Origin of the sequence: Pseudomonas fluorescens, assembly GCF_002837185.1 — a bacterium.
Classification (GTDB): Bacteria; Pseudomonadota; Gammaproteobacteria; order Pseudomonadales; family Pseudomonadaceae; genus Aquipseudomonas; species Aquipseudomonas fluorescens_AM.
Window position 1 is genome coordinate 57,672 of sequence record NZ_KZ478001.1, and the last position, 49,127, is coordinate 106,798.

Consider the following 49,127-nt stretch of genomic DNA (forward strand, 5'->3'; position numbering starts at 1 on the left):
GACCTCGCACCCTTGGCCCACATGTCGCTGGTGCTGTTGGGTGAAGGCAAGGCTCGTTACAAGGGCGAATGGCTGGAAGCAACCGAGGCGCTGAAAGTCGCCGGCCTGACGCCACTGACACTGGCTGCCAAGGAAGGGCTGGCGTTGCTCAACGGCACGCAGGTATCCACCGCTTATGCACTGCGTGGTTTGTTCGAGGGCGAAGATCTGTTCGCTGGCGCACTGGCGATCGGTGCTCTGACTGTTGAAGCGGTTTTGGGATCGCGCTCGCCGTTCGACGCACGCATCCACGCCGCGCGTGGCCAGAAAGGCCAGATCGACAGTGCTACCGCCTACCGAGACTTGCTCGGCGAGCGCAGTGAAGTCTCCGACTCCCACCAGAACTGCGGCAAGGTTCAGGATCCGTACTCCCTGCGTTGCCAGCCGCAAGTCATGGGCGCTTGCCTGACCCAGTTCCGTCAAGCTGCGGAGGTATTGGTCGTCGAAGCTAATGCCGTCTCCGATAACCCATTGGTCTTCGCTGTCGAAGGCGATGTGATCTCCGGTGGCAACTTCCACGCCGAGCCTGTGGCCATGGCTGCTGACAACATGGCATTGGCGATAGCGGAAATCGGCTCGCTAAGCGAGCGGCGTATTTCCCTGATGATGGACAAGCACATGTCGCAATTGCCGCCATTCCTGGTGGCCAACGGCGGTGTCAACTCCGGCTTCATGATTTCCCAAGTTACCGCAGCGGCGCTGGCCAGTGAGAACAAGGCACTTGCGCATCCACATTCGGTGGATAGCCTGCCAACTTCCGCGAATCAGGAGGATCACGTGTCAATGGCTCCTGCAGCGGGCAAGCGTTTATGGGAAATGGCTGAAAACACTCGCGGCGTCCTCGCTGTTGAGTGGCTCGCTGCGTGTCAGGGCCTTGACTTGCGCGAAGGCTTGAAGACCTCGACGAAGCTGGAGCTTGCCCGCACCAGCCTGCGCAGCAAAGTGGCTTACTACGACAAAGATCGCTTCTTTGCGCCGGATATCAACGCAGCAAGCGAGCTGTTGGCTTCCCGGTGCTTGAACGAACTGGTGTTGCCAAAGTTGCTGCCTAGCTTGTAATCGGGGGGAAGGGGCGTTTGGCTCCTGTGTGAGCAAGCTGAATTGCTCGAGTCATCCCGCACGAGAGCTACAGTGTTTATGCAGTTTTTTGCTCTACAGCCATCGGCGACAGGCAGTTGTCGTAGCTGTGGAGCTTTTTCACTTTTGTAGTGCAGGAAACTCACTGGTGAAATTCTGCGTCAAGAGGTTGTCCGGAAAGTAGAAGCAGCATTGGCATTTCGATCCCGGTTTATGATGGAACAGTTCATCAGATGCCTTCAGGCATCAACTGTCTCTATGCGCCCCGCTTACCGGCAGGCGACTGCCGAGTCGATAGCGTGAGGAGGGGTGAACCAAGCGCACGTAAGTCACAATTTTGCTTTGGCTCCAAGTGCGGCGGATAAGCGCTAAGCAAGGTTCGTTGGCGTCGATCTGCATATGTTTGCTTTCGTCAATGCTTGGGTGACAGGCTTCGACGATATGCTCCATTTCATCGGGTTTGACGACGCGCAACAGGTATTTGGCGGGTTGCAAGTGCTCCCCGAAGTCTTGCTGCAGAAATTCTGGCACCAGCTCGGGATTGACGTAACGATCCTCAAGTTGTACGGGCACGCCTTCTTCGCTGTGAACACAGACCAGATGAAAAACTGAAGAGCCAGTGGTCAGGCCCAAAGCGGACGCCACCGACATTGAGGCCGATTCACGACCCAGGTGCAGGACGCGGCAGGTGTAGCTGTGGCCTCGGGCCAGGATCTCGTCGGCAATGTTGGTGATGCGCAGCAAGTTTGATTGCGGTTTGCTTTCGGCTACGAACGTGCCGACGCCTGAAATCCTGACCAGGTGGCCCTCTTCGGTCAGTTCGCGCAAAGCCCGATTGACGGTCATGCGCGAAATGCCCAGTTCTTGCACCAGCTGGTTTTCTGAAGAAATCAGGTCACCAGGTTTCCAAACGCCCGCCCGAAGTTGGTCTTGCACATAATCCTTTGCACGCCGGTAGAGCGCTTGTGGTGCATTTTTGATCATTAGTCAGTCCGTGTCTCGAGTGTGGCAAGGACGCTTGCCAGTGCTGTAAGGAAAAGGTCGTTATCCTCACAGCTTCCGACAGAGACGCGCAAGTACTCAGTGTAACCAACTTCGCGCCACGGTTTGATGATTACCCCTTCGCGCAGTAGCGCTTGATTGATTACTTCGGCCGGATAAGGCGTGCTGAAAAACAAGAAGTTGGCAAGGGAGGGCGCGGTTGTAATGCCTTGCTCGTGCAGTGTCGCCTCCATTCGCCGGCGTTCGCTAGCGACATGGGACAGGCAGGCGTTCAGATGCTCATCGTCAGCCAGTGCGGCAATCGCTGCGGCCTGGGCTACGTGGTTGACGTTGAAGGGAGTACGCAGACGGTTAATAAGATCGGCCAACATCGGATCGCTCACCACCCCGTAGCCTATGCGCAAACCCGCCAGGGAATAAGCCTTGGAGAACGTCCTCAGCAGGATGAACGGTCTGCCGCTGCCTTGAATCAGAGCAAGACAGTCCGGGTATTCGGCCTCCCATTGTGCATATTCGTAGTAGGCCTCGTCGAACACCAACAAACATTGCGGTGGCAATGCGTCGAGCAGTTGTTGCAGCTCGTCGGCGCTAAGGGCGCAGCCAACCGGGTTGGATGGGCAGGAAAACATCAGCACATGCGTGTGGGGAGTGAGTGCTGCGACCATCGCCGGCACATCGAATGTGCCTTCCTGGGTCATTGGCACACCAATCACCTTGGCGCCGGCTGCCAGTGGATAGATGAAGTGCAGACCGAACGAAGGCACTACGGTCACGACTTCGTCGTCGTGATCCAAAAACACTCGACTGATGACGCTCAGCAAATCCTCCGAGCCGTTGCCGAACACCAACTGGTTTTCCGGCACACCCAGCTTTTCAGAAAGCGCAGTACGCAATGCTTGGCAGCCGGCATCAGGATACAGCGCAATTTCTCTGCAAGCTCGAGCCGTTGCGGCGCTAACGGCGGGTGCTGTGCCCATTGGGTTTTCGTTGCTCCCAAGTTTGGCTACGCGTGTAAGGCCGAATCGTTTGCGCACGGCATCCGAAGCCAGGCCAGCGTTATAGCTGGCCAATTCGCGAACTTCTGCGCGGGCAAGCAGGTTCAAGTCATTGGCATTCATACAGGGCTAACCTCTATTAGTGTCTTGCGGGAAGGCATCTCGATTCAGTCGGTTCTGCAGGAGTTGCTGCAGACGCTACTACTTGGCGTTATGTCTGATCTCGGATGGCTGATAGCTGGATGGCTGGATGGATCTGAGCGGTACCATTGGATTCATGATGTGACGTCCTTAGCGAACAGCGTAACGTGGTGAGTGATCTGTATAATCCTGTATATACCACAAAGGCAAGATGCAGGCCAAACCTTCGTTCGGTAATAGAGCCGCGGTTCAGGCCTGTTTTCAGAGAAGTGGATCAGATGCATGTTCATGCAGGATTTTCAACGTGTAACCTATGGTTCCGCGGGGGTTGTTACCCTCACTCCGTGGCGTGTTTAAACGAAACATTGATTGCCGTACGCATTTGATGCGCTAACCATAAATGGACAGCTACTGGCTTTGCCTTAGGCATCTGGCGTGGTTTTTTGCGAGCGGCATTGAAAATGCTTTATCCTGTATATACACGCTGAGCTTTTTAAGCTAAAACCTAGTTCAGCCCTTGCTGTCACGACTGACCAGTGAGTCAACATGATTTCGGAATGCTGTTCGCTCTGTATGCATGGCCAGCGCCCGCGAGGGGGCAGATGCTCAAGCGCATTTACGACTTGTTGCCTAGCCGTGAGCACAGATGGACTGCAAGCGATGATTCACAATCGGTGCTCGCTGATGAGCGAATCTTTGAATACCCAAGAGAGAGAACTGCCATGACCGTAAGCAATCTGCCCTTTTCCAAAGTCCGCCACAGCCAAGGCCTGGTTTTTTTGTCTGGCGAATTGCCGTTTGGTGAGGACGGCAGCTTTCCTGAAGGTATCGAAGCGCAAACGCGTTTGACCCTGACGCGTATTGCCCAGACGCTGGAAGCCGAATCGCTGTCGCTGGACGATGTTGTCAGCGTCACCGTATACCTGACCGACCGGAGTGATTTCGCCGAATTCAATCGGGCTTATGCATCATTCTTCACGACCAACCTGCCAGTGCGCGCGACCGTCTGCGCCGGCCTTGTGGTCGATGCATTGATAGAGATCAGTGTCATCGCGCAACAGCGTGCTTGATTCGGAGGCAGCGTGAGCGAAAAACAAGTGGTGGTATTGGGAGCCGGTATTGTCGGCGTCTGCACGGCGTTGCATTTGCAGCGCCGTGGCTGCGCAGTGACGCTGGTAGACAAAGGGTTGCCAGGGCGCGAAACATCGTTCGGTAACGCAGGCATTATTCAGCGCGAGGCCATTGAGCCTTACGCGTTTCCAAGGGATCTTGCCAGTCTGATAAACGTGGCAACCAAGCGTGACATCGGCGTTAATTACCATATGCGCGCGATGCCTGAATACGTGCCTGCCTTGGTCAGGTATTGGGCCAACTCCGCGCCGAAGCATTACCAGGCCATTGCGGATGCCTTTCGCACGCTGATTGAGCATTCGATTAGTGAGCACTCGGAGCTGATTGAGCAAAGCGGTTCGCAGAACCTTATCGTGCGCAAAGGGTGGATTCAGGCTTTCCGTAGCCCACAGCAATTCGATGAGGCGGTGGAGCGCGCGGTACGCGTGAGTGCACACGGCGTATTGTCCGAGCATTTGGACGGTGTCGCGCTAAGACTGGCGGAACCCGCCCTGAGTGAGGCATTGGTGGGGGGCATTCATTGGCTGCAACCCTGGACTTGTATTGAGCCTGGAGAGCTAGTGCAGCGTTATGCCGATCTGTTCGTGAGTGAAGGTGGGCAAATTTTGCGCGGCGATGCTCGATCGTTGCGTCAATCGGGAGCCGGCTGGAGCGTCGATACCGATTCCGGATCGGTCGGCGCATCGGAGGTGGTAGTAGCGCTGGGGCCTTGGGCTCATGAACTGCTGTGTGAGTTGGGCTACCGCATACCGTTGTTCGTCAAACGGGGTTACCACGCTCACTTTGCCGATGGAGCAACGCTGACCCGCCCGGTGCTGGATACCGAACAAGGCTACATGCTGGCGCCAATGAAACGCGGTATCCGCCTATCGACAGGGGCAGAGTTCGCCAGTCTAAGTGCACCTCCAACACCGGTGCAGTTAGGCAAGGCCGAGCGTGCTGCACGGCAAGTATTGGCGTTAGGCCCCCAAGTTGAGCGCACGCCATGGAAGGGCGCCCGACCTTGTACGGTAGACATGAAACCGGTAATCGGCGCAGCGCCCTTGCATAAAGGGCTCTGGTTCAATTTCGGCCATGCCCATCAGGGGTTTACGCTGGGCCCAGTCAGCGGTCGACTGCTCGCAGAATTGATGATGGGCGAGACGCCTATAGTCGATCCAGCACCCTTTGCTCCAGGCCGTTTTTGAGCTGAGCTGCAGTGCATGAACCTTTCCGCCCGTCTCCGTTGGAGTAGCGGGCGAGAACCTGGCCTGTCAGGAAAATTAACACTGATATTTATCTACGGACGCTGCCCCTGCAGATTTCGTGTCAGTCGTCGTGGGCGCTGTTTTGATTCCAATGGGTGTATCCGTTCCATCGGCCCGCCCTAAATAATTATAAGTACCCGTTGGAGAAGTCATGAATATCAAACAGAAGCTGACATGGGTATTTGCGGCCATCGCCTGTCTTCCAGTGATTATGGTCGCGGTGCTCGTCGTATTGAACTTGCGGAGCGCGGCGCAAGCCAATTTCCTGGATAGCAGCGGTCGTGAAATTCGCCAGATTGATAACGGCATGAAGCAGTTCTTTGAAAGCATCCGCCAAAACGTCGAATACCTTGCCAAGGATCCTCGGATCGCCAGCGTCAAGGGATTGAAAAACTATACCGCTGCGAATGCTGAGCAAACGCCGGTCACCGAAGCCGATCAGCGGCTCCAGGTTATTTTCGATCGATTTGCCGAGACCCACCCGACCACCGCATCCATTTCACTGGGGCTCAACGACGGCGGATTTGCCGGCTGGCCCGACGATCCAAAAATGGCCAGCTACGACCCCCGGGTGCGTCCCTGGTACAAAACCGCCATGGCCGCCGCATCAGGCTTAACCGTGCGCACGGGCGCCTACTACTGGGCGCCGGATGACATGGTGCTGGTCAGCACGGTTCGCGCTTTCGCCGACGCAAGCGGCAACCCGGTAGGCGTCGTCGGTGTAGACGTCTCGCTAAAGCAACTAACGGAACTGGTTAAAACCATCAAGCTGGGCGACAGCGGGTACCTGATGATGGTCGAAGCCAACGGCAACGTTTTAGTCGATCCCGCCAATCCCAAAAACAGCTTCAAACCCTTGGCCGATTTGGGCCCTGGCTACTCCGATCTGGCAAAGACTGGCGATGGCGTCACCAGGATCGAAATCGATGGCGTGCCCTATATGGTCAATGTGGTCAGTTCCGAAAGCCTAGGCTGGCGCTTCATCGGTCTAATTAAGCGCGACGAAGTCATGGCTCAGGCCACCAGCCTCACATGGCTTATTGCGATGATTGCCGCCTGGTTGGCGGTCGTATTCGCCATCGTAGGCGCGAGCTTCGCCGGCGTAATCGTTAGACCAATTCGCAGCGTTGCCAATGGCTTGCAGGAAATTGCCGAAGGGGAAGGCGACCTGACACGCGAACTCGAAGTGCGGGGCAAGGACGAAACCGCCACTTTGGCTGGTTGGTTCAACCAGTTCCTTGGGATGATCGCGCAACTGATGAGGCGCATCCGCAGCGCTTCCTCCGATTTGCAAGAGGTCGCTGCGGATACAAGTCAAGTGGCCAGCAACATGAACAGCGCCGCAGTGCGCCAGCGTGAAGCAGTTGAATTAGTAAGCACGGCTTTCAACGAGATGGTCGCTACCTCTAACGAAGTGGCTCGCTCATGTAGTCATGCGGCTTCCAGCGCGGACGTCGGTTATCGAGAGGTGCACGATGGGCAACGGCACATTGGTGAGGCCACGGGCAGCGTTCTTAAATTGAGTGAAGACCTGCAGCAGTCGGCAGGTACCATGCAGATGCTCGAGCAGGACAGTAAGAACATCAACACAATCCTCGATACCATTCGTTCGATCGCTGAACAGACCAATTTGTTGGCACTCAATGCCGCCATCGAAGCGGCGCGCGCCGGCGACCAGGGGCGTGGATTCGCGGTCGTGGCCGACGAAGTTCGCGCCTTGGCGCGACGTACTGCCGACTCAACTGGCGAGATCGACAGCCTGCTCGGCAACTTCGCGCGGCGAACCAAGGAGGTCACCCAGCAGATGCAACGCAGCTTGGAGGCGTCGCAAACCAGCGTTGATTGTATCCAGCAGGCGAGCGACAGTTTCGACAAGATCCGCGATTCAGTAGATTCGATTCGAGACCAGAATGCTCAGATCTCCACTGCTGCAGAAGAGCAGCATCAGGTGGCCGAAGATATTAACCAACATATTGCGCAAATTCATGCCGATGCCCAATTGGTTGAGAGTGTTGCGCACTCAGCGTACGAGGGATCAGTTCGTCTTACAGACCTATCCGTACAACTGAAAGGGCTGGTAGGGGGGTTCAAACTCTAGGATGTGTTGATTGGTGATGCAAGCATGCTAAGTCATGCGAGCGGAAAAGTAGGGGCAGCAGCGTGCGGAAAGCTGAACATGGTCATCTGCTTACTTTTTGCCATATTCTAGGTCGTATACATGAGGTCGTCAGTCATGCGTGGCACTTTATAAGCCGAAAAGCATGGCCGCGTGATAGCACATCCAAGCGGCCCGCGGCCGAACTTCCAGATAGTTAAATTGATCGGCTTCTTACTCAAACGGGGCGGTTAATTCATTTGATCCAAGCCTGGGGATGACGTTGTGCCTGAAGTCAGCATGTCGAAAATTGATATCGACATACTGCCCGTAGAAGCGAGATTTCGTCGTTCTGCAAGCAGCACGCTTAAGTTAACTGGTCAACCGCTCGTAATGGTTGAAGCGCCCTCATGAACAGGCATAGCGGTGATGACCAGATCTTTAAGGAACGGCTCGGCGGCGACGCTCGCAATAGCTGGCGACGCCATGAAGGCGTCCATCGATGCTTTGTCCTCCCAGATGTATACGCTGGCAAAGGTACCCGTGTCGAAATCAGCCATCCAAGTCTTGCGGACGAGTCCAGGTACCTGCGCAATCGCTTCGGCGTACGGCCGCACCCAGCGCTCATCGTATTCCTCCTCGCTCAGCGTCAAGACATATCGGAAAATCTGCGCATATCTCATGGTCGTCTCACTCATTGGGCCTCAGCACATGCTGGTAGGAGAACGGTAAAGATTGTCACTGGCAGAGACAATAACTATGATGACTATGTGGCAATACGTTATACGGACGCAGCCGCGCGGCTGAAATCTTTCAGCGCCGCTGCACGCGAGTGCGGTGTCTCGCAGCCGACCGTGTCCGCTGCGGTCGCAGACCTGGAAGCTACGCTGGGCACCGCGCTGTTCCTACGTGGTCGTCGAATGCTCGAGCTAACTTCAACAGGTACACGGCTTTTACCCAGAATCGCTGAGGTTCTAGACGCCGTGAATGCGCTGCAGGCCGAATCGCGCGATCTCGCTTCAACTGCACGATCCGAATTGCGGATCGGTTTCACTCCCCTTGCTGGCGCAGCGCGCGTGGCGGCTCTTCTTGACCCGTTCACGAAGCAGCACCCAGAAACCAGAATGTTCTTCTTTGAGTTAAGTGTTGTAGAGCTAGAGAGTCGTCTCAGCGCGGGTCAGTTGGACGTGATAATAGGCTGCGGCTTTCGGCGGGTCAGGACGCACAAACGACTGAAGCTGCTGAGCGATACACTGGTTCTATGCTCGAAGGATGCCGAAATAGAGGGGTTGACGGCTGTTCAACTCGCTACGGCTAGCAAGTGTTGTTTGCTTCTCACAGAAGATATATGCGGCTTGGCAACCGCCACCCGTGGGCTATTCGAGTCGGCTGGTCTTAATTTGGAAGCTTACCCAGGACGCGCAATGAGTTACGGAGCGCTAGAAGACTGGGTTGAACTGGGTCTTGGAAGTGCAGTGATGCCCCGTTACCACGTCAGAAACCGCGCAATCGCGCATTCATTGCAAGATGCAGTCGGCGTTCCACTGGCGCTGGAGGTGGAGGCTGTATGGAAGTCGCCTTTGGCCTCAGCCGAGCACGCCGCAAGTTTCTTGACCTACCTGCACCGCGTCGCACCGACGTTTGCCCGCGAGATGAATTACTGAAGTTTCTTCGTAACGCAGACTGGATGACTCTAGGAGATGCCATATGTGCATGGAGTGCGAACTTCGAAGTTATTGTTATTGGATGGCTCGACTGTCGCCTCGGCCTGGTTTACCGGATCTCAACGACCGCGCAGACGCATGATTGCTTTCTAGGGCTTGAGTTTTAGCAACGGGTTATGGGGTATCGACTGAAACGCCGTAGCGCTTGTGTCCTCTAGAAGTAATGCAGTACCTGGGGCGTATTGCGAGGATGGCGAGCGTTTAAGCGCTGGCACCCAACGCCCTAGCAATAGCTTGATCGCGAATGCGGCTCGGTCTTTTGGTGTGGTGGATCCACCACCAAGGTATGGAGGACTGCTGTGAACAGGGCAGGCGAGAAGCTGAATCTGACTATTCGTTGCTCTTCATCACGGGCAGCAATCGACCCATTGCTGCCGGTTGCGACAGGCAGCAATGGCCCAATCTATCTCGCGCGCTGCGGCGTCAGCACATCTTTGAGATAGGCATCCGGATCATGCCCATTCATTCGCGCTTAGATATCTAGGCAAATTTTGCCGAAATGTTGGTTGGTTTCTTGATACTTGAACGCTTCGACAATCTCACTCAAAGGGAAATGACGATCAATTATCGGGCGCATACCATCAGCATTGATGGCTCGGATCATGTCTTGCTGCTGGCTGCGGCTGCCCACCAATACACCCTGCAGGCGCACTTGCTTGATCAGTGCTGGTACAAAATTCATTGCACCGCTTACGCCACTCAGTATCCCGATGACCGAGATGTGGCCAGCAACCCTAATTGCAATCATCGATTGCTCAAGCGTTGCAGGGCCGCCGACTTCAATGATGTGATCAACCCCACGGCCACCCGTTAGAGCGCGTGCAGTTTCGCCCCAGTTAAGGTCTTTGCGGTAATTGATCACATGATCAGCGCCTAGCGCTTTCAGACGTTCAAGTTTGTCGTCGCTTGAAGAGGTCGCAATGACGGTAGCACCGGTCATTTTAGCGAACTGCAAAGCAAAAATTGAAACGCCACCAGTGCCTTGAACGAGCACGGTGTCGCCCGGCTTGAGTGAGTCATCGGCCATCAAGGCACGCCATGCAGTCAGACCGGCGGTGGTAAGCGTCGACGCTTCAGCGTGGCTGTATCCAGTCGGCGCGTGGGTGAACGATGTGGCTTTGGCCGTCACTTGCTCACGAGCGTAGCCGTCAATGCCATCACCAGGCACGCTAACAAAACCTTCAACCAGTGGCGCACCGCTGATCCAATCCGGGAAGAAGGTGCTGACGACCGAGTCACCCAACTTGAATTCAGTGACATCTGGGCCGACAGCAATGACTTCCCCTGCACCATCAGCCATAGGGATGCGTTTTTCGGTAGGGCCCCACATACCGCTGACGACCGCGAAGTCGTGGTAGTTCAGCGAGTTGGCGTGAAGGCGCACGGTGATTTCGCCGTGCGCTGCGGCTCGGATTTCGCTGCTGCCAACCATAACGTTTTCATAGCCGCCACCGGGTTGGACGAAGATAGTTTTGCTGTTCATGGGATTTCCTTAAGTTTTCTAATTACGCGAAATAACGAAATGAAAGATTAAAAATTACAATTCTATGGTCAACCTAGCCGCAAACTCATCAATCGCCTCCTCGTTGCGTCGGTAGTAAGTCCACTTTCCGATGCGGGTAGTAAGCACGAAGCCTGCACGTTGCAAGATAGCTAAATGTGCAGACGCGGTAGAAGGTGAAAGGCCGGCCTTGTGCTGCAAATGGGTTACACACACTCCTATCGCAGGATCGCCATGATCCTGAGGTGGAAAATTACTGAGTGGGTCTTTAAGCCACTCCATCATTTGCATGCGAGTGTCATTGCCCAGGGCTTTGAGCTGTTCGAGTATCATGGTTGGTAATGTTACGCTTTTTTCCGAAATGTTCAATGAGTAATCTGTTACCTCTCGCAAGGGTTTGAAGTCAAAAAGAATCATCCAGCTGAATCGACTCCACTTTTGTAGACGCACCGAATGGCTGCTTGGATTACCCCGCGCTGGTGCACATCCTCGGGTTATGCTTGAACGACCGCGCCTGACCCATAGCTGCCTGTTACCTAGAGGGCGGCTATCTCCTTAGCGCGGACGCTAGCTGACCCCTACCTGAACCAACTCCCGCTCGACTGCGTTCCGGTATTTTTTGCACTCAATCAGCACGATGAATTCGGCCCCTGCAAAAGCTAGGAATTTCGCCAGCACGTCGATCTGGTAGGTAGAGTCGTAGGCCTCGACCTTCACGTCGTGCTTGACCTCCAGCGATGTCAGTTCAACTCCCTGTTTGAGGATCCAGTCCCTGACTAACCGCTCGAATTCGGTGGCTGTGATTTCAAGATCCGGGTTCGCCATCGGTGGGAACATTTGCTGTCCTTAAACTAAGAGGTTGCCCGTCCAGCTTTGGGCGGGAGGGCGGTTATCCTGCACAAACTACTGCGGCGAAGCGCAACTAATCTCTGGAGGCAGCTCATAACACGAATAAAGAGGACTGGCTCTAGATCTGCAGAGCCAGGCCAATCCCCCATTACGCGACGGCGTGATCCATCGGTTTCGAGCGAGCCGGCGATATCTAGCTATAATTTGCGAGTTGTCGGGCCGCTCGCATTGTTGCTGTCCCAAGGAACGACGACCAACAGGTAGCGTTATCTCAGCCATTCATTGGTGATTTGGTCGAAGCTCAGATCCTTCCACTCTTCTTTCCACAGCTCCCAGTACGGGATGTCGGCGGACGAGGGAGCCGGATCGCATACGTCGATTTTCACAAGCGACGGCATCACCAGTGAGTCGCCGATTAAGAGTGCCTCACCAGCGCCCAGATTTGGCATCTTCTCAATCAGCTTACCCAGCGTATCTGGGAGCAACCTGCGTACATAATTTTGATCGCTAGGGTTGGTAAGCCGCATCGCAACGAAGTTGTTGCATTGAGAGAAAATGGTTTCGGAAATTTCTGATGGGCGTTGGCTGGAGAGAAGCAAGGTGACGCCGTATTTTCGACCTTCCTTAGCTATCCGCTCAATCGACTGTTTGGCCGCCCGATATTTTGCGAGTTCACTTGTAGGTACATATTTGTGAGCCTCTTCGTAGACAAGCAAAATAGGGGCATCATTATTGATCGACTCACCTTGCTTGGTTCTAAGCACTTTATAGTGGTAACCATGCTCAAATATTAGGCGAGAAATTAGAGATACAGTGATGCTCAAAACCTCGAACGGAATGCCGCTAAGATCAAGGACTGTAACGTTGGAAGCCTCGTTTGGTAGATAGCCTATGAGATTTCGGAGAGTGTTTTCAAGGGAACTTTCTTTGGCGCGGGAGCCGAAGAGAAATCCCAATCTCTCCTGAGAGACCTTAGACTCGAATCGGGTATAAAACTTATCTAAAGAACCATCGCCATACCCGCCGTTGGTGATGCTTTCACGCTTTGTGGGATGAAATTCCAGCTTTTGTTCAAAGTATTTTATCACTCGCTCTTGGTCGTTTAGTAATAATCCAGTAGTAGGGTCTGTTTTACCCTCTTTTAATAGCTCGTAGGTTCCGTCGTTAATCATGTAGACATTTGAGTTTTTTGAATTTACTGTTTCGTTTTTTATGTTGTAGAGGGCGTTCAGTACCTCGTGGATATCGAAGAAAACTGGGCTGTCGTAAAATATTTTGGTGTAAGCTTTGTTATGTTTCTTTTTGTTTTCCGTGACTAGGTACCGAAAGACTGAAGACTGGTTGTAGTTGTCGCGCTCTCCAGTATCTAATAACACCTCTTCTAGTTCATCACTGTTTAGTAGCCAGTAGGGGAGGTTCAAGGTGTTGATGTCGATATGGTTGGCTTCAGGGAAGGCCGCTCTGTATTCAGAGTGAATATCGAAAATTATAGCGTGCGAGTTGTTTTGAGTTCCCGAAAGAGTTTTAGTTGTAGAGGTCTGAATGATTCTGGCTACTGTGTTGGATTTGCCCGCTCCTGTTGATCCGACTACTGCAATGTGCTTGTTGAAGAATTTGTTTCCGTCGACTGGAACTCTAATTTCTGGATCGGCTAGTAATGATGAGAATTCAAATTTCTTTTTTTCAGGTACGGAGTCCTCGAAGATCTTTTTAATGTCTTGGAGGGTGGCAGGTTCAACGCCAGTGGGAGGAATGGTTAACGCATCACCTCCTCGAATAAATTTCCCATCTTTAATAACACCGAGCGGGAGCGCCTCGATCACATGTCGGCGATTTTTTCTATCGTCAACTTCGATCAAAAAGCTTTCAATGATCGCAATAAGAACGCAATCTTCATGGTCTGTTACCCTGAGGTAGGAGCCGACACGCAATAAAGGATGACCCTCTGTGAAGCTGCCTAGGTCATCTACGCAGATACGAACTTTGTTTGGGTATACTGCTATGACCTCTGCTTGCGGTTTATCTGTCATTTAATCATCTCCTTGATGTCTTCTAGAGTATCAACCTTGATTGCAGCGTAAGTTGCAGCGGTCGGAATATTTAAGCCGGTGGTGGGCGTATCGTAATAGAACTCGAATACCTGAATAGGGCGGCGATGCGAGGAATTTAAAGTGCTGTCCAAGTCACATAATTCGTCGATCAGCTTCAACCGCGTCTCCATATATGAGGTTGGGCCTTTAAGGATGGAGTCGATATGAAAACCAGATCCTTTAAAATCATTCCCATCTAAAAAGGGAATGGTGGCAGCCCGTAGAGAAAATTTTAGGTTTCTGAGTGCGAGTTCATCCGCGTTAATTAAATGAATGTAGGGGCAGAATCGCTCAGTATCTGAAATTCTCGAACTTGGGCGGTTTGAGAATTTTTTGCTAAATTTTAACACCAGGTCAAGTACATTTGCCGTATCTAAATGGCCGGCGGGAAGATTTATAATGAAAAACCTGGCTTTGTTCTCTATAGATGTAGCAGTGCTTTGCTTAAAGTATTTTTCGCGCACCAAATTTGCATATTTTTTGGCCCCTTGATAGTGCCTGAGCCAGCTGTTGAATAGCTGACTCTTGTTGTTTATTTCATGGATGAAGCGGTTTTTTGTGGTCTGACGATCAATCAAGTTTTTCTCGATTGCGAGAGTTCTTATATTATTTATTGATGCTGGATAGAAAAGGTTTTCGACGTCCTCCCTTGTGGCGCCTGGTATGGTTGATAGCAATAGTTTTGCGATACTTTCAAATTGCTCTTCATAACTTGCAGCGTATACGTCTATTTCCAATAGTGTTACGAACTGGAGTATTTCAGCGTCGGTGATGTTGTACTTACTGTGGATTAGTTCGGAGGGGGCATCTTTCTTCTGGGTTGTTAGAAAATGCGTTTTAACAAAGTCTACGGTTATTTTGCTTTTTTCAGGGAGTTTCTCTTGGCCTTCGTTGTAGTGCCCATAAAGTTTGTACTTTGGTAGTGGGGTTTTATTAGAGCCTACTTCTTTGAAATGAATAATCATCGCTGCGATGGCGGGTTTGATTACGGAGTGGTTGTAATCCGTGGCCGCGTAGTATTTGCACTGAGTATATTGTTCATTGGAAACATCATCAATGTCGACGTCCTCAATACCCTCAACCGTTACAATAGCATGCTCATTCGCTGCTAGTAATAACTGAAGTATTGCAAAGTCGAATTGGTAAAAATAACCTTTGATTGTGGCGTTGGCTGCTCGGTTGACCATTAATATTCCCTATTAAGAATGGTGTCGAGATAGGTGTAGCAAATCTGTTTCACCTATCAGATCAGACTTCACGAGAGCTTCGCGACCCTTTGGCATCGTCCTTCTTATAGCTCGTTCTGGGAGAGGAGTATCTATCACTAAAGTGGCATGGTGATAGCTCATTTGGCATGCGTGTCTTGTCTTGAATCAAATTTTCAAAACGTTGGTCGCCAATTCGCAACGTCGTCCTCTCTTAATCGAGGATATGGGTGCGACAGAAAATAACGACACAGTGTATTGCGACATTCAAATGGTCTCGGCCAGACGATGGCCCCGGTGATGAGGTGTCGAAGAGTCGGAGTAGTAAAACCCTGTGAATCAAGCGGCATAAGGCCTATTGCCTGTCACTGTGAGGGCTCTAGATCTGTTCGATGTTCAAGGGCCAAGCAATGTCGCCGGCCCTCCTGGATAGGGAGTATCCGCCGCCATTTCGAATGTGATTTTCGATCTCGTAGGTACGCCAATCGGCCATAGCCTGGACATCCAGAACTCGAGGCTTCCTCTCCAGCAGCCATGCGACTGCGTTCAAATATTGCCCATGAGAAAACACGGCGATACTACCGGCTGGATGCTCCTCAAGCCGATCAAAAAATGCCTGGGCTTGAGCAACAAAATCATGGTATGACTCCGCGCCGGCGCCGTCGCGATAGGTGGGGTCGGACTTCAGCCAGTATGCATCGACCCAGCTCTTCCTCTGGGCCACAGTTGTATCGACACAGCGGTCAGGTGCGAGGTACGTAAACTCTTCGACAGCCCATGTCTCAATAGCTGTCCCGGGGAAGGTCGCTGCAGTTGCCTGGGCGGTGGCCTGCGCTCGTGCGAAAGGAGATGCGACGATTAGGTCGGGTGCCACGGAAAATGATCCTGCGATCATCCGAGCTTGTTCCAGACCCAAAGGGGTGAGTGGAATGCTTGCATGATCGCGACTGGCTTGGCCGGCATTAGCAGCACTCTGGCCGTGCCGAATCAGCCGTACACGTCTCATCAGCTATCTTCCTCGGTCATGGGGTGCCACCAATACCCTGCTTCCTTGCACCTCCCGAAACCGTGGCGCCCAGTACATCAATCAGCGGGAGGTGGCAGTACCTACAGGTAAATTTTGGGGTTGCCGCCATTTCTGTACGATTGGAGTGTTTAGGAAAAAGTATCGTTCAATATTTGAGAGTGTTAGTAGTGGAAGCTATGTCCATTACGGTGCAACATGTTGTAGTAGGTGAACGCTCTGTAAATATCACTAAGATTGTTGGTTTTTTTAAGTTCATCAAGCATTGTTGGCTCTATTTCTAGCGTTTCTGGGTTTTTTCGCAATAACCTGGCCTTTGTTAGATAGTAGTACGGTAGCGAATTTAGTAGTTTGCTTTCTGTGTGTTTCCCTCTTGTTGGTTTCCCGTTCTTGAAGTAATGTACGACGATTTCTTGATAGAATTGCCTAATGTCCACGGGCATAGAGGAGATGGATTTTATCCATTGTGTTATTTCTTTGGCGAAGAGAGTGCTTTCTGTTTCGCTACAATTTGCGATGGTTAGAAATTTGGTTGCGACTCTATTCGTCAATGCTATCATGAACTCCATTAGCTCATGATCAAGGTGGGCACGATATGGGGACTTGTGCTGCAGCTTTTCCTTAAGGAAATGGCAGTTCCCTAAGGTAGAGATCTCACCCTCATTAAATGCAGCTATATGGTTACCGCATAGAAGCGCAGTGTGCTCTCGCCACAAAAGAGCTTCAAATGGGAGCGTTGATCGCTCCGGAAAATTATTATAAATCGGCGTAAGATGTCCTTGGACTCCATCGCTGGATACAATTCTTACGCCGCAGCCAGGGATTTCGCAAGCGCCTGCGGAACGGTAGAATATTTCGCGTAAGGTCTCGGGATGAAAACAAGTCCTCCTTCTTGATGTGTCGAAGTGATTCATCCCAAGGCCAGCCATTTTTACGCCGAGTGGATCTTCGTTAAGATCTCCGAAATGAGGTAGGCTCGGTGAGGATGTTTTTACGTGAACTCCGGTTGCCCATATTGAGATCATATGTTTGGGGCGCGGGTGCCTCTTAACGTGTTCAATCATTTCAGGGTAAGGCATTAGAAGAATATCATTTTCTAGGTAGAGACTATCAACTAGATGTTGGCGTTTCGGGGTGTCGATTTTTTCATTGCCAGCGATTAGTATGTAGTCTATCTCTATTTGGGTTTCTCTAGCTACATTGTCCGCTAGTGTTAGTAGTGGGACTGGGTAGTTTTTAAATAAAGGTTTTAAGCTGAGGAGTAGAGATTTTTTTCGATCTTCAGATGCAAAGCTATCTCTCCATTCTTCAACTTGTGAAATCCATTTTTTTGCTTTGTTAGAAAATTCAGTTTTTTGGGCGTTATCTTTGAATACTTTGTCCGAGGCGCGTTTAATTTCGACTAGCGAAATTTTTATTACTTGGTTTTGCCCTGAGATGAAGGCAAAGTCAGCTCGGCGTTTGTTAGGGAGTGCGAGTTCGTCAATTATTGAGTTGAGCAGTAATTCACCTGCATAGAGTTCAGGGGTGTGTAGCAGAAATGGATACTCTACAATTTTTTCATGCAGACGTGCTTCTCGTAAATCTTCAGAGCGACTTTGAATTTCAAGTGAATTGTTTGATGATCCACGATTTGCTTTTTTATCTTTGGCCTTCTGGCCTTGTCTTCTATATTTGTTCTCGATGGGCTTTATCGGCTGCGTGGTGATTTGATCCTCTATGCGGGCAAGTACCGATTGCTGCCGATTAACTATGCTGAGGAATTCAGTAATGGCTTGGTTTTCGAGAGTTACAATGTCCATGCGATTCCTTCTAGGATTTCCCTTGAGGTGGCTGGTTGCTTCTAGCCTTGAGTGATTGCCCTAGCGTGCTAAAACTATAGCCAAACTGAGCAGTGATCTGCAGACAGCAGCGTTTAGCTTTTCAGTATTCAAGTTTTCCCGATCAATGACTGGAATTCATCTAGCTTAAATTCGTTGCTGCCAGCATGCTGCAGTGTGGCAGTAACACATTGGAGAAATGCGAAAAGGGATGCGGCCTTGCCTCTGGCAATCGTAAAGCCATTTTGTCCGGGAGCTCTTCCATAAAAAATTGCGCCGTCAATACTTAATATTCCATTGGGAATTAATTTGTTGGAAAAAGATTTATATATATTCTCAATACCTTCCTCTGTAGAAGGGCCTTTAAATCCAATAATAAATGTTGGGATTGAAATTTCGTCAAGAAAATGGAAGTCATCACCTTTTACTGAAGTTCTGAACAGTTCCTTGATGGAAGCTGCTTTGTCCATCGCCTTCTTACCTTGCGTTGCAAGGTTGGATTTGATTTCCAATGCGGCACATACAGACGGAGCTAAGAATAGTCGGTTCTGGTCGCTGCTGATCGGGAAGCTGATTGAGAATGGTTGCTCAATAACGATATCAACCTGACCTGAATCATTTCCGTATTGATCAAAAATTGTTCCAGTGCCAACGCGATAGCCAGGGGCCAAAATCAGTGAAAGAAGAGATCGGTTAATTATTTCTCTCTCGGCTCCGGTAATGCTCGGAGCATATTTAGTAGAGTCTGCATGGGCCTGCATTAGTGCGGCATGTATGCCTTCCAGTTTTTGTTTTAGAAAGTTAGATGCTTGAGTCATAACCTAGATTTCGCTCTTTGAGATAAAACTGAGTCAGATGCTGGTTGTCTGTGAAAGGAGCCAGGCAATCATCCAGCTTGTGACGTACCTCGTCGTATGTACCGGCGCCGTCGACGTCCACCTGTTCAATCGTGGTCAGTCTCTTACAGAAATCGGCGGAGCGCCTGGAGGTGCCGTGGTTTTTTATCTGCATTTTTTTTCTTCTCAGAGGCCCTTGTTCATTACGAAGCGGAGTCGAAGAGCCGAATGAGCAACTCTCCCGTAGGCGTGCCCGCGTACCGTTCCAGCAGCTCTTCTAGCTTGGCAGAGAGCTGACCGCACGATGGAGGTGTCAGCGTGCTTCAAGATGTTTCCCAAGCTACGAGTGTCCTCCAAGCCTGTCCAGAAAAACGGCACATGTCGAAGTGCTATCATTGTGCGCTTTTTCGTGGCTGAATTTTGCAAAGGTGTTGATGGCCTATTAGGGAAATATGGAGGTACAAGGTGGTGCAAGTAATCACAGTGAACGCCCGGCTTCGCAGGGGCATTCGTTCATTCCAGCAGGCGCTCATTGGCCAAGCAGAGCTACTTGGGGAAAAAGAGTGGGCATTTCCAAGCGGGGATCGGGCACCTTGCCCCACCTATGCTTTGGAAACCGACCTGGGTGAGATGCTATTTGCTGTTCCACCGCCTTGGGATGGACGGCAGGCGCACCTGTTTAAGCTGAACTATGAGGGGGGAACTCTCTCCAGATGCGGAGATCAACATTCCGGATGGCCTCAACCGCAAGGTCTCAGGAGCATTGGTTTCTACCTCTGACGGCGAAACCTTAATCTGCCATAGAGGCACCTTCACGGCATTCCGTGGCCGGGTGCCCCGTACAGAAGCGCTTGAGCACTTTCAGGATTGGCTGATGGAGGTTGATGACGACGGGCGATCAGCAGATGTGATTGCTGTCTCTTCAGCAAACTCCCCCAGCATTGCGAATGACATAGCCGAGTTCCTATTCAAGGTAAAACGACTCAAGGAACAGAGGAAGGCGGAACTGGAGGGGGATGCCGAGGGTTCAGAGGAAGCCCTCGACGAAGAAGATGAATCGGGTGCCAAATGGCGGGAGCAGGAAGAGTTCGAGGGCAGCAAGTCCTATACCCCAAGCAGCGACCCCTGCCAGTATCTCCATGGCCCGCTCTGCAATGCCCTCCATCGCAAGCTGGATGAGCTTATTGATGGACATCCTGAGCTATGGGGCGGTAAGCATCGTGTCGACTTGGCATTGGTAGACAGGGCTACAGACAGGGCCAGGGTAATCTTTGAGGTCAAGACCAGCGCCTCCATGTCGCCACAGCTTTACACCGCGTTTGGTCAGCTTGCGTATTACCGGCATTGCTTCGGGACTGCTGATACCAAGCTGATCCTGGTGCTGCCGGCGAGCACTGCATCCGACTTCACAACAACCGAGTTCTTCGCCGAGGCCAATATCCAGGTGCTGTTCGGTGAGGCCGGTATTTTTGAGAGCAGCAAGGGCGAGAGTCTAGAAGAGGTATTGAGTACCATCTTGTAGAAGCTGGCGAAGCCGCTGTCAGTATATGAATGCCAACTCCGTTTGCAACGTGCTTGGCATCACCGCTCCGGGCGCGTCTCACCTCTTTCTTCACGCATTGAAACGCTCGCTCTCCAATGGGGGTCTTCAGCAGGCTTAGTCATCGTGTAACCGCCACCGTTGGGGACATGGCTCAGGATTTCGTACTCACGCCAATCCGCCATAGCTCGGTCGTCTATCCGCTGCGGTTTGCGCTCAATCAGCCAGGCCACGGCATTGATGACCTGCCCATGTGAAAATACAGCGATGTTTTGTGCAGGATGATCCGAAAGCCTACCCATAAAAGCCTGAGCCCTGGCTATGAAATCTAGGAAAGACTCCGCAACGGCACCGTCCACAAACGCAGGATCCGATCTAGACCAATACGCTTCGACCCACCTTCGCCTCTCGGCAACGGTCGTGTTCACACATCGTGTTGGCTCAAGGTATGTGAATTCATGAATGGGATAGATCTCGTACGGGACGTCCGGGAACTTCGCTACGGTAGCCATAGCTGTTGCCCGAGCCCGAGAGAAGGGAGACGCAACGATCAGATCGGGAGCACCGGCGAAGGAGTTGGCCATCGAGTACGCCTGTTCAACCCCCTTCGCTGTAAGAGGAATTCTCGCATGATCCGTACTGGCTTCGCCGGCGTTGGCAGCGCTTTCTCCATGGCGGATTAGCCTGACCTTTCTCATAGCCAAATATCCTCCAAATCAATCTCGCGTGCGTTTCTGCTACTGCAGCCCCGGCATTATTGCAGTTCCGCTATGATGGCTTTCTGTCCTACCTCTAGATTTTGCTGCAAGGATCGAATGCCCATGACGCCCCCAAAATACGACCTTCATCTCTTAGGTTGGCATAGTTTTCAGCAACTGTGCATGGCAGTAGCCTCAACAGTTTTGGGTCAAACAGTCGAGACGTTCCTTGAAGGAAATGACGGAGGCCGCGATGGTGGGTTCAAGGGAACGTGGTCTCCTCAGCCAAACGAAGTGTATGCAGGCGAATTCGTCATCCAGTGCAAGTTCACATCGCGCCGTGATCACAATCTCACTCTATCTGATGTGACTGGTGAGCTTGTCAAGGTGCGCAGACTCGTCGCCAAAGGAAAGTGTGATGTCTATGTCCTTATGACAAACGCAAGCTGGACAGGGGATAGCAATCTCAAAATACGGTTGGCGTTTGAGGATGCTGGGGCCAAGCACGTGCTTTTGCTGGGCTCTACCTGGATTTGCGAGAAGATCCAGCTGAACAGTGATCTGCGCATGAATGTGCCCCGACTCTATGGTCTTGGCGACCTTAGCCAGATCTTGGATGAGAGACGGTACAAGCAGACGAAGGCGTTGCTGACGGAGCTTCCCGACCTTTCAAAGCTCGTGGTGACGGGCACCTATCGCAAAGCGCTTCAAGCCCTTCAGCAGCATGGCTTTGTTCTGTTGGTTGGAGAGCCCGCAGCAGGTAAGACAACGATTGCCTCACTCCTGGCCATGTGTGCTATGGACAAATGGGAAAGCCTAGTATTGAAGCTGGAGAGGCCTGAGCAGATAAGAGATCACTGGAATACTGAAGAAGCATCGCAGCTCGTATGGGTTGATGACGCCTTCGGGGCCATGCAGTACGAAGCAGAATTGGTGATGGAGTGGAACCGGATTCTTCCGGCTCTCACGACCATGATCCGAGGTGGGCATCGGATAGTTCTGACCAGCCGTGACTACATTTACAACAGCGCACGACGTGACCTCAAGAAAACAGCATTTCCTCTGATGGAAGAGAGCCAGGTTGTCATCGACGTGAAAGAGCTGACCTCCCAGGAAAGGTCAGAAATCCTCTACAACCATGTGAAGCTTGGAAACCAACCACAGCGGGTTCGGACGGTCTTGAAGGAGTTTCTTCCTGCAGTGGCAGCTCACAGTCGGTTCGCTCCCGAGACTGCTCGGCGCTTGGGGAGCATTGAATTCACAAAAGCGCTAAAAATTGACCAGAAAAATATCGACGAATTTGTCGCGAAGCAGGAGCGATGGCTCGTCGAGACGATGCAGGGAATGGATGACGAGAGCCAGGCCGCACTTGCTCTTCTCTACATGAAGCATGGAGCAATCGAAAGTCCGGTGAGTCTGTCTAGCGGCGAGATGCAGACAATTGAGAGGTTGGGCGGTAGCCAGGCCGGGTGTATCCGAGCTCTTGAGAGCCTCCGGGGAAGTTTTCTTCAGATGGCAGATACAGCTGATGGACGTTTCTGGCGATATAAGCATCCTACGATTGGGGATGCGTTTGCGTTGATACTCGCCCAGAGTCCTGAACATCTGCAGATCTTTGTGGATGGAACACCGATTGAGCGGTTGATGGAACTGGTGACATGCGGCAACGCAGGGGTTCAAAACGCTACAATTTTGCCTTCAAGTATGTTCGCAGAAATCGCGAACCGGTGCTGTGAATACGTTGCATGCGAGGGTGACATGGAGCGCACGAGGCGGGGAAGGCTGTATTCTTTTCTGCAGCGCAGGACAAATGACGTGTTCTTGGACATCTACTCGAAAACTGATGGAAAGCTGCACTCCAGCTTGGTTCGTGACTTCGCGATTAACCTGTTCACGAGGTCGTCTGATCTAGCTCTCCGCCTGCTACGGCAAGGGCTTTTATCTGAGTCAGCACGAGAAGCGATTTCCACCAAGATTCGGGACTTTGTCTTTGATCATGATGAGCTCGGGCACATCTACGATAACGAGATGCATGAGTTCTTCACAAGCCACGAGCGTGAAGACTTCTACAGCGATGTACAGAAATATGTGCTGCCTGACCTGGACAGGGTTCGCAAGTCCCTGCAGGAATCGTATTGCTACGAAAATGATCCTGATAACCATTTTTCTGATTTTATTGGTGAGCTAGAGGGTATTTACGCGGCCTTTCCGGCATGGCCCGGTATCGAGGATGTGGTCGATACCCAGCGGCGTCGAGTTGACGATTGGGTGAGTGAGGTCTCACAAGAGCGGTATGAGGAACCAGCAGTCGGACGGAGCGATTTGATTCGGCCCACTGCAACGGGGGGAGGACGTGACATCTTTGACGATGTAGATCTTTAAACCAGGTAATCAAGGGTAAAGACACCCGATGGTTTGACAGGCGCATGCACGACGCTAAGAACGGGGTGGTTATCGCGAAGTAGCCCGACAGATATCGCAGACCTTTTCAGCCCTATAAGGAAGTCACTCGTACCGTCGTTCGGATCGACGACCCAGCAAAATGTAATTCTTGGACGTGCCCAGTTTCTTCGCCTCAGAAGTCGCAAGGCAAATTTTCAATAGTTCCGCCCTGAGCCACATCTCGATCTCGACGTCAATTTACGCTTTATCGCGGGAGCCTCGGGGGCCTCCAGTGCGGTCGTACTCAGCTGCCAGCAGATACCCTGCTGGTTCGCAGCGGCGATTACCTTGTGGAGGATATTCACAACTTCCAAGAATTCACCATCGAGCCTTAAGGTTAACGGAGACGACTGGGGTAGGATTCTAGGCGAGCAAAGGCTCGGCAATGAGCTTGATCGTGCCATCATCGACCGGTGGAAAGTGGTGGCGCGAGCAGCAACATTCGGAGCACCCAGAGTCGCCCGTCTGCTGGCGATTTCTCCAGAAATGCAACTGCACAAGGAATGATCAGGTGCTGAAGCCCATCCGCAAAGAGCCGAGCGTGAATGAGAGCGAGCGCATTCTCTCATCCATTGTCCAGAATAAGTTTTTCAGTCTTTGGTGCTACCCCAGCCTGTTTCGTTCGGTAGGGAACGGCAAGGAGCTGGCTGACCTTACGATTTACTTCAACAACCATCTCATCCTTTTCTCAGACAAGGGCCATGTCAAATTCCAAGACGATAGGGATGTTCATATCGCTTGGAAACGATGGTATCGGGGCGCAGTCAAGGAATCGGCCAAACAGCTGCACGGCGCTGAGAGTTTCATTAGGAACTACCCTCACAGAGTCTTTCTCAACAACAAGCTTGAAGATCCTTTTCCATACGATTTGGCCAATCCCGACTTGAAGATCCACTTGGTCGCAGTCACTCGTGGAATTGGCGACCATGCCAAGAGCTTTTTTGATTCGATAGCGCTTGGTAGTAGTGGAACGTTAGGGTATGCGTATCAGGTCGCTGAAGATGTGTTGATCGAAAAGCCTTTCTTCGTGGGGGATGTCGACCAAGCCAAGACTTTCGTGCACGTGCTCGACGAGAGTGGAATTCACCTGCTTCTCGAGGAGCTGTGTACGCCGCCAGATTTTATTCATTATCTGGAAACCAAAGAGAAGACAATTCGCAGTCGACGCTTTTTGTTGAGCGCTGGTGAAGAGGAAACGCTCGCGTCTTACCTTCAGGAGGACGGCGGTAACGGCTTTGGGGATCTGCGGCTTCCTCTTGTCCACCAAGGGCATTGCTTCCAAATTCCGGAAGGCGAGTGGCGACATTACAGGCAGACCGTAGCCTATGCGCTGCGCCATGGACACAAACAGAAAGCAAAGCTATGGAACGAGATAATCGCTCGTTTTGCCAATGCCATCACGGATGCGTGTGTTGGAGAGGCTAGCGACCTCCCTTTCATCGACCATGCTAATGCGGTTCAGGTTCTTGCCTCTGAAAATATGTATTCCAGCCGCTTTCTAGCGTCTGCTTTATTTGAAAAATTTAGCAGCGTACCTGAAGGCGCTCGCTCTGCTCGAACAGTCCCGTCCATTAGCACTCCAGGTCGAATGTATGTTTTCGTATTTTTTCCTTGGGATGATGATTATGTTTCATACGATGAGTATAGGCAGGAGCGGACAGCGTGTATGCAACTGTATGCACATGTTGCTCGGTACAAGTTTCAGAAAGCTAAGGAAATTCTGATTTTCGGTGCGGACACAAGAGGCCGACCAGGTGGCTCTGAGACGATTTTCGCTATAGATGCGACGGTGCCGATGACGGGCAATGAGCGGGTGATGGCCCAACAGATTATGAAAAACCATCAAGTTCTGGACAATGTTTCAGAGAGGATGATCAAAGTTTCAGATTTTTCTGAAGGTGTTAGGCGAAATGACATTTGCCCATGCGGGTCTAAGAAAAAATACAAAAAATGCTGCATGAGTTCTGGCTTGTCTTAAAAATCCGTATGCGTCCGGCCAAGTCATCTACCCAGCCCTTCAACGCCAAGACATGGTGTCCACTTATAATTAGGTGGACACCATCACCTTTGGCGTTGGGGTCAGGAAGGTAAGGTGGCCGGACGCTTACTTCGCGTCGGTCTCATCCCAGCCCTGAACACCTACAGTCACCATCACACCTTGTCGCTTGCGTACATTTCCAAAGCCCGGCGCAATGAATTTTTGATGTGGTCGCGAAGGTAAGGCGGTTCTAGGACTTCAATCTCGTCTGCATTGCTAAGCAAAAAAAGTCTCAGCCCTTGGGTATCTTGAATTGAGCATTTCAAGATTGTACCGATAGGGGTGTGTTCGATTTTTTGAGTCTCACTTAGCTGGTTTTCAGTGAGGCGGTTCAGGAGATTCGCTTCAAGACGCAGCCTCAGCTCAACAGGAGCTTCCTCATGAATGGTATTTAGATCTCTCTGCACTACGAATGCGCCGACGCTGTATCCCTCTGGCTCAGGGGTATCTTGCCAATAGGTCTTGATGTTAACCATCCTATGAAGCATGAGCACGCACTGCTTGCCGGGCCCATTGCTGCTGTACTTCCCGCGCAGGGCATCCCGCTTCGGCATCTTACCGTCAGGCCACTGCTCAGATTCGACGTAGGCCGACAGATAGACATTGGAGTCTTGGAAGGAGATCGCTAGAGGCCTCAAAATATATGTGCATTCGAGATCACCAACATCGCGTGGCTTATAGACGACCTCTAACGTCTGACCGTCGAGCATGGCCGCTTGGATGAGCTCAAGGTGCGCCGGATCGTAAGCGCCAGGCAGTAGGGTGATGAAGCGAGTGCCCGTAGTGATTCTGCCCTGGCCGATCAGGTCGTGTTTTGAGTTTCGGCTTATTACCCCTAGCGCGTAATCTTGAAGCTCCACGAGCTGGTCGGTTACCACTTTGAACCCGAAGCGCTCGGCATGCTGCAGAATGGCTACCAACGTCATCGATTCAGCGGGTGTCAGTACGAGATCTAAGCGAGCTTTTCGCAGTTTCCACCGGTAGGATTTTTGACCTACTGGCTTCTCACCGGCGATCAGTCCCTCCGAAGCAAGGATCTGCAGGTCTCGCAATGTGGTTTTAAGGTGGGGAACCTGTTCAATCCAATGTGTCAGCTGAGCGTGCAGCTCCTCAGTAAGCAGGGAGCGACGCTCCCGCAGCAGCATACCTAAGAGTGCCTTGCGTCTATCTTCCTTGGAAATTTTCTTAACCATAGCGAACTCACAGACAAAATCTGTCCTTATTGTGAGTCAGTATCACTTTGCCAGCAAGAAAACCCATCGAACTCAATGGAGCATCCCATGAAGATTAAGGTTTCGCACCGGAAGTACCCCGCTTACAAAGATCGTGCTGAGGTCAATGCTTTCATTGAATGGCTTGCTGAGCAGTTGGGGTCTAACAAGCCTTTGGAGCATCATTATACCAACCGGCAGACCAGCAAGATCTGGCAGTTCTCAAATCTTCATGATGCTTTTGAGCAGTACCAATGGAATCACCCAGGGGTGGCCCATCTCAATGTCAGCGCGGGCAGTTGTGGTAATAGCAACGCCAAAGCCCTTGATGCTCTAGCCGCTGACCTCAGCGCGGCTGCATGCGACGTCTCGATGCTGCGGGGAACCCAGGCCACCATGTCTTGGGGTGGCGTTTCTGCTAAGAACAACCGCTGGCTTGAAGAGAATCGAGTGGGTTTGGCAGCGATGATCGAGCAGGTTGCAGAGGTTCTGCGACATGGAGATCTGGATAGCCCTAAATTCGTTAGCGATCTGCGCTTCAATGCGGGCATGACTAAGGTCTATTCGCTGATCTGCGAGAATTTCATCATCTACGACAGCCGAGTCGCTGCTGCTATGGGCTGGCTCGTCATGAAATACTGCTGTGACAGAAAACTTACCTCTCTCCCTGACGGGCTTCGTTTCCCTTGGGCGCCGGCAAAGGAGGCTCAAAACACTGTTGCGCCTAAGAACCGTGATCCGAGTTTGGAATGTGACTTTAAATTTCCCCTGCTGCGACGAGGTCATCACCACGCACTCTGGAATATGCGGGCAAGCTGGGTGCTCAGCGAAGCCTTGGCTCATCCATCGGCGCGCGCGAGCCGCTTCCATGAGGGGGTCGGGAATCCTCTTCGTAAACTTGAAATGGGCCTTTTCATGATCGGGTACGACCTTGGCCACCGAGTCGGGTGAGCGAGGGGATGGGGGCATGAGCGACAAACTTAATCTGGAGGCGCTGATCCTGGCATCGATTGGATCGGGGATTTCCCACTCCTTGTTGAGGAGCCGAATAGCCAAGCAGGTACCACACGTATCTTGTCGAGAGCTTGATGATGCGCTGGTGGAGTCCCAATTATCCGGCGCACTGCATCAGTTTTACACTGAGGCGGAAGATGTTTGGGCTGTTGGCCCGGGCGAGGAGGACGTCTTCGAAGACTTCAGTCCCGAAGTGATTGAGCAGATCCTCAACCCCGGAGAGTTTGTTGAAATAGATGTCGATCAGCTACTCGCTGAGCTGGACGCCATGATCGCTAGGGCCCGGACGAAATAGTTCCAGGGTTAGGCTGGGGAAGGGTATGGAGTGTCCGGTCGAACTGGTTCCAGTCAATGCTCAGCAGCCGTTGGACTGCCGGGATAACGCTCAGAGAGTAACCGCCTAGGGCGGTTCAATGAGTGGCTCAGGTTATCCGGGCCCCTCGCTCCGGTTTATGCGCACCGTGCTGTCAGTGGTAAAGGCTCGATGTTCCAGTTACTGCGAACCGCATCCCGGCGATCTCGAGCTTTTCGACGATGGCCGTCTTGTCGAAGTCCATGGCTTTAAGCTCTCTAATGACGTCCGCATTTCGAGGTCGCGTGGGCGGTCGCGGCAGGGAGGTTCACCTTCGCGGCTGTGAGGTACGATAGATTATTATGCGAACGAGGGGGCTAAGGTGGCGCAGGTCATCACAGTAAACGCCCGGCTGCGTAGGCGTATTTGATCCTTTCAAAAGGCTCTGATCGATCAGGCAGGGTCACGTGGGACGGAAGTGTCCAGCTTTTGAGGCATCCGGAGGCGGATGATATCGGCAACGTGACGCTCCCGGAACTTCCCCATCACGCGCTGCTTGATGCCCGCATCTTAGCCGACCTTTATCGTCGAATTACTGACGGTTCGAATCGAGGCACTGAACATGGCTGATGATCTTCGTACGCGTGAGTCTGTTAGGCGCAAAGCCCTCTGGACACTTTTGCACCTGGTGCCGGGCGACCCACAAGCTGTCGCTATTTTGAATGTGCTTGACGACATTGAAGACCAAGAGCGCGTTAACTTAAACCAGAGTCATCCACATCTCGATATTGATGCTGTCCGCAAAGCAGTCCTGATTGAGCGCCACAGATCCGGTATCAACATCGTTGACGAGGCCAGTATTCCACAGCCGTGGCGTGAACGTTTTCTACAAGCGAGCATCGGCTCGACGCGCCTCATCGATGGCCCATACGCCCATGACTGGGAAAAATTTCTGACTCAATGGCAGGCTGAAATGAAGCACTTGGATGCTCACATGTCTGCAAGGCGTGAGCGTTAAGCGTCGGAGGGCACCTTCGATTGTCTACTTTGGACAGTGCTGACTATACTGGCAACACTAAATATCTGAGGTGTTACATGTCCCGTCTCGCTGAATTCCGCGCGCTTGAACAACAGCTGGCTGCCCAATTGGCAGAGCTTGAAACACTGAAAAACGATGATGGTCTAAAGCGTGAGATCGAGTTTGAAAAGAAGCTCCGTGATCTCTTGGGCGAGTATGGCTACAGCCTGCGCAACATCGTCGCGATTCTCGATCCGCAGTCTTCTAGCCGCCGCGCTCCTGCAGTCGCTGAGACCAAGGGCGTCCGCAAGGCTCGCGCCATCAAGGTTTACAAGAACCCTCACTCAGGTGAAGTGGTTGAGACCAAGGGTGGCAATCACAAAGTGCTGAAGGAATGGAAAGCCGAACATGGCTCCGATACGGTCGAGAGCTGGCTGGCTCAGTAAAATCTATTGAGTACAAATGGAGGGCCCTGCAGGGCCCTTCTTTATGGGGACAGGAAATGCTTCGTTCAGCAGCGCTTGAGTTGGCAAGGAGCTTCAGGACTGCAGTCGACTACTACTTCCGATCATCTCCTTTCGGAGTACATAGAGAGGATTGCCCTTACCTCTGCTGACTTCGCGTTGCCTTGAAGTCCAGGGTAAATTCTTGAATGGCTAAGCCCCATAGCATCAAGATCCGCCATCGCGAAACCCGACTCACTCACTGGGACGAGGTATTTTTTCAACCCCCATTCATCCCCTTCGCATTGGGCTACATAGTCCTCAATCGAACGAGCAGGGCTTTTCAAGTGAGTAAATCTGCCATGTTGGTTTCGGATGCGCTCGTTTCCGAAACTTGGGACTTTTACAATCGCGCATCCATTGCTGTCCTCCCATATGTGATGTGTCGAGTCCAATACCCAGATCGCCACATTAGCCTCTATCGGCTTGCCGTGTCTAATGTGTCCGCTAAAAGCAAAGAAAGCTGCTACGTAGGGGCTCTCGCTCCAGTCCAGTAGTCGCGTAGGTAGCCCGTGATGTTGGCCTAAACTTAGCATCATCAGTCGGTCATTTCGAACGTCTACAGGAAGGTCTTCAAGTTCACACTCCCGAATAAATCCATCCAAAACTCTCTCTGCAACTGCGACTTTATTAGCTCGCAGACCGTTGTAGTCTTCAAACCAGCGGTCAAAAGTAGATGCTAGCTTCCAGCTTTCGCCGCCTTGTCCTCGAAACAGAAATTGGCCTTTTTGGAAGGTGCCTAACGGAAACAAATCACCAATTATCTTATTTTTGAAATCAGACCAGCCTGAGCATTCCACTGTTGTTACTATCATTTCAATCCTTGAAGAATGGTGTCGGAGCGATGAAGGTAGCCAAGTGACATACCCCTGTTCATAACCGAATGGATCAACGACGCAAGCGGAGCGCGCAGGCGTGCGGTGTAGAAGCTCGAAGGGCCAAGACGCTGGCTTTGCCAAGGCTCGGTTTACGACAGCCTTTCCCCGTAGGGGCACGCATAATATCGCTGCAGTGGAACGCAAAATCGACGAGCTTTCGTGGAGAAAATCCGATGGGGATGACGGACGATGACGACACAGTTTATTGCGACATTCAAATGCCCTTGGCGCAGGGCAGAGAGTTTCTGAAGTTGGTGAACACACTCAGGGAGTCGAAAGCCTACCCGACCCTAGATAGAGTCTTTGAGCGCATGCAGGATGAGCTCAGCACCTCAATCGATATCATCGAGAACCCACCGAGCTGGGGGCCATGGCGTCAGTGAATAGACCTCCATTGAGCAGCATTTTAACATTTCTGAACCCCTGTGAATGGGCTGTGGCTGCAAGCAGGTTGCCTGCTCACTGCCGTTATTTTTGAACCAGGTCTTTGTATAACTCTCGCGCCGCAAGGATCTGATCCCTGATTTCCTCGGGGTGAATGCGCATGCCACCGCGAGGCGTTACCTGAAGCGTCTTTAGGCGGTTCGCAGCTTTAATGAACTCACGTTCTTCCGCCTGAATCCACGCGGGGCGCTTGTCTTTCCAAAATAGCCAACCCATTTGCCCGGCCTCATCTTTGATCGGATGCTCAGCAGTATGTGGGAGCGGTAGCCAATGTCCAAGCAAGAAGGTGAGTCGGATCGCTCTGCAAGCGGAGCGCGCAGACCATGATGGTCGAAGAGCGTAAGGATGGAAGCCCGAAGGGCCGAGGCCCAGCGTAGCGGGGCTCGGTTTACGACAGCCGCTCCCGAAGGGATACGCCCGACCGCCTTGATTAAAGTTTACCGAAAAGCCCGTTGATCAAATGACCGAGGCATTACGCCCTGCGCGCAAAGATCGTATGTCCCGCGCAATGCCACCTCGTCACCAGACGACACCCTGGCATGGGTAAAAATTGTCGACAGAAAGCGCTTCCTTTCGCCGTTGCCGAGCTCCGACCAAATCCTTGGTTGACCTTGTGCATCTGGGACTGCAAGGCGGTCGAGGAAATACTCTTCAAGGCTGTGAAGCCGTTGCTGACCATCAATCAAAATTTCACTGTTTTCGGCCAATGCTCTGCTACCGCTTTCTGGCTCGTACCAGTCATTCGTGAGGTAGCTCCCCAGATCCCCACCTGACCATACTGCTGAGATGAAGCGAGACTTCTGTCCGATGTTCCATTCCAGCCCGCGCGACCAGGTTGGCACGGGCATGCCCATAACGAATCGCGCTGCCCATGGACAATGCTCATGAGCGGAGGAGGGATCTACGAGATACTTTTCCCAGTGGCCCACTAAGACCTCGATGGGACAATGACTGACGGTCGTGGGCAGAATATGCTGCGGCATATGGATGTGCCTGTCTGATGTTCCGCCGTCGGCGTAGCGTTTAAAAATGGAAGTCATAGTTTTCCTGGGTGGCTCAGGTTGGTTGAAGTATTCGGGTAAGTACGGGCGCATCGCCATGCATCCACCGTTGCAATGATCAGCAGATCCCGATTTGTGGAGATATCGATCTGGCCGCTGTCGGCCAATGCATGTGCATAGCCCTCAGCGTAGGCCGCCGCTTTGTCGAATTCGGATGTGCAGGCTGAGGATTCGATGTAGCCGATCAGCCGCTCCCATGTGCGCCGCTGACGGTTACCGAGAATCGTGCAGGGAAACGAAAAGGCGCCGCTCAGGCGCTGTGCGAAGTCATGTGTAGAGAGGGTCAAAGCCGTCGCTCAAAAAGGGTACTTACCAATCACAAACGGTTTCTTTCGGAAAACCTTGAGCCTGAAGTGAGTTTTTTTGAAGAGATACAGATTTGCCCAAGCACGGCAGCTGGGATTGATGTGTTGGAAGACTGTCACATCAGGCAAGCGGAGCGCGCAGGCACGAAGATGGAAGCCCGGAGGGGCAAGAGAGCCATTGAAAATGGCTGGCTTGATTCACGACAGCTGGCCCGAAGGGCGTGCCAAACGCCGGTCTGCACGAATAAGCCGTCTGACTGAATTTTGCATGCAGTCAGCATTACTCAAACACCCTGTTCCAATCCCGTTTATTCAGCTCGCTGCAGGCATCTGGCGCACCACCGAATACACGTCCAGATACCTTCGCCATGGTGGCCTCAGTCGTGTATTGAATTGAAGTCCCATCCTCGCCAATCAGCACCCCCTTGGCACCCTTCAACAGCGCATGACCAGCCACGACATCATGAGCGCTAACAGGGTAGAGCGAGATACCACAAACACCGTCTCCAGCAGCAACTTTAGCGAGCCGATATGCAATGGATGGCATCGCGTAAAATTCTGCCGGCGCGCACAGCTGGTTATTGATATCGGGCTTGTCAGTAGCTGCAGCGCTAACCATCACGGTGGCAGTCTCGGTAAGTTTTTGATCAGAGAGGTCGACAACAATGCGATTGTTATTTCTGAGCAGATGATCCATGCCCTTTGCCCAGGCAATGCAGTCAGAAACTCCCGAAGGCGTAACAGGGGCGTGCACCACTCCAAGGATAGGCTTGCCGTCATGGAGCAAGCCGACGGATATGGCAGAGCCTGCGAGGCCCCTCAAAAAATCGCTGGTGCCATCGTTAGGGTCGACCACCCAACAGAATGGATATCCAGTAAGAACATGGCCTGTTTCCTCGCCCCACCAATCGCAATCCACGAGGGCCAGCAGTTCGGCCCGGAGCAGGATCTCAATCTCGACATCAATCTCTGCTTTGTCTCCTGATCCTCTCCGTCCACCTGGACGTATGTATTCAGCTGCCAACAGAGCGCCGGCTCGTTCCACCGCTACGATCACTTGGCGGAGAATGTGATGCAGCCATTGATTGGTCATGGTTACCTTTCGAGTCAATTAACAGGGGGCGCTGAGGACTCTAGACGAGCGTACTCCTACCATCTAGCCGGAGCTGCGATTCAGCCATAGATCGAGGTCGAAATTACGCATTACTAGACTTACTGGGGCTGCCCATAGGTGTGCAACGACACCTAGCCGTGTGTGCCGTCGGCTCACGACAATGCGGCAAGGTGGGGCGTCTAGTCAGCGAAGCACAATTCGACTTGCTGGGAATTCGGCACTGAGCGATTACCTGACGGCTTAATTGAAGGGCGTGGCACCGGAGACGTCTCATCCGTCGAAATCATCAGGTTTTTGAGAACGCCCTCTTGGGCTAGATTAGCCAACTCCTCTTGTGTACGAAGGAGCAAAGCGTTAACGGACTGCCCGGACTCGGCGCAGAGAGTGATGGCTACCAGCGAGAGAGGATTGACACTGAGTGGGCCACTCAATGCACTGATCATCTCCAACGTGGGGCTCGACTGGGCACGCTCCAATTTTGAGACATATGTTCGACTACTGACTTCGGCGAGATTTCTTTGAGTCAGTCCTTTGCCCGCGCGCATCGCTTTAAGCACGGCAGCAAACGCAATTTTGAGCGTCATAAACACGTTCCTGATGAGCCAGTCCTATTTAGCGTGGTTACGCTGGCGGAGCCATTCTAGGCATCTGAAGACTAATACGGTATGTCTGCGCTCGATGCACGCTAGCGATGTTGTCTAAGAGGGGAGCGGGCCTGCATACAATTATCCAGGCGGGCTACCCATTAGGACGTCAGCTCGTCGCCATGAAGCTGCGAGCTGGTCTTCTATCGTTTTTTAGGTGGCGGCGGCGGTGGAGGCGGGGCGGCAGGTCTTTGGCTAGTCGTTTGCTTGCTGATACCGTCATTCACATGAACTCTGCCGCCAGATTGGTTTGTCATGGGATTACCTTTTGGTGGGTGGTGGAGGGGCCTTAGGCGGAGTTGCCGGGCGCTGAGCGAATGGCTTGGGCGGATTTGGATGTCCGCCACTCGGCTTGCGTGGTTGGGGCGATATACCTCTTTCCTCGTACATTTCGGCTTCTACTTTTTCGGCGCTTTAGGGGGAGCAGGCGGTGGTGCTGGCGGACGGATGTTAGCTGGTGCAGGAGGATTAACATTCAGCCCCTCATTACCAGTTCGCTGTTCAAACACGTTGTGCCTAGGTTTATTTTCGTTATTCACTTCTGATCTCCTACTCTAGAAATTCGACTAGGTACACATCGCTGTTTGCAATCAAATAACTCTCGATGCCAGGCGTGTCTACCCACTCATTCTCTTCGTTCATCCAGCTAGGCTGTGTAATGAGGAAATGGCCATCTTTAGGCTCGGTTGGCCATACTGCCGGGTACCCAAATAATCGCCGTCCATCAAGCAGCGTAAGCACCACGCTTTTGCCTTCGCGTTTGCGGAAGGCATAAATCCACTCGGGATACGACGAGCGAGACGTCAAGGTCAACCACCTGCCAAATCTGTACAGGTAGTCGTGGTTCGAAGCGAAGGCTAGCAATAGGCCTAGAGATGTCGCCAAAAATATTCCCCAAACGCCTTCTACTTGAACCGTCCACTGCCCCAGCTGAAAATGATGCTCGCCGATGTAAAACAGTACGGGCTTGATGCCTGACACCAGCATCGTTATCAGCCCAGTGCTGATCAGTGCTTGAACTGTGCGCTCAAACTGCCCGGGCTTTTTAACATCGGCCAACCAATAGAAGATCATGGTAGTCAGAAAGCCAGGAACAAGCGTCTGTACCAATGGGATGATTTTCGTTGCGAGATCTTCCATAGCCTGTCTCTCTTACCTCATTAGTCGGAGGTCTGAATCATCCGGTGGCTCAAAGCCGGCGCTTACACCGCTATCGTTGTTAACCATGGCCGAGAGAGCGGGCATGTCACCTTTCATCAAGAGAAAAACTCATCCCCAGGTATCTTTGATTGAAAGAGACGCATCAAAGCATAAAATTTGGGACGCCTTCGACATTTGAGATATCGCATTTGCTTGGGGCCCTTCGGCGGAGGGGGTAGGAGCCACATCTTCATTGAGCCACCGCCTGACTCTGGTGTGCGTAGCACAATGTGGCCGTGATTATCGCGAATGTAGCCATTCGCTATAAATCCTAGATGTAAGCCTGGATAGGAGTAGACCGAACCTTCGTGAAAGTAGGCGAGTGGACGGCCACAGTATGCATATAAGTGCTCGTCGTCATCTGTATACGCGATCGGCTTGTGTTGCATATCATAGAAATCTAGGCTCATGAGGCTCTTCATTGCAGCAATGGGAGAACAGGGCACTTGTGTGCCCCGTGCTCTGTTAAGCAGTCAAATTACTTGGCTGCTTTAGGGCGAATGACGATACGAAACGGCTGACCGTTTGCACGTCGAATCACCTTCCCGGTTTTGGTGGTGATGGTCATGCGATAGATGACCTCACCCTCCTCGTCGGGTTTTTCGAACATCTCAATCTGGGACATAAAATGTCTCCTGCTGAGGTAGTCTCAAACACAGAACTCGCTCCCTTGCGAAAGGAGCCCACAGGGGCTACCATCGCAAAGCTTTCTTCAACGAAGCGCGAGAGACATCTGGAGTCTGTTCAGACGTCTTTTCCCAAAGGCCGGTCAAGGTGCGAACTTGATCGGCTTTTTTGTTTCTGGCTTTCCACCATCTAGTCCAATGCAGGCTCAGAAGCCTCCTCGTAGCGCTAGTGATGAATATGCATCGGTGCCATTTACATAGCCTATCATCATCATTTTGATGACGTCAACTGCTCATGTGTTATACTGGGTGAAAGGTGGCGGGCTTGACCGACTTTTAGATTCGATGGAGATGATATGATTGATTTGAGCGAGTACAGCCAAGCGCAACGGGAGCGCCTGGTGTACATCGATTTCCGCCTGTACTTCACAGGGGCCGTCTCACGTGCGGATCTCATGGACAGGTTTGGCGTAGGCGCCGCTGCCGCCACTCGTGATTTCGCTCAGTACAAGGACGTTGCCCCCCAGAACACGGAACTCGACACGGTAACGAAGCAGTATGTGATGCGCGAAACATTCTCCCCTTTGATCGCACATGCGTCTGAGCGAGTTCTCACTGCGCTTTCGCAGGGGTTCGGCTATGGCTTGGATTCATATGAAAAGCCGCTGATCCCCCACGAGTCGGTTTCGTTGCTCAGTAAACCTAAGGTGGAGGTTTTAGCGCCCATCACCAGGGCAATTCACCTCAAACGGGTCGTTAAAATCAGCTACACCTCCGGTTCAGGTCAGTCAGAGCGAACCATCGTACCGTTCGCTATTGGTTGTGACGGTCTTCGCTGGCACGTCCGGGCGTTTGATCGGAAACGTAAAAAGTTTGCAGACTTCGTTCTAACTCGAGTGGGGCATGCTGAGCTTCAGATGGGGGAGAAAGCTGGGGACGATGAAACGCCTAAGCATGATGATCAGTGGAATCGGATGCTTGAGTTACCTATTGTCCCGCATCCCGATAAAGACTCTACAGAAATCGTGAAGCGTGACTACGACATGCTTGATGGCGTGCTCAAACTACGAGTTCGCGCCGCCATGGCGGGCTACGTGCTGCAGCAGTACCATGTCGATTGCTCACCTGATCACAGCATCACGGACAAGGCTTACCGACTATGGCTCAAGGATCCCCTGGCGCTTTACGGAGTAGAGAGCTCCATGTTCGCTCCTGGCTACCAAAGTCCTAATTGACCGATAACCAACGTACTGCTCTATAACTCGATGCCATCCTTAACCGGGCTAGTTGCAGGAGGGGGCTGTGAGTGAACATGACTCGCCAGGTTCGTTAGGGCAATTTTCATCGCCGTGTTCAGCCCCCTTTCCGTATAAGGCTTAACGGAACGGCAGCTGATAAATTCGCCCAGCCTGTGCAGGCGGCCGATTATTGCTAGATTTCTTAATAGGCCTTTGCTCTTGCATCTGCACTATCACCGGCTTGGGCTCAGGGCTAATCGTTAGGCGCGGAGCACTCAGCCCCAGCGGCTAGCAGTCGTCCAAGCGCCAATCTGATGAAGGAAGTGCAGCTACTTGAGTGGCAATGCGACATCGGTGTGGGTAGCCTAGTGCTATTACCGTCACCTATTGCCCATGTGGGGAAACACGATTGGATCAGGACACCTCCAACCAAGGAATCGAGCGCGACAGGCTTCGTCTCGAAGCTACAAGATTTAGGTCTGAAAGCAGTCATAATCGAACAGTTTTATGGGTAGGCGCTTTTGTTAGCGTGGTTGTAGTTATCATCCCCGCAACGTCTAGCTACCTCAATGAGTCAGCTCGTCTGAAGCTTGAAGCTCACCGGCAGGAGGTGGAGCGACAGCAGAAGGCAGATGATCTCAAACTGAAGCAGAGCGAGATCGAACGTTCTAGAGATGCTACCCGAGTCAAATTCTTGCAAGATCACATAGACATGATCATGGCAGATGAGCCTGACGCTGAGTTGAGATTGACTGCTTTGGCAAGGCTTGCACTCCCGGCGGACGCGGATGCTCTGATCGCCCAGGTTCGTACAATTAGGCGTGAACTCGCATTACAACGCTCCAGTGCTCAAAAAGTCGACGGAGTCTCTACGACGCAACAAAATGCTGCTGAAGTGGAAAGCTCTGTACCACCGTTGGTCGTCATATCTCGAGCTGTGAACGCCTCAGGAGATCAGGAGTTAGCACCTGGAATGGCCGAGGGGCGGTCGCATGCACGGAAAGGTGACTACGAAAGCGCGTTGCGAAATTTCAACACTGCGGTTGACCACAATCCTAACGATCCTCTGGCGTGGAATTTCAAAGCGTACTCAGAGTTTCGCATAAACCAGTTTACTACTGCGCTAGCCAGCATAAGCCGTGCTTGGAAGCTCAACCCAAGCGATAACAAGACTCGCCGATGGATCGCGATTAACGCTACAAAAATCTTGTGTGCTCAAGGACGTTCAAGCGAAGCTGCGACCTTTTTCAATCAGAGTGCATCCGTGGTACCGGAAATTGTCACCGACGTTTATGGAGATGGTGAGTTTCAGTCCACTTGCCAGGCCATATGGCGAGGATAAGACAAGAATGAGGCATGTCTGGCGCTTACCGCATATCTGAGTGCTTTGATCCATGAGGGGCCAAGGCCCTTGGAGTCAGAAAGCTTACCGTGAACCAGTCGAGACGGTTTCGGCATGACCATGGCATTGCTGTCGACACCTTGAATCTGGCGGCCTCCAAGGGGCGGAGAGGGCGGTTAGTCTGCAGGGAATTCCCAGGGGCAGGCATCAGCGAACGGGCATGCCCGATTATCTCCAGGCCTGCCCTGTGGATGCGTTGGCGTTAGGATGCTTGGGCACCATTAGACTTCAGCAAATCTGCGATCTCAGCAGCGATCTCATCAATGGTGTGCACCGCTGTGCTGCGCGCCACCTTGTCCGCGATCGAAGAACTGAAATCCATCACTTGCTGCTTGGTGATGTTGTGCCAAATCGGCAGCAAGATCTGTTCGCCTGACACTGAGCGGGTAACGATCCCGTCCAATTCGTAGTTCGTCCAACCCTTCTTGATAAACGCTGGGGACAGAACCACAAGTCCAACGCGGCTACTAACCAAGCCCTTATCAATCTTTTGGCGCAAGCTGTCCCCGATACGAAGGGTCATTTCGTCAAACCATACCTTGAGCCCAACTGCAACTAACGCATTGGCCAACGGCCTGACAAACTCGTCCTTGTCCTCAGACGCATGAGATATGAACACGTCATAGGTTTGTCCGTTCGACTGCGCCGGAGCTGGAACCTCGCTGCGGACGAGGCTTGGTACCTCAGATAGCGGACGACGGTAGATTTCCGGAACCCCACTGGGCAGTGCACGTGACGTCCGCCCCCCACCGCCACTAGATGAAGAGGACGATGACGGAGAAGAGTAGGAGGGGGAAGAATACGAGCGTGCTCCATAGCCGCCATATCGGTTTCTACACGCAGGACAATTGGCTGCCGCGCTTGCGGAGCGGTGACCCTTACTCGGTGCGGTGCATGTCGCCATATCGATTCTGGCTCCCCAAGCGCAAACGTGCGCCTTGTACGTGCCCTGCCTCAGTCAACGGCAAGGTCAGTGGCATTAGCGGGACAATCCCATAAGGTTCAGCGCTAGAAAGTCATGCATTTTCGAAGCGCCTAGACTGAAGGATTACTGATATTAATCTGCCATGCAACCTTGGGATTAGGTGCGCTCGGAGAATTGATGTGAATCGATAGCTGGCGTCATTTTCTCTACAAATCACCTGCTTTCAAAAATCGGAGTGCGTACAGCTGACTTTGCTTGCTCAAGCCTGCCCAGTCAGCCGAACGTGACGACACCCAGCCGTTGCACGCGCTTCCCTTTTTTCGGCAGGGGTATCGCTTCGTCGGGTACCAGATCGCCATTACGCCAAGCCTCGAATTTTGATAGATTTTAGATAACTAGGGAGTGTCGCGATGTCCAGCTCGGAAAGATCAGGTGTTTTCGACATATCAGATGCGGAGGGTGTCAACGACTCCGAGCGATTACTGATGAGGCTATGCCGGAAATCCTTCTTAAGTTTGTGGGCACATGCCAATCTGCATACTGACCAAGACATGCGCCAAGGGAAGGGGAGCGCGAAGGAATTTGCCGATGTAATGGTGGTGTTCGGTGAGGACGTCATCATTTTTTCCGACAAGCACATTACATATCAGTCGGAGGCTGACACTGCGGTTGCTTGGAAGCGCTGGTACAAACGCGCCATTACAAGTTCTGCGAAGCAGTTATATGGTGCCAAAAGCTGGTTGGAGCGGTTTCCTCATAGGGTGTTTTTGGACTCAAAATGCACCCGATCACTGCCTGTGCAGATTCCAGACATACCAAGGGTGCGTTATCACCTTGTGGCTGTGACACGGGGGAGTGCTGAAGCTTGTGCGAAGCATTTCTCAGGCAGCGTTGGCTCACACATGATCCAGACCGGCTTGGATCACAATGCCTATGCAGAGCTTTCGTTTACTACAGGGCCGCTAGACCCCAGTAAAGAGTTTGTTCACATCTTCGACGAGATCTCGCTGGAAGTGCTGATGCACGAGATGAGCACGGTCAAAGATTTCATCGATTACCTAGGAACGCGCAAGGCATTCCTGCTCAATCCGAATACAGTGGTAACGAGTGCAGGTGAAGAGCAATTAATTGCGTCTTACCTACAACACACTGATGACAATCAGCATGGATTCCTACCGGAGATGGAGGGTGTCCCTAACCATGTCAGCTTTGACGAGACGCTTTACCCTCAACTGTTATCACTCCCGGAGTATCGGGAGATGCACCACCAAAATAGAGTGAGTGGATTTTGGGACGCGCTAATCGAAAAATTTATCACGGTAGGCGACCCCACCATTACTAATTTTGGCGCTGAACAAGCGAATCATGAAACCGAACTCGCTTTGCGATTGATGGCGAGTGAGACCAGGTTCATGAGGCGCGAACTGTCCCGCCATTTCTTGGAGATGATGAAGCTAGCTAAGGCGGGGGAATATGTATGCAGGGCTCGCACTTTAACTACCCAGCAAGCACCCGATATACTTTATATTTTCCTGGCGTGCCCCAAGCCTGCAGGGCAGTCCGGTGCGGAATATAGGCAATACCGAAGCGCGCTGTTGTTGTCATACGCTCAGTGCGCAAAGCTGAGGTTCCCTAGCGCTAAGACCATCATTGCACTCGGCTTTGATCACCCACTCAAAAACTACGAGGGAGGCTCCGAGGATCTATGCGTCTTCATCCGCGACGAGTACACCGAGGAGGAGCGGGTAGAGGTCGAAAACCTGAGAGCTACGCTTGGGATCTATGCGGACTCCACTGTCCCGGCTGAAAAAACAAGCTATCAGTTTCCGGCTGTAGGTGATCGACAACTTGGCGATGACGCTACCTTCGTATTCAACCAAACTTTTAGCAAACGACCGCGACCAACAACTAAAAAATCAAAAAATAAAAGCCAAAAAAAAGCTAGGAGAGCGAATCGGAAAAAATGATTTTTCGGGCTGTTTACCCTAAGGCGACAAAAGAAACGATTTCCAAGAGAAAGATTAATCCGGCCAGGGCGCGTGACGCTCTGAGAACTGGGCGGCATACCCCGCCGTTTGACATAAATAAGATCTATTTGTAAAAGTCCTCAAAGGGCTTTGTGCTTGGTGCTTCTGCATTGGGTGTATTCCTCGCCGACCTCTCGATCCTATCCATCCTACTGGCAGCCGCCAAACGATGAAGGTTTTCGAAAATTAAATGGCTCTCAGATGGCAAGCGGAGCGCGCAGGCCGTAAGGCCGAGGCGCGAGGATGGAAGCCCACCGGGCCGAGACGCCGCCTTGGCGAGCGGCTCGGTTCACGACAGCCGTCCCGAAGGGCGCGCACAGCACCAACGGTCAACGTTTTCCAATCTTCAAGCTCAAAATATTTGTTGTCTCAAGAAGCAATAAATGGCGCCCCAAACAGACCGGAGGATCTATGACTCGTGACGACAAGGACACTGTGTACTGCAACATCCAGATGCCCATGACCAAGGGACGGGAGCTATCCAGATTAGTGGCTGAGCTACAATCGTCAGGCAATCATCCTGGCCTCGACTCAGTCTTCAAAGAAATACAGGACGAGCTAAATTCGTCGATAGAGTTCGTTGAGGAACAGCTCCGGGGTGAGACTGGATTCGGCCGGCGACTATCCTAGGATGCTGAAGGCTCTAGCACTGAGACGCGCAGGTATTCATTCATCAACCTGTGTTAGCTCTGTAAGTCTTGAGGCCAACACACTCGCTTGTTTGTGAGTCAAACTAAAACGGCAGTCATCGATGTCCAAAGAAATAATGCCGTCGAGCTCCCTGTCCAAGAAGACCCCATAGCTATTCGTCTCGTCTATTGCTCCAACTTCAGGTGCGCCGGGCCTAGTGAATACAGCATACGTAATCTCAAGCGATCCGTTGTCGAGCGAAGGATCCTTGAAAGTATAAAATCTGTTTGGTGGTAGTTTTATGCTCATGCATTTTCTCTCATAAATAAGCCGCTTAATTGTTAAACGGAATTTCTCAAGAAAACTTGAGGGCTGGTGCAAACAAACCTTTCGCGAAAGATGTTGGCTTTTCGCCTGCCTGCAGTTGATCGCCGACCCACATATCACCTTCCTTGCGGTGGTACCCCCGCTCCCTGTTTTACTGCGGTACTGGATCACATCTATCGCCCAGGCCAACATCAACCCACACTACTATCGATTGCCGGCTGGGAATCTATGGCAAGCGGAGCGCGCTGGCCGCGAGGCCGAGGCGCGAGGATGGAAGCCCACCGGGACAAGACGCCGACTTGGCGGTGGCTTGGTTCACGACAGCCGTCCCGAAGGGCGCGCACTGCAATTTTTCCAGGCATTTTTACGTGATACGCGACATCAGAATAAATATTTTTAGTTTCTCCTAAAGTTTTTTAAGCGACGAGCCGTTTAAATTTGTATTTAGGTGCATGGTATATGCGGGTGTTGGATAAAAGTTGTTTGCCGATCAGCACAATCTTCAAAGCTGAACGTTCAATGATGTGTCGGGCGTTCACTGAAGAGAGGGTATTCACAGCCTCGATTGAGTTAACCGGGAACGTCGTCACGTGTATTTTGGACGATTCTGAATACTCCTTTACAGCGCAACAATGCGGAGAGCTTGCGGACAGCCTTGCCACCTTATTGAAAATCAGTACTGAACGCGCCGCCAGCCAAGTAAAAATTGGGCTTCCGCTCAAACTCGATTTTTGTAAGATTTTCTACCAGTTGATTTTATCGAGAAGCTCGGCGAGCGGATGCGATCGACTATACGGCTATGATTACGACTCTGACCGTGTGCTCTTTGGTGCCTCTGGATCTTTCCGATATCCCGGTACGCGTGATTCCTACAAGCTATTCGTAGGGTTCAATGATGAGCTTTGCCTTCCATTTTTGGGTATCGAGGACTGGGTGTACACCTTCAGCTTTGACGAAGCGTCCTGGCTAATCGAGCAGTTATGCGTTGGAGGCTACCTGCTTGCACAGATAGAACAAACAGAAAAAGAATTTAAGAAGAACGGAAGGAATTATCAATGAGCTCATCCAGTGTAGATCCCGCTGTTGTAACAGAATTCAAACGCGACTTCCTGTGCTGGCGAGGTCGGGAGTTCGATGAGCGCTATGAATGCCGTGTCGCAGGCACTGACTGGAGAGGCGCGAGTATTGAGTTTGAACTCGATGGGATCAATGTCGGCGCGGAAGTAGCGGCAGATATTGCCTTTTGCCTTTCAGAAGCTCTGGCAATCGCGGAGCAAACGGATGTAGAAGGCGCGACGGCAGCGGTATGTGACGAAGGCTCACTTACTAGGAAGTATCGGTTATCGTGCGGTGCATGGCAGTTCAGTGCAACCCGTGTTGTGCCTGTTGAGAATGCTAGCCCTGAGCGTCTTGGCTATGCGATCGGCGCAGGCTCCTTCGTGGCTGTTCGAACCATAGAGGAAGGGGGCTTCGAACTCGAGTTCGGAGAGTTGGGCTATTCGTTTTCTGCGCAGGATGCATCCTGGTTGCAAGAGGCGCTGCTTGAAGTTAGCCAGCAGCTTCCAAAGCAGCACCCCCGAGTACGCTTACTCGAAGCGGTGAATAGTGCTTGGGAACCCTAAGTATTTACGACGTACTAGACTGATGAATAGGGCATTAATCCGGTAGCGATTTGAAATGGATTGTGCACACTAGGACAACTGAAGGGATAACTTTCTCGATCACCTCGGCCTGAAGGTGGCCGTGACCATCGAGCAGTCAATTGGCAAGACGGATGATTTTGCAAAGAATGCGGATGTTGGTGACGCCGCAGGTGACCGTGGCTTTTTCCAGTGCTTCGGCCCAGTTGGTCTTGACGATATCTTTGGCAATGTCGAACGCTTCTGCCGGAGACGTGTCGAGCCGTAGCTCTTGGTCGATTATGTTTTCTCGGAACTGTTCCCAGATGTCCTTATCCCTCAGCTTGTCATCGTTGAGCACGAGTAGTACCCGACATTTGTGCACTTGGACGCACTTGTCAATGAAGCCGAAAGTTTCATCAATGTGCAGCTTGTCGTGCTTGCGCTCAATGTCATCAATAAGAAGGAGCTTAGCCTTCAGTAGGGGGGAAGGGCGACTAGGGGCAGGTCATCCAAAGCATTAAAGTTACGATGCAATCCTTGTGCAACTTTTTTAGCCCTCTGAGTGCCCCACTAATCTGAGCTGCTACACCGTCGTTATTAAGGCTAGGCAGTAGCCCAAAAAGAGAAATAGAGGCTGCTTTCTTGATCGTATCGTCCGTCGAGGTGTCACGAACCCGCTGCCAAAGGTGCGTCTTGCCAGTGCCCCATTTGCCAGTGAGAGCGATGATTCAGTTATCCTGAGACGCTAGGGTCAGCAGTAAATTTTGCTTGCAGCGTTCGATGGTCATCTAGGCTCCGATAATAGCGGTGCATCCATGGGTAGCAAGATGATGGCAAATTGGGAAATTTCAAGTGTTTAAATGCGAAGTTTTTTGCAATGGCGGAGTTCTCAGGGCGGGGCGAGGTTATTTATGAAGAATCGGGAGTCGGTTGTAAATTCGCATAGCGTGGGAATATTCAAGGCTTCTAACTGGAAGAAAGAAGGCGATGGCCTGTTGGTGGCCGCAAAAGCCCTGAGGCAGCAATGGCTTTCAAGTAGAGAAGAGGTAATTAAGGTCGTCACTGACCGAAGCCCTAGGTCTTCTGAGGTATTTACAAAAGATTCCGCTCTGGCTCGTTCATCAATGCTACTTCTCGCTATTCAATGGAGATGTTCTTGGAAAATGGTGTTGTTAAACTCCATTCTTACTGTTCTGAAGAAATGGTTGAGCGCCTAGTCCGTAAACTCGAACATGACTACGAAAGCATGGCCAAACTACTGGGAGTAAAACTTGATCCTAATCAGTTTGAGCAATTGAACGGTCTATATAAAAGTGTCGTCAATGACGCGCGTTATCCAGCTATGCCTTCGTTGGGTAAAGACTTTTTCGAACAGACCAATCAAATCACCCGATACAACCATCGGCAGCCCAACTTTGAGCGCCTCGTTGGATTGGCCGAGCAGATACGCGACTTCGCTCGGAAGATTGACTCGGATAGCTCAAACCCTACCTGTTTCTAGCATCATTGGCCAGACTGGGGATACGTAGTTGCAAGATGGGGGGGAATCTGCCTCCTACCATCGTATTTAGAAACGAAGATCAACTGGCAGAAACTGATTTGCGCAGTGCAATTGAAGCAGTGGTCACACTATCTGCAAAGTTTGATTGCTATCGGATCTACCAGGACAGAGGTAAGGGTAAGAGCCGTCGATGCGAGCCGTGGAGCTTGAAGGCGTGAGTGGTTTGAGAAACGCGCCGATGTAGAAGTTGGCGCTAAACAGGCTCCCCGTTATGTTGCTTCTTCTGCGGCAGATACATGGTAGAGGAACGATGATGAAGGCAGCAGGAGTTCGTGGCGGTCATGTTTCTTTCCAGCCGTCTGCGGGCTGTCAGTGACAGATGGGTTGGCTTAACGATGTGTTCAGGAGGACTCCCCTTCAAAGTCCCAGCGCTTCGAATTCAGGGTAAAAGCCGTGGCAGACTCCAGAGCAGACGCGGTCAAAGCCTTGGGACTTTGACACTGTAATCGTGTCTGTCTGGAAAATCGCGTTCGGCTTTATCGGCCTGTTTATCGGCCCGACCTTACTCGCGGTGGCCTACAGCTTGTTGACGGACTGGAGCGCGACCCAGGCCCAGGCGCGGCGCGAAGACAAGCCGCTTTAAGCCCTGGGCAGCCACATCACTGCGGTCAAGCCGCCGCCTGGCGTGTCTTCCAGGCTCAGGTGGCCGCCGAGGCGCTCGACCGCTTCCCTGGCGATCGTCATGCCCAGGCCGACGCCGCCGGAATTACGGTTGCGTGAGCCCTCCAGGCGAAAGAACGGTTCGAATACCGCTTCGCGCTTGTCGGCGGCGATGCCGGGGCCATGGTCGATCACCCGGATCACCAGCGCCCCGCGGCTGTCCGCCAGTTCCACACGGGCTGAGCCCGCATAGCGCAGGGCATTGTCGATCAGGTTGTTGAGGCACGAACGCAACGCCATGGGCTGCACCTGCAGGGGCGCGCAGGTGCCGCCACATTGCACATCGCTGCCTTGATCCTGGGCGTTTTCGCTCAGCGATTCCACCAACGCCTGCACATCGAGCCAGTGTCGGGTCTCGCTGGTGCGCTGTTCGTGCAGGTAGCTCAAGGTGGCGTCGAGCATGCCGATCATGTCGTCCAGGTCCTGGCGCATCTGACCTTGCAGCCGGGTGTCTTCGATCTGTTCCAGGCGCAGCTTGAGCCGCGACAGCGGGGTGCGCAGGTCATGGGAGACCGCCCCGAGCATGCGCGCGCGCTGGCTGACTTGTTCGCGGATGCGCCTTTGCATCAGGTTGAAGGTCGACGCGGCCTGGCGCGCTTCGCGCGGCCCGGACTCTTCGAGGGGCGGGCTGTCGAGGTCAAGGCTCAAACGCTCGGCCGCCGCGCTCAGGCGCTGGATCGGCCGGCTCAACAGCTTGGCGCCGTACCACGCGGCGATGATCAGCGAGATGAATTGAAACGTCAGCGGCACCACCGGGCCACCGAACCAGGGACGGTGAGCCTTGACCAGCGGTTTCATCGAGCCATCCGGCTGCTCGACGAAGGTTTCCTGCGGAGGCGGCGGTGGTGGACCGTAATGATGGAACCAGAAAAATGCCAGCAGATGCGCCAGCACGATGGCCACCAGCAACACGCCGAACAACCGCCCGAACAACGTATTGAAGGTGGCGCGCATCAGCCGATATCCCGCGCGTCGAACAGGTAGCCTTCGCCGCGTACGGTCTTGATCAATTGCGGGGCCTTGGGGTCATCTCCCAGTTTCTGGCGCAGGCGCGAGACCAGCAGATCGATGCTGCGGTCAAAGGCTTCGATGGAGCGGCCGCGGGCGGCATCCAGCAATTGCTCGCGGCTCAATACGCGGCGCGGGCGTTCGATAAATACCCACAGCAGGCGGAATTCGGCGTTGGACAGCGGCACCACCAGGCCGTTGTCGGCGACCAGTTGGCGCAACACGCTGTTGAGCCGCCAGTTGTCGAAGCGGATGTTGGCGCGTTGCTCGGTGCGGTCATCGCGCACCCGGCGCAGGATAGTCTGGATACGGGCCACCAGTTCGCGCGGCTCGAACGGTTTGGACATATAGTCGTCGGCGCCCAGTTCCAGGCCGATGATACGGTCGGTGGGTTCGCAGCGGGCGGTGAGCATCAGGATCGGAATGTCCGACTCTGCCCGCAGCCAGCGGCACAGGGTCAGGCCGTCCTCGCCCGGCAGCATCAGGTCGAGCACCACCACATCGAAGGTTTCGGCTTGCATGGCCAGGCGCATCGCCGCGCCGTCGGTCACACCCGTGGCGAAAATATTGAAGCGCGCCAGGTAATCGATCAGCAATTCACGAATCGGCACATCGTCATCGACGATCAGCGCACGGGTGTTCCAGCGCTTGTCGTCGGCGATCACCGCGCCTGTGTGCGCATCGTTTACCGGGACGGGAGGAGTATGCATAGTGCGATCATCTGCCTGATTGTTACGGTCAGCATAGGCGCCCAGCCCCATGGCTGGAAGTGCTGGACGGTCGGTCACGCGGCGAGGCTAGCGGTGGGGCGTGTTGGGGGCATGTCGTGAATGTATCGGCTTTGAAACAATGGCCGCAAACCTGCGCCAATCCACGCTGAATCAGTATTTACCGATCATCGGATCCCGCAACGGCGCCGCGTGCGCTACAATCCGCGCCGATTTCGACTTGCCTGAGAGCCCATTCCAATGCCCGTCTGCCAGACTCCTATCATCGTCGCCCTGGACTACCCCACCCGTGACGCCGCACTGAAGCTGGCTGACCAATTGGACCCCGCGCTTTGCCGGGTCAAGGTCGGCAAGGAACTGTTCACCAGTTGCGCGGCGGAAATCGTCGGCACCCTGCGTGACCGAGGTTTCGAAGTGTTTCTTGACCTGAAATTCCACGATATCCCCAATACCACCGCCATGGCGGTCAAGGCTGCGGCCGAGATGGGCGTGTGGATGGTCAATGTGCACTGCTCCGGTGGCCTGCGCATGATGAGTGCCTGCCGTGAAGTGCTGGAGCAGCGCAGCGGGCCGAAACCGCTGTTGATCGGGGTGACTGTGCTGACCAGCATGGAACGCGAAGACCTGGCCGGCATCGGCCTGGACATCGAGCCGCAGGAGCAGGTGCTGCGCCTGGCCGCCCTGGCGCAGAAAGCCGGCCTGGACGGGCTGGTGTGCTCGGCACTGGAAGCCCAGGCCCTGAAGACTGCTCACCCGTCGTTGCAGCTGGTCACGCCAGGCATCCGCCCGGCGGGCAGCGCCCAGGATGACCAGCGCCGTATTGTGACGCCGCGCCAGGCCCTCGATGCCGGTTCTGATTATCTGGTGATTGGCCGTCCGATCAGCCAGGCGGCCGATCCGGCGCAAGCGTTGGCGGCGGTCGTTGCCGAAATCGCCTGATACCCGAGCGGGCACTGAAAAATGTGGGAAGGGGCTTGCCCCCCTGTCCTTACTGGTGCTCCACAATCCAAATGTGGGAGGGGGCTTGTCCCCCGATGGCGGCCTCTGGGCCGACCAGGATGTTGGATTGGACCGAGTACATATCCGTTTCTGCGGTCACGGCTGCTATGGGTTCCGCTTTTACAGCGGGTCACTTTTGGAAAAGAGCCCCAAAAGTAACCAAAAAGGCTCTTGCCCCACCACTCGGCACCTCGCT

The 49,127-nt window shown here is 52.7% G+C and carries 46 protein-coding genes and 3 pseudogenes (1 of these 49 only partly in view); 23 read left to right on the top strand and 26 right to left on the bottom strand.

Annotated features, from left to right (window positions below):
* Nucleotides 1–1,098 carry the 3' portion of a histidine ammonia-lyase gene (gene hutH / locus CIB54_RS16845; RefSeq protein ID WP_101220342.1) on the top strand. 435 nt of this gene lie to the left of the window's left edge, so 1,098 of the gene's 1,533 nt are visible here — the last part of the coding sequence; its start codon lies beyond the left edge, outside the window; it ends in the stop codon at nt 1,096–1,098.
* A gap of 264 nt (nt 1,099–1,362) precedes the next feature.
* Here the strand turns inward: hutH and hutC are convergent, their stop codons facing one another.
* Together hutC and hisC are read right to left on the bottom strand one after the other, a co-directional pair.
* On the bottom strand, nt 1,363–2,100 hold the full coding sequence (hutC, locus tag CIB54_RS16850; protein WP_101220343.1) for a histidine utilization repressor: 738 nt from the start codon (nt 2,098–2,100) through the stop codon (nt 1,363–1,365).
* Nucleotides 2,100–3,236 (bottom strand): histidinol-phosphate transaminase, encoded by a 1,137-nt coding sequence (gene hisC / locus CIB54_RS16855; RefSeq protein WP_101220344.1) that lies wholly within the window; start codon nt 3,234–3,236, stop codon nt 2,100–2,102. Before hisC ends, hutC begins: the two co-directional genes overlap by 1 nt.
* Nucleotides 3,237–3,856: 620 nt before the next feature.
* Here hisC and CIB54_RS16860 point away from each other — a divergent pair.
* The 4 genes and pseudogenes from CIB54_RS16860 (at nt 3,857) to CIB54_RS28005 (ending at nt 7,730) form a co-directional block, all read left to right on the top strand.
* Nucleotides 3,857–4,324, top strand: a complete 468-nt coding sequence (locus tag CIB54_RS16860) for a RidA family protein (RefSeq protein ID WP_197986799.1) — start codon at nt 3,857–3,859, stop codon at nt 4,322–4,324.
* Between the two features lie 12 nt (nt 4,325–4,336).
* Nucleotides 4,337–5,572, top strand: a complete 1,236-nt coding sequence (locus CIB54_RS16865; protein ID WP_101220346.1) for an NAD(P)/FAD-dependent oxidoreductase — start codon at nt 4,337–4,339, stop codon at nt 5,570–5,572.
* Between the two features lie 271 nt (nt 5,573–5,843).
* Nucleotides 5,844–6,869, top strand: a pseudogene (locus CIB54_RS28000) (cache domain-containing protein); the annotation flags it as partial.
* Nucleotides 6,870–6,962: 93 nt separating this feature from the next.
* Entirely contained in the window at nt 6,963–7,730 is a 768-nt protein-coding gene (locus tag CIB54_RS28005; RefSeq protein WP_420094160.1) for a methyl-accepting chemotaxis protein, read from the top strand.
* Nucleotides 7,731–8,107: 377 nt separating this feature from the next.
* Here the strand turns inward: CIB54_RS28005 and CIB54_RS27320 are convergent, their stop codons facing one another.
* Nucleotides 8,108–8,425 carry a YdhR family protein gene (locus tag CIB54_RS27320; protein WP_122584846.1) on the bottom strand — a complete coding sequence of 106 codons (318 nt, stop codon included), beginning with the start codon at nt 8,423–8,425 and terminating at the stop codon, nt 8,108–8,110.
* A 72-nt stretch (nt 8,426–8,497) separates the two neighbouring features.
* On the opposite strand from CIB54_RS27320, the gene CIB54_RS27325 reads away from it, so the two are divergent.
* Entirely contained in the window at nt 8,498–9,391 is an 894-nt protein-coding gene (locus CIB54_RS27325) for a LysR family transcriptional regulator (protein ID WP_198557196.1), read from the top strand.
* A gap of 532 nt (nt 9,392–9,923) precedes the next feature.
* On the opposite strand, the gene CIB54_RS16885 is transcribed toward CIB54_RS27325, so the two are convergent.
* The 8 genes from CIB54_RS16885 to CIB54_RS16920 all read right to left on the bottom strand — a co-directional run bounded on the left by CIB54_RS16885 (nt 9,924) and on the right by CIB54_RS16920 (nt 18,758).
* Nucleotides 9,924–10,934, bottom strand: a complete 1,011-nt coding sequence (locus CIB54_RS16885; RefSeq protein ID WP_101220350.1) for a zinc-dependent alcohol dehydrogenase family protein — start codon at nt 10,932–10,934, stop codon at nt 9,924–9,926.
* A gap of 54 nt (nt 10,935–10,988) precedes the next feature.
* Entirely contained in the window at nt 10,989–11,285 is a 297-nt protein-coding gene (locus tag CIB54_RS16890) for an ArsR/SmtB family transcription factor (protein ID WP_101220386.1), read from the bottom strand.
* Nucleotides 11,286–11,519: 234 nt separating this feature from the next.
* Complete coding sequence (locus CIB54_RS16895) at nt 11,520–11,789, bottom strand: restriction endonuclease (protein ID WP_232790563.1); 270 nt, start codon at nt 11,787–11,789, stop codon at nt 11,520–11,522.
* Nucleotides 11,790–12,067: 278 nt separating this feature from the next.
* The gene (gene herA / locus CIB54_RS16900; RefSeq protein ID WP_101220351.1) at nt 12,068–13,831 is read right to left on the bottom strand and encodes an anti-phage-associated helicase HerA; all 1,764 of its coding nucleotides are present in this window, start codon (nt 13,829–13,831) and stop codon (nt 12,068–12,070) included.
* On the bottom strand, nt 13,828–15,078 hold the full coding sequence (locus CIB54_RS16905; protein ID WP_101220352.1) for a DUF4297 family anti-phage-associated protein: 1,251 nt from the start codon (nt 15,076–15,078) through the stop codon (nt 13,828–13,830). Before CIB54_RS16905 ends, herA begins: the two co-directional genes overlap by 4 nt.
* Before the next feature lie 397 nt (nt 15,079–15,475).
* Nucleotides 15,476–16,102 carry a histidine phosphatase family protein gene (locus CIB54_RS16910; protein WP_101220353.1) on the bottom strand — a complete coding sequence of 209 codons (627 nt, stop codon included), beginning with the start codon at nt 16,100–16,102 and terminating at the stop codon, nt 15,476–15,478.
* A gap of 182 nt (nt 16,103–16,284) precedes the next feature.
* Nucleotides 16,285–17,922: a Shedu anti-phage system protein SduA domain-containing protein gene (locus tag CIB54_RS16915; protein WP_101220354.1), complete on the bottom strand. Its 1,638-nt coding sequence runs from the start codon at nt 17,920–17,922 to the stop codon at nt 16,285–16,287.
* 128 nt (nt 17,923–18,050) lie between these two features.
* The gene (locus tag CIB54_RS16920; protein ID WP_157829728.1) at nt 18,051–18,758 is read right to left on the bottom strand and encodes a DUF6602 domain-containing protein; all 708 of its coding nucleotides are present in this window, start codon (nt 18,756–18,758) and stop codon (nt 18,051–18,053) included.
* Nucleotides 18,759–19,467: 709 nt separating this feature from the next.
* Between CIB54_RS16920 and CIB54_RS16930 the strand changes: the two genes are divergently transcribed.
* Nucleotides 19,468–20,298, top strand: a complete 831-nt coding sequence (locus tag CIB54_RS16930) for a hypothetical protein (RefSeq protein WP_232790564.1) — start codon at nt 19,468–19,470, stop codon at nt 20,296–20,298.
* A 59-nt stretch (nt 20,299–20,357) separates the two neighbouring features.
* Here CIB54_RS16930 and CIB54_RS16935 read toward each other — a convergent pair whose 3' ends face one another.
* Nucleotides 20,358–21,014: a histidine phosphatase family protein gene (locus CIB54_RS16935; protein ID WP_101220357.1), complete on the bottom strand. Its 657-nt coding sequence runs from the start codon at nt 21,012–21,014 to the stop codon at nt 20,358–20,360.
* Nucleotides 21,015–21,137: 123 nt separating this feature from the next.
* Between CIB54_RS16935 and CIB54_RS16940 the strand changes: the two genes are divergently transcribed.
* A complete protein-coding gene (locus CIB54_RS16940; protein WP_101220358.1) occupies nt 21,138–23,396 on the top strand; it encodes an nSTAND3 domain-containing NTPase in 2,259 nt (752 codons plus the stop codon).
* Nucleotides 23,397–23,416: 20 nt separating this feature from the next.
* Here CIB54_RS16940 and CIB54_RS16945 read toward each other — a convergent pair.
* Nucleotides 23,417–23,781 (bottom strand): annotated as a pseudogene (locus CIB54_RS16945) (inositol monophosphatase family protein); the annotation flags it as partial.
* Nucleotides 23,782–23,841: 60 nt separating this feature from the next.
* On the opposite strand from CIB54_RS16945, the gene CIB54_RS16950 reads away from it, so the two are divergent.
* Nucleotides 23,842–25,434, top strand: coding sequence for an SEC-C domain-containing protein (locus CIB54_RS16950; RefSeq protein ID WP_232790565.1), 1,593 nt, complete (start codon nt 23,842–23,844; stop codon nt 25,432–25,434).
* Nucleotides 25,435–25,607: 173 nt separating this feature from the next.
* Here CIB54_RS16950 and CIB54_RS16955 read toward each other — a convergent pair whose 3' ends face one another.
* Nucleotides 25,608–26,687, bottom strand: coding sequence for a helix-turn-helix transcriptional regulator (locus CIB54_RS16955; protein WP_101220360.1), 1,080 nt, complete (start codon nt 26,685–26,687; stop codon nt 25,608–25,610).
* A gap of 87 nt (nt 26,688–26,774) precedes the next feature.
* On the opposite strand from CIB54_RS16955, the gene CIB54_RS16960 reads away from it, so the two are divergent.
* From CIB54_RS16960 to CIB54_RS16980, 4 genes are all read left to right on the top strand, one after another.
* Nucleotides 26,775–27,656: a hypothetical protein gene (locus CIB54_RS16960; RefSeq protein WP_101220361.1), complete on the top strand. Its 882-nt coding sequence runs from the start codon at nt 26,775–26,777 to the stop codon at nt 27,654–27,656.
* A gap of 16 nt (nt 27,657–27,672) precedes the next feature.
* Nucleotides 27,673–28,014, top strand: coding sequence for a hypothetical protein (locus tag CIB54_RS16965; RefSeq protein ID WP_157829729.1), 342 nt, complete (start codon nt 27,673–27,675; stop codon nt 28,012–28,014).
* A gap of 619 nt (nt 28,015–28,633) precedes the next feature.
* Nucleotides 28,634–29,029: a hypothetical protein gene (locus CIB54_RS16975; protein ID WP_101220364.1), complete on the top strand. Its 396-nt coding sequence runs from the start codon at nt 28,634–28,636 to the stop codon at nt 29,027–29,029.
* A 77-nt stretch (nt 29,030–29,106) separates the two neighbouring features.
* Nucleotides 29,107–29,475, top strand: coding sequence for a histone-like nucleoid-structuring protein, MvaT/MvaU family (locus CIB54_RS16980; RefSeq protein ID WP_101220365.1), 369 nt, complete (start codon nt 29,107–29,109; stop codon nt 29,473–29,475).
* 122 nt (nt 29,476–29,597) lie between these two features.
* Here the strand turns inward: CIB54_RS16980 and CIB54_RS16985 are convergent, their stop codons facing one another.
* Nucleotides 29,598–30,347 carry an FRG domain-containing protein gene (locus CIB54_RS16985; protein ID WP_101220366.1) on the bottom strand — a complete coding sequence of 250 codons (750 nt, stop codon included), beginning with the start codon at nt 30,345–30,347 and terminating at the stop codon, nt 29,598–29,600.
* Nucleotides 30,348–30,583: 236 nt separating this feature from the next.
* Between CIB54_RS16985 and CIB54_RS27660 the strand changes: the two genes are divergently transcribed.
* Nucleotides 30,584–30,793 carry a hypothetical protein gene (locus CIB54_RS27660; protein ID WP_101220367.1) on the top strand — a complete coding sequence of 70 codons (210 nt, stop codon included), beginning with the start codon at nt 30,584–30,586 and terminating at the stop codon, nt 30,791–30,793.
* 498 nt (nt 30,794–31,291) lie between these two features.
* Here CIB54_RS27660 and CIB54_RS17000 read toward each other — a convergent pair whose 3' ends face one another.
* The 7 genes from CIB54_RS17000 to CIB54_RS27330 form a co-directional block, all read right to left on the bottom strand.
* On the bottom strand, nt 31,292–31,894 hold the full coding sequence (locus CIB54_RS17000; RefSeq protein WP_101220369.1) for a DUF262 domain-containing protein: 603 nt from the start codon (nt 31,892–31,894) through the stop codon (nt 31,292–31,294).
* The gene (locus tag CIB54_RS17005; protein ID WP_101220370.1) at nt 31,891–32,202 is read right to left on the bottom strand and encodes a hypothetical protein; all 312 of its coding nucleotides are present in this window, start codon (nt 32,200–32,202) and stop codon (nt 31,891–31,893) included. The genes CIB54_RS17000 and CIB54_RS17005 overlap by 4 nt, the downstream gene beginning before the upstream one ends.
* Before the next feature lie 298 nt (nt 32,203–32,500).
* A complete protein-coding gene (locus CIB54_RS17010; protein ID WP_101220371.1) occupies nt 32,501–33,313 on the bottom strand; it encodes an inositol monophosphatase family protein in 813 nt (270 codons plus the stop codon).
* 200 nt (nt 33,314–33,513) lie between these two features.
* Complete coding sequence (locus CIB54_RS17015) at nt 33,514–33,918, bottom strand: helix-turn-helix domain-containing protein (RefSeq protein ID WP_101220372.1); 405 nt, start codon at nt 33,916–33,918, stop codon at nt 33,514–33,516.
* A gap of 609 nt (nt 33,919–34,527) precedes the next feature.
* Nucleotides 34,528–35,118 (bottom strand): DUF6338 family protein, encoded by a 591-nt coding sequence (locus CIB54_RS17020; protein WP_101220373.1) that lies wholly within the window; start codon nt 35,116–35,118, stop codon nt 34,528–34,530.
* A 116-nt stretch (nt 35,119–35,234) separates the two neighbouring features.
* Nucleotides 35,235–35,600 (bottom strand): 4-fold beta flower protein, encoded by a 366-nt coding sequence (locus tag CIB54_RS28010; RefSeq protein ID WP_412072187.1) that lies wholly within the window; start codon nt 35,598–35,600, stop codon nt 35,235–35,237.
* A 56-nt stretch (nt 35,601–35,656) separates the two neighbouring features.
* Nucleotides 35,657–35,803 carry a hypothetical protein gene (locus CIB54_RS27330; protein ID WP_010220512.1) on the bottom strand — a complete coding sequence of 49 codons (147 nt, stop codon included), beginning with the start codon at nt 35,801–35,803 and terminating at the stop codon, nt 35,657–35,659.
* A 357-nt stretch (nt 35,804–36,160) separates the two neighbouring features.
* Here CIB54_RS27330 and CIB54_RS17025 point away from each other — a divergent pair, with 357 nt between their 5' ends.
* Together CIB54_RS17025 and CIB54_RS17030 are read left to right on the top strand one after the other, a co-directional pair.
* On the top strand, nt 36,161–37,039 hold the full coding sequence (locus tag CIB54_RS17025) for a helix-turn-helix transcriptional regulator (protein WP_101220374.1): 879 nt from the start codon (nt 36,161–36,163) through the stop codon (nt 37,037–37,039).
* A gap of 412 nt (nt 37,040–37,451) precedes the next feature.
* Nucleotides 37,452–38,384 (top strand): tetratricopeptide repeat protein, encoded by a 933-nt coding sequence (locus CIB54_RS17030; RefSeq protein WP_157829730.1) that lies wholly within the window; start codon nt 37,452–37,454, stop codon nt 38,382–38,384.
* Between the two features lie 262 nt (nt 38,385–38,646).
* On the opposite strand, the gene CIB54_RS17035 is transcribed toward CIB54_RS17030, so the two are convergent.
* Entirely contained in the window at nt 38,647–39,348 is a 702-nt protein-coding gene (locus tag CIB54_RS17035; RefSeq protein ID WP_080898799.1) for a toll/interleukin-1 receptor domain-containing protein, read from the bottom strand.
* A gap of 431 nt (nt 39,349–39,779) precedes the next feature.
* Between CIB54_RS17035 and CIB54_RS17040 the strand changes: the two genes are divergently transcribed.
* The 4 genes from CIB54_RS17040 to CIB54_RS17060 all read left to right on the top strand — a co-directional run bounded on the left by CIB54_RS17040 (nt 39,780) and on the right by CIB54_RS17060 (nt 43,975).
* Nucleotides 39,780–41,336, top strand: coding sequence for a hypothetical protein (locus CIB54_RS17040; protein WP_101220376.1), 1,557 nt, complete (start codon nt 39,780–39,782; stop codon nt 41,334–41,336).
* 471 nt (nt 41,337–41,807) lie between these two features.
* Nucleotides 41,808–42,026, top strand: coding sequence for a hypothetical protein (locus tag CIB54_RS27665; protein ID WP_101220377.1), 219 nt, complete (start codon nt 41,808–41,810; stop codon nt 42,024–42,026).
* A gap of 786 nt (nt 42,027–42,812) precedes the next feature.
* A complete protein-coding gene (locus CIB54_RS17055) occupies nt 42,813–43,412 on the top strand; it encodes a hypothetical protein (RefSeq protein ID WP_101220379.1) in 600 nt (199 codons plus the stop codon).
* Nucleotides 43,409–43,975: a hypothetical protein gene (locus CIB54_RS17060; RefSeq protein ID WP_101220380.1), complete on the top strand. Its 567-nt coding sequence runs from the start codon at nt 43,409–43,411 to the stop codon at nt 43,973–43,975. Before CIB54_RS17055 ends, CIB54_RS17060 begins: the two co-directional genes overlap by 4 nt.
* A gap of 136 nt (nt 43,976–44,111) precedes the next feature.
* Here CIB54_RS17060 and CIB54_RS17065 read toward each other — a convergent pair whose 3' ends face one another.
* Nucleotides 44,112–44,333 carry a hypothetical protein gene (locus CIB54_RS17065; protein ID WP_157829731.1) on the bottom strand — a complete coding sequence of 74 codons (222 nt, stop codon included), beginning with the start codon at nt 44,331–44,333 and terminating at the stop codon, nt 44,112–44,114.
* A 798-nt stretch (nt 44,334–45,131) separates the two neighbouring features.
* Here CIB54_RS17065 and CIB54_RS17070 point away from each other — a divergent pair.
* Nucleotides 45,132–45,476: a hypothetical protein gene (locus CIB54_RS17070; protein WP_157829732.1), complete on the top strand. Its 345-nt coding sequence runs from the start codon at nt 45,132–45,134 to the stop codon at nt 45,474–45,476.
* A gap of 523 nt (nt 45,477–45,999) precedes the next feature.
* Nucleotides 46,000–46,119 (top strand): annotated as a pseudogene (locus CIB54_RS27840) (AI-2E family transporter); the annotation flags it as partial.
* Here the strand turns inward: CIB54_RS27840 and CIB54_RS17075 are convergent.
* Both CIB54_RS17075 and CIB54_RS17080 read right to left on the bottom strand, forming a co-directional pair.
* Nucleotides 46,116–47,150, bottom strand: coding sequence for a sensor histidine kinase (locus CIB54_RS17075; RefSeq protein WP_101220383.1), 1,035 nt, complete (start codon nt 47,148–47,150; stop codon nt 46,116–46,118). The pseudogene CIB54_RS27840 and the gene CIB54_RS17075 overlap by 4 nt on opposite strands.
* Nucleotides 47,150–47,914, bottom strand: coding sequence for a response regulator (locus tag CIB54_RS17080; protein WP_065949208.1), 765 nt, complete (start codon nt 47,912–47,914; stop codon nt 47,150–47,152). Before CIB54_RS17080 ends, CIB54_RS17075 begins: the two co-directional genes overlap by 1 nt.
* 258 nt (nt 47,915–48,172) lie before the next feature.
* Here CIB54_RS17080 and pyrF point away from each other — a divergent pair, with 258 nt between their 5' ends.
* Nucleotides 48,173–48,871: an orotidine-5'-phosphate decarboxylase gene (gene pyrF, locus CIB54_RS17085; RefSeq protein ID WP_101220384.1), complete on the top strand. Its 699-nt coding sequence runs from the start codon at nt 48,173–48,175 to the stop codon at nt 48,869–48,871.
* Nucleotides 48,872–49,127: the final 256 nt, after the last annotated feature.

Coding starts and splice junctions, on each gene's coding strand:
- hutC (WP_101220343.1), bottom strand. CDS start 2,100: ATGATCAAAAATGCACCACAAGCGCTCTACCGGCGTGCAAAGGATTAT.
- hisC (WP_101220344.1), bottom strand. CDS start 3,236: ATGAATGCCAATGACTTGAACCTGCTTGCCCGCGCAGAAGTTCGCGAA.
- CIB54_RS16860 (WP_197986799.1), top strand. CDS start 3,857: ATGCTCAAGCGCATTTACGACTTGTTGCCTAGCCGTGAGCACAGATGG.
- CIB54_RS28005 (WP_420094160.1), top strand. CDS start 6,963: ATGAACAGCGCCGCAGTGCGCCAGCGTGAAGCAGTTGAATTAGTAAGC.
- CIB54_RS27320 (WP_122584846.1), bottom strand. CDS start 8,425: ATGAGTGAGACGACCATGAGATATGCGCAGATTTTCCGATATGTCTTG.
- CIB54_RS16885 (WP_101220350.1), bottom strand. CDS start 10,934: ATGAACAGCAAAACTATCTTCGTCCAACCCGGTGGCGGCTATGAAAAC.
- CIB54_RS16890 (WP_101220386.1), bottom strand. CDS start 11,285: ATGATACTCGAACAGCTCAAAGCCCTGGGCAATGACACTCGCATGCAA.
- CIB54_RS16895 (WP_232790563.1), bottom strand. CDS start 11,789: ATGTTCCCACCGATGGCGAACCCGGATCTTGAAATCACAGCCACCGAA.
- herA (WP_101220351.1), bottom strand. CDS start 13,831: ATGACAGATAAACCGCAAGCAGAGGTCATAGCAGTATACCCAAACAAA.
- CIB54_RS16905 (WP_101220352.1), bottom strand. CDS start 15,078: ATGGTCAACCGAGCAGCCAACGCCACAATCAAAGGTTATTTTTACCAA.
- CIB54_RS16910 (WP_101220353.1), bottom strand. CDS start 16,102: ATGAGACGTGTACGGCTGATTCGGCACGGCCAGAGTGCTGCTAATGCC.
- CIB54_RS16915 (WP_101220354.1), bottom strand. CDS start 17,922: ATGGACATTGTAACTCTCGAAAACCAAGCCATTACTGAATTCCTCAGC.
- CIB54_RS16920 (WP_157829728.1), bottom strand. CDS start 18,758: ATGACTCAAGCATCTAACTTTCTAAAACAAAAACTGGAAGGCATACAT.
- CIB54_RS16930 (WP_232790564.1), top strand. CDS start 19,468: ATGAGGGGGGAACTCTCTCCAGATGCGGAGATCAACATTCCGGATGGC.
- CIB54_RS16935 (WP_101220357.1), bottom strand. CDS start 21,014: ATGAGAAAGGTCAGGCTAATCCGCCATGGAGAAAGCGCTGCCAACGCC.
- CIB54_RS16940 (WP_101220358.1), top strand. CDS start 21,138: ATGACGCCCCCAAAATACGACCTTCATCTCTTAGGTTGGCATAGTTTT.
- CIB54_RS16950 (WP_232790565.1), top strand. CDS start 23,842: ATGAGCTTGATCGTGCCATCATCGACCGGTGGAAAGTGGTGGCGCGAG.
- CIB54_RS16955 (WP_101220360.1), bottom strand. CDS start 26,687: ATGGTTAAGAAAATTTCCAAGGAAGATAGACGCAAGGCACTCTTAGGT.
- CIB54_RS16960 (WP_101220361.1), top strand. CDS start 26,775: ATGAAGATTAAGGTTTCGCACCGGAAGTACCCCGCTTACAAAGATCGT.
- CIB54_RS16965 (WP_157829729.1), top strand. CDS start 27,673: ATGAGCGACAAACTTAATCTGGAGGCGCTGATCCTGGCATCGATTGGA.
- CIB54_RS16975 (WP_101220364.1), top strand. CDS start 28,634: ATGGCTGATGATCTTCGTACGCGTGAGTCTGTTAGGCGCAAAGCCCTC.
- CIB54_RS16980 (WP_101220365.1), top strand. CDS start 29,107: ATGTCCCGTCTCGCTGAATTCCGCGCGCTTGAACAACAGCTGGCTGCC.
- CIB54_RS16985 (WP_101220366.1), bottom strand. CDS start 30,347: ATGATAGTAACAACAGTGGAATGCTCAGGCTGGTCTGATTTCAAAAAT.
- CIB54_RS27660 (WP_101220367.1), top strand. CDS start 30,584: ATGGGGATGACGGACGATGACGACACAGTTTATTGCGACATTCAAATG.
- CIB54_RS17000 (WP_101220369.1), bottom strand. CDS start 31,894: ATGACTTCCATTTTTAAACGCTACGCCGACGGCGGAACATCAGACAGG.
- CIB54_RS17010 (WP_101220371.1), bottom strand. CDS start 33,313: ATGACCAATCAATGGCTGCATCACATTCTCCGCCAAGTGATCGTAGCG.
- CIB54_RS17015 (WP_101220372.1), bottom strand. CDS start 33,918: ATGACGCTCAAAATTGCGTTTGCTGCCGTGCTTAAAGCGATGCGCGCG.
- CIB54_RS17020 (WP_101220373.1), bottom strand. CDS start 35,118: ATGGAAGATCTCGCAACGAAAATCATCCCATTGGTACAGACGCTTGTT.
- CIB54_RS28010 (WP_412072187.1), bottom strand. CDS start 35,600: ATGAAGAGCCTCATGAGCCTAGATTTCTATGATATGCAACACAAGCCG.
- CIB54_RS27330 (WP_010220512.1), bottom strand. CDS start 35,803: ATGTCCCAGATTGAGATGTTCGAAAAACCCGACGAGGAGGGTGAGGTC.
- CIB54_RS17025 (WP_101220374.1), top strand. CDS start 36,161: ATGATTGATTTGAGCGAGTACAGCCAAGCGCAACGGGAGCGCCTGGTG.
- CIB54_RS17035 (WP_080898799.1), bottom strand. CDS start 39,348: ATGGCGACATGCACCGCACCGAGTAAGGGTCACCGCTCCGCAAGCGCG.
- CIB54_RS17040 (WP_101220376.1), top strand. CDS start 39,780: ATGTCCAGCTCGGAAAGATCAGGTGTTTTCGACATATCAGATGCGGAG.
- CIB54_RS27665 (WP_101220377.1), top strand. CDS start 41,808: ATGACTCGTGACGACAAGGACACTGTGTACTGCAACATCCAGATGCCC.
- CIB54_RS17055 (WP_101220379.1), top strand. CDS start 42,813: ATGCGGGTGTTGGATAAAAGTTGTTTGCCGATCAGCACAATCTTCAAA.
- CIB54_RS17060 (WP_101220380.1), top strand. CDS start 43,409: ATGAGCTCATCCAGTGTAGATCCCGCTGTTGTAACAGAATTCAAACGC.
- CIB54_RS17075 (WP_101220383.1), bottom strand. CDS start 47,150: ATGCGCGCCACCTTCAATACGTTGTTCGGGCGGTTGTTCGGCGTGTTG.
- CIB54_RS17080 (WP_065949208.1), bottom strand. CDS start 47,914: ATGCATACTCCTCCCGTCCCGGTAAACGATGCGCACACAGGCGCGGTG.
- pyrF (WP_101220384.1), top strand. CDS start 48,173: ATGCCCGTCTGCCAGACTCCTATCATCGTCGCCCTGGACTACCCCACC.